Genomic DNA, 57388 nt, shown 5'->3' on the forward strand with positions numbered 1-57388 from the left:
GCACGATGCGCACATGACCATGATTGTCGAAACCGTGGAGGCATTGATTGCATCCGGCTACCAGCCGCCCGGAAAGCTGAAAATCTTGTTCCAGCCGGCAGAAGAAAAAGGCACAGGCGCTTTGAAGCTGGTGGAAAAAGGTGTCGTGGACGACATCGACTATTTGTACGGCGTCCATCTCCGTCCGATTCAGGAAATGGCGAATGGCACAGCAGGGCCAGCCATTTACAACGGCGGGGCGATGTTTTTGTACGGAGAGATCACGGGAGTGTCAGCGCATGGAGCCAGACCTCACCTCGGGGTGAATGCGATCGAAGTGGCAGGAGCGATCATCTCGGGAATCGGTCAAATCCATTTGAATCCGATGGTTCCGGCCACTGTCAAAATGACGATGCTGCAAGCGGGAGGAGAGAGCTACAACATCATTCCTGACAAAGCGAGATTCGCCCTCGATTTGCGCGCGCAAACGAATCAGGCGATGGACGAGCTGATTGCCCGCGTCCGCCAGATGATAGAAGGAATTGCTGCGTCTTATCAAGCGCAAATCAAGCTGGAAGAAGGTTCGCGAATGGTTGCCGCGGAAGTGGATGAGGAAGCGAAAGGATTGATGGAACAGGCGATCGTCGACGTGCTCGGAGCGGACAACCTGAAGCCTGCGCCAGTCAGCCCGGGAGCGGAAGACTTCCATTATTACACAGTGGAGCGGCCGCGAATCAAAGCGACCATGCTCGCTCTCGGTTGCGACTTGCAGCCTGGATTGCATCACCCGCACATGCAATTCGAGCAGTCGGCTCTAAAAGACGGTGTCGGAATCCTCAGCCGCGTCATCGTTCGCACGTTTGAGCATGCTGCTGCCAAGACTTTGGGCTAAAAAATGCACTGTCTAACCCGCTGATGCAGCGGGTTTTTTGCATCCATTCTTTCACTAGGGGGTGGACATGAAGAGGAAGAACTGAAATACTGTAGGATGGGAAAACTACAAGGGAGGTTATTCACACATTCTCCACAACAGATTATAAAATTATGTGGCTTATTTGATTAAATGTGATATACTAATTACAAATCGAACGACAATGAAAAAGTTAACTTAACTGGATATACATTTTGGGAAGGAGATCGTTCACACATGGAGACCAATACGGTTCACAAGCTTTCTGACATTCTGGGAGCTACTCAGGTACATCGCAACCTGCCTGTAGCTGGACTCGTTGAGATGGCAGTAAAGCGTGGCGAAGGGATTTTGACCGACAAGGGGGCGCTCAATGCGCTAACAGGCAAGTTTACCGGCCGTTCGCCAAAGGACAAATTTGTGGTGGACGAAGCTTCCGTACACGATAAGATTAACTGGGGGCCGGTTAACCAGCCGATTTCCCCGGAAAAATTCCAGGTACTCCAGCAGGACGTACTTCACTACTTGCAAACGAAAAACGAGCTGTTTGTGTTTGACGGTTTTGCTGGCGCAGACACGACTTACCGTCTGCCAATCCGCGTCGTAAACGAATACGCTTGGCACAACCTGTTTGCGCATCAGCTGTTCATCCGTCCTTCTGCGGACGAACTGGCAGCGCACGAAGCAGAGTTTACTGTCATCTACGTGCCGAACTTCAAAGCAAATCCGGCGGTTCACGGAACCAACTCCGAAACTTTCATCGTGATGAGCTTTGAGCAAAAAACCGTATTGATCGGTGGCACCGAGTATGCGGGCGAGATGAAAAAATCGATTTTCAGCGTCATGAACATGCTTTTGCCTGAGCGCAACGTACTGTCCATGCACTGCTCGGCAAACGTAGGCAAAGACGGCGACGTAGCGTTGTTCTTCGGATTGTCCGGTACAGGCAAAACGACTTTGTCCGCTGACCCGAACCGCTTCTTGATCGGTGACGACGAGCACGGCTGGTCCGACAATGGCGTATTCAACATCGAGGGCGGATGCTACGCAAAATGCGTCAAGCTGTCCGAAGAAGGCGAACCGCAAATCTGGAACGCCATCAAATTCGGTACGGTTCTGGAAAACGTAGACGTAGACCCTGTTACTCATGCAGCAGATTACGACAGCACCAAATATACGGAAAATACGCGCGCAGCTTACCCGGTAGAGGCAATCTCCGGCGCAGTGATTCCTGGAGTGGGCGGCCAACCAAACGTCATCATTTTCCTGACTGCCGATTCGTTTGGCGTTCTGCCTCCAATCTCCAAGCTGAACAAAGAGCAAGCGATGTATCACTTCCTGTCCGGCTATACAAGCAAAATGGCAGGTACAGAGCGCGGCGTAACGGCTCCGCAAACCGAGTTCTCTACATGCTTCGGATCTCCTTTCCTGCCGCTGCATCCGGTTGTTTATGCCGAAATGCTCGGTAAAAAAATCGATGAGCGCGATGTTCAGGTTTACCTCGTAAACACTGGCTGGACTGGCGGCCCTGTAGGTGTTGGACAGCGCATGAAGCTTTCCTACACGCGTGCAATGGTTACCGCAGCTCTGAACGGCGAGCTGGAAAAAGTAGAGTACGTGCAAGATGCAATCTTTGGCGTACACGTGCCGACTTCTTGCCCGAACGTGCCGGCAGAAGTGCTGCAACCGCGCAACACATGGGCAAACAAGGAAGACTACGACAAACAGGCAGCTGACTTGGCTGCACGTTTCATCGAGAACTTCCAGAAGAAATTCCCGAACGCAACGGATATCGCTACGGCAGGTCCAAAAGCGTAAGCGCACCTATACCTATAGCTTGATTGCGAAACCCGTCAGTTTGTCGCTGACGGGTTTTTTTGTGGCAGGCACAGCTTTTCCATTTGACGCGCGATATTCACTCGGGTAAGCTTCCAATGGCAGGCTTTTACACGAGCCATCGGGTGTGGCTTTTTCCATTTCGGGAACAATCTCGGGCAACTGAGGACAAGAAACTTTTTCAGGAATTTGGAAAAGGGTATTGGAAGAAGCGAACTGGGAAAAAATGCTTGGGTGGGTGCCCTATTTGGAAAGGAAATAGGAAGCAAAAGCGTACTTTCTATATATAATGATATAAAAAATACAGATATGTTTCATTCCTTGATTTATAATTATTCTTATTATAAGATAGTTATTGAGAATGGATTGAGAATTTACCAACTCACTTTTGACGTGTATGGAGGGAATTCAGATGACAGCAGTACCGCATTTGCAAATAAAAAACCTTCGCGCCAAGATCGAAGAAAAAGAGATCCTCAAGGGTCTGAATTTGGAAATCAAGGGCGGAGAAGTGCACGCGATCATGGGACCGAATGGTACCGGTAAATCGACACTGGCATCTACGCTGATGGGTCACCCGAAATATGAGGTAACAGATGGCGAAGTGCTGATCAATGGCGACGACCTTTTGGAAATGGAAGTAGACGAGCGCGCACGCGCAGGTCTGTTCCTGGCTATGCAATACCCGTCCGAAATCAGTGGCGTAACGAACTCTGACTTCCTGCGTTCCGCAATCAATGCGCGTCGCGGCGAAGGCAACGAAATCTCCCTGATGAAATTCATCCGCGAGATGGACAAAAAAATGAACACGCTGGAAATGGACGATTCTTTTGCTCACCGCTACCTGAACGAAGGTTTCTCCGGCGGGGAGAAAAAGCGCAATGAAATTTTGCAAATGATGCTCCTGGAGCCAAGCATCTGTATCCTCGATGAGATTGACTCCGGCCTGGACATCGACGCGCTGAAAATCGTAGCCAATGGTGTAAACGAAATGCGTTCCGCTGACCGCGGTTTCTTGATCATCACTCACTACCAACGTTTGCTGAACTATGTAAAGCCTGACTTCGTACACGTCATGATGCAAGGTCGTATCGTGAAGTCCGGTGGTCCTGAATTGGCTGAGCGCCTGGAGGCAGAAGGCTACGACTGGATCAAAGAAGAGCTCGGCATCGAGGACGAAACCGTAAACGCCAACGTGTAGGAAGAAGGAGGCAGCAGTGAAATGAGTGTGGATGTACAGCTCCGCTTCGGTTCCGAAGCGATCACCGAGTACTCCAAAGCTAATCAGGAGCCTGCCTGGTTCCTGGAAAAGCGCCTCGCCGGACTGAAGGCGGCGGGAGAGCTTCCGCTTCCCGCTTTGGAGAAAACGAAGATTGACAAGTGGAATACTGTTGATTTCGATCCGTTTCAAACCACTGCCAAGGTAGCGTCGGCCAATGAGCTGAGCGAATTGGTAAAAGGGCAAATAGATGTGGACAGCGTGAAAAACCTGGTTGTGCAAAAAAATGCCTCCACCGTTTTTCATGCCGTGACAGACGAGCTGAAAGCACAAGGCGTGATTTTTACAACGCTGGCTGACGCTTTGCAAAATCATGGCGAACTCGTTCAAAAATACATGCATCAAGTCATCGCGCAAGACGAGCATAAACTGAGTGCGCTGCATGCCGCAGTTGCAAACGGCGGCGTTTTCCTCTACGTTCCGAAAAATGTAGAAGTAGATGCACCGCTTCAGGTTGTATACGAAATCGCTGGTGACCATGCGCTGTTGGCTCCTCACGTGTTGATCGTGGCAGAAGCGAACAGCAAAGTAACCTACGTCGATACATACGTATCCGGCGAAGGCAAAAGCATGGTAGCGAACAGCATTGTGGAAGTGTTCGTAGGAGCTGGTGCATCCGTGCAGGTAGCTTCCGTGCGTTCCCTGTCCACAGAAGTTCACGACTACAGCTTCCGTCGCGCAATCGTTGATCGTGACGGAAACATGGAATGGATTTTGGGCGAAATGAACGATGGCAACACGGTTGCCAACAATACTACTGTTCTCAAAGGAACAGGTTCGAACGCACTGACCAAGTCCATTTCGGTAGGGACAGGTTCCCAGCGTCAAAACTTGACTTCCCAGGTGCAGCATATCGGAACCCACTCCGAGTCTGACATGGTGAGCAAGGCTGTTATGACAGGTGAAGCAGTCAGCATTTTGAACGGTATCACCAAAATCGAAAAAGGCGCTGAAAAGGCAAACGGTGTGCAGGCGGAAAATATCCTGATGCTGAGTGAAAAAGCTCGTGGCGATGCCAACCCGATCCTTTTGATCGATGAGGATGACGTCAAAGCGGGGCATGCTGCTTCGGTAGGACGCTTCAGTGAAGAGTCCATCTACTACTTGATGTCGCGTGGAATTTCCCGTCAGGGCGCAGAACGTCTGATCATTCTCGGCTTCCTCGATCCGGTCGTTTCCGAGATTCCGGTGGAAGAAGTGAGAAACAAACTCCGTCAGGCGCTTGAAAGGAAGTTAGGCTAATGAACGCCAAGGAGCTTCGGAAATATTTTCCCATCCTTCACCAAGAGGTAAACGGCCATCCGCTCGTTTATCTAGACAATGGAGCAACCTCTCAAAAACCGCTTCCGGTAATTGAGGCGATGGATAAATACTACAAGGAGTTCAACTCCAACGTGCACCGCGGCGTGCACACCTTGGGCAACCGGGCGACAGACGGCTACGAGGGCGCGAGAGAGAAGGTTCGCGCCTTCATCAACGCCCGCGAAGCGGCGGAGATCGTCTTTACGCGCGGCACGACGTCGGCGATCAATACGATTGCCTACGGCTACGCGCGTCTGGTTCTGAAGCCCGGGGATGAGATTGTGACCACACTGGTCGAGCACCACGCCAATTTCATTCCGTGGCAGCAGGCAGCCAAGGCTACCGGAGCGACCTTCAAGTTCATTCCGCTGGCAGAGGACGGTACCGTCACTCTCGAAGCGGTCAAGGAAACAGTAACAGACAATACCAAGATCGTTGCCATTCACCATATTTCCAACGTACTTGGAGATACTACTCCGATCAAGGAAATTGCCCAGATTGCCCATCAGCACGGTGCCCTTTTGTTCGTGGACGGCGCTCAGGGCGCTCCGCACAAAAAAATCGACGTCCAGGATTTGGATTGCGATTTTTACACGTTTTCTGCCCACAAAATGGCTGGCCCTACCGGAGTCGGCGTTTTGTACGGAAAGCGCGAGGTGCTGGAGCAAGTCGAGCCGATGGAATTTGGCGGTGAAATGATCGACTACGTGGATATGTACGATTCTACGTGGAAAGAGCTTCCGTGGAAATTCGAGGGCGGAACGCCGATCATCGCAGGCGCGATCGGACTTGGTGCTGCGATCGACTTCCTGGAAGAAATCGGGATGGAAAACATCGAGCGTCATGAAAAGCACCTGGTGAAATACGCCATGGAGCAAATGCGTGAGATCGAAGGACTGAAAATTTACGGACCGCAGCAAGACCGCAGCAGTTTAATTACATTCAATCTGGATACGGTGCATCCGCATGACCTGGCTACTGTGCTGGACAGCTACGGGATCGCAGTTCGTGCAGGCCATCACTGCGCACAGCCGCTTATGCGCTGGCTGAATGTGACGGCTACCGCTCGGGCAAGCTTCTACCTGTACAACACAGAGGAAGAAGTGGATGTGCTGGTAGCGGGATTGAAGAAGACGAAGGAGTATTTCGGCAATGTCTTCTCTTGATGATTTATACCGCCGCGTGATCATGGACCACTACCAGAAACCGCGCAATCGCGGCAAGCTGGAAGAATCCGACGGACTCATTGTTAATTTGAATAACCCGACTTGTGGCGACAGCATCTCGCTCTCTTTGAAAGTGGAAGAGGGCAAAGTGGTAGATGCGAAGTTTCTCGGCGAAGGCTGTTCGATCAGCATGTCATCGGCTTCGATGATGACGGATGCGGTCAAAGGCATGCCAGTGGAGGAAGCACTTGAACTGGCGCACAAGTTCTCCGAGATGATGCAGGGCAAAGAAATCGACGACTCGATTGATTTGGGTGACATCGAAGCTTTGTCAGGCGTAGCCAAGTTCCCTGCGCGGATCAAGTGCGCCACTCTGGCCTGGAAAGCGCTGGAGCAAGGCATCAAACAGGCAGAGCAAAAATAGCATCAGGTAAGGACATGAATGAAGAAGGAGTGAGCAACGATGGCTAAAAAAGCCCCTGAGATACAGGATTACCAGTACGGCTTTCACGATAAGGACGTTTCTGTATTCCGTACGAAAAAGGGTTTGACCCGCGAGATCGTCGAGGAAATTTCCAAGATCAAAGACGAGCCGGCGTGGATGCTGGAGTTTCGTTTGAAAGCTTTGGATATTTTCAACAGCATGCCGATGCCAAAATGGGGCGGCGATCTGGACGACCTCGATTTCGACAGCATCACCTACTATGTAAAGCCTTCGGAAAAGCAAGGCCGCAGCTGGGATGAGGTGCCGGAAGAAATCAAGGCAACTTTTGACAAGCTGGGTATCCCGGAAGCGGAGCAAAAGTTCCTCGCAGGTGTATCGGCTCAGTACGAATCCGAGGTAGTTTACCACAACATGCAGGAAGACCTGGAAAAACTGGGCGTTCTGTTCTGCGACATGGATTCGGCAGTAAAGCTGTATCCTGACATCGTGAAGGAATACTTCGCGACCGTAATCCCGCCAGCAGACAACAAGTTTGCGGCACTGAACTCGGCAGTATGGTCCGGCGGTTCCTTCATTTACGTGCCAAAAGGCATCAAAGTGGAAACTCCGCTGCAAGCCTACTTCCGTATCAACTCGGAAAACATGGGCCAATTCGAGCGCACGCTGATCATCGCGGACGAAGATTCGTTCGTGCATTACGTAGAGGGCTGTACAGCTCCGATCTACAGCACGGATTCCTTGCACTCCGCTGTTGTAGAAATCATCATCAAAGAGCGCGCGCGTTGCCGTTACACCACGATCCAAAACTGGTCCAACAACGTATACAACCTCGTAACCAAACGTGCGGTTGCTTACGCTGATGCGAACATGGAATGGATCGATGGCAACATCGGTTCCAAGCTGACGATGAAATACCCGGCAGTTATCATGAAAGGCCCACGCGCCAAAGGTACGGTTCTTTCCATCGCAGTAGCAGGAAAAGGACAGCACCAGGACGCAGGCGCCAAAATGATTCACCTGGCACCGGATTGCACATCCACAATCATTTCCAAATCGATCTCCCGTGACGGCGGAAAAGTAACCTATCGCGGTCTGGCGCAGTTTGGACGCAAGTCGGAAGGCTCCAAGTCCAACATCAAGTGCGACACGCTGATTCTCGATAAACTGTCCACGTCCGACACGATCCCGTACAACGAGATCATGAACGACAACATCACGCTGGAGCATGAAGCGACTGTATCCAAAGTGTCCGAGGATCAGCTTTTCTACCTGCGAAGCCGCGGCCTGTCGGAAGCAGAAGCGACCGAAATGATCGTCATGGGCTTCATCGAGCCATTCACGAAAGAATTGCCCATGGAGTATGCGGTGGAGATGAACCGTCTCATTAAGTTTGAGATGGAAGGTAGTATCGGATAATATCAAAAAAACCTTTATATATTGCGGGTTTGAGGGGATTATATATCGTGCCAACTTGGTGGCGTGCCAAATTCGTGCCAAGTTGAACTTATCTTTTAGCATAGGAGGCGAACTTTTGAAGTTCGTCTTCTTCTATTTTTTCGGTAATATCAAGATAAGTATCCGCTGTTGTTTTGATGGTTTATGCCCCAAGCGATTTGATACATATTTAAGGCTCGCCCCTGATTCAAGCAGCAGCACCGCATGAATATGTCTAAAGCCGTGGGTGCCTTTATAATCAACACCGGCATTTTTGCAGTAATCTTGCATGGTTTCACGAAAAGTAGAAGGTGTTAAATAATGCCCGTTATAATTTTGAAATATAATGCCATCTTCATTTTTGCGGAATCTTGTATTTCCTAGAATTCATTCATTTTGCTTCATCTTAAACTTCTTTAATTCACGTACTAAATCAGGGTCTATTTTGATAGTGCGATAGGAAGAAGAATTTTTTAATGTCGTTAATTTTACACTGTTATTATCATCACGGCTTGCTTGTTTATCTATAGTTACTTTATCACCAATAATATCTACCCATCTTAAAGCTAAAGCTTCAGATATCCTTAAACCGGTTTTGCTTAAAAAGTACATAAGTATGTAGTAAAGCTGATGATTAGGAAAGCGTTGATATTTGTATTTTTTCATAAAACCTAATAACTGGTTTAATTCCTCAAGGCTAAAATATTTCACTTTTTCTTTCTTTATGGCAACAGAATCCTGAACTGGAACTCTTAATTTATCAGCCGGGTTTTTTTCAAGCACTTCAAGTTCATGAACGGCATAATGTAAAATGCTTTTCATAACAGAAAGATATTTTAATCGCGCTGACACTATGTTTTAAGGTATGCCTGAATCGATGGTTACTGTTCCACAAACAATATTAAAAATAAAAATGAAACTTAAACATTAATTTTTAAGTATAATAAAAGGGACGATGGTATTAAGGAGGTTCCTACCAAATGGCATACCAACCTGAAGCAGAACTTGAAAAAAACTTACATAAACAACTTGTAAATCAAGGCTATAATGCGGTCAAGATTGCGGACTATGATGCATTATTAGCTAATTTTAAGCAACAACTTAATTTATTTAATGAACATAAACTAAATGGACAACCATTATCTGATATAGAATTTAAAAGGATTCTTACATTAATAGAAGGCAAAAGCATTTACGATTCTGCCAAAATCCTACGTGATAAATTATTAATCGAACGTGAAGATGGTACTCAATTATATGTAGAGTTGCTAAACACAAAAGATTGGTGTAAGAATCTTTTTCAGGTTACAACACAAACCACTGTGACTGGAAAGTACACCAATCGTTATGACGTCACTATCTTAATTAATGGATTACCTCTCGTTCAAATAGAATTAAAAAGACGAGGGTTAGACTTTAAAGAAGCGTTTAACCAAATCCAACGCTATCGTCGCCATACATTTCCAGGTTTATATCGTTTTCTACAAATATTTGTAATAAGTAATGGTGTCGATACAAAGTATTTTTCGAATTCTGATTATGACATTCAATTTGGATTTACATTCTTTTGGTCAGATGAAAAAAATGAACTGATTTCAAACTTACAAAGTTTCAGTAGTACATTTTTAAATCCATGCCATCTTGCGAAGATGATTAGTCGTTATATGGTCATTAATGATACAGATAAAGCATTAATGGTTATGCGTCCATATCAAGTTTATGCAATTGAAGCACTTGTAAAGCGAGCAACCGAAACAAACAACAACGGCTACATCTGGCATACAACCGGTTCGGGTAAAACACTGACTTCCTTCAAAGCTGGGCAAATTTTAGCTGATGAGGAAAACATCAAAAAAGTATTCTTCCTCGTTGATCGTCAAGACTTAGACAGTCAAACCATTGCTGAGTTCAACAAGTTCCAGAAGGGAGCGGTTGACCGCACAGACAAAACCGAAGTCCTTATTGGGCAAATACAGAATCCTATGAAGAGATTCATTGTGACAACAATTCAAAAAATGAACAATGCAATCAAAAGTCCAAAGTACGCTAAGATTATGGAACCATATAAACAAGAAAAAGTCGTTTTTATTATTGATGAATGTCATCGTAGCCAATTTGGTGATATGCGAAAAGAGATTGATCGTCACTTCCAAAATGCTCAATACTTTGGTTTTACGGGAACACCACGCTTTATCGAGAATAAAAGTCAAGATGGACGTACAACTGCCGACCTTTTTGAAAAATGCTTGCATTATTACCTTATTAAAGATGCTATCCGTGATGGGAACGTACTTGGTTTCTCAGTAGAATACATTCGTACCTTTAACGCTAATATCGATGAAACAGATGATACAAAAGTACAAGCGATTGATACAGATGAAGTTTGGCATGAGGAACGACGTTTAAACTTAGTAGCTGACCATATAATTAGTAATCATCTACGACGTTCGAAGAGCAAAGGCTATTGCGCTATGTTTGCAGTTGATTCTATTCCTACGTTAATTAAGTATTACGATATTTTTAACTCTAAGAATCATGATTTAAAGATTGCTGGAATTTTTTCATATGGGCAAAACGAGGAAAGTGATGGTACAGGTGAACATTCTCGTGAAGCATTAGACCGCATGATTTCAGATTATAACCAAATGTGTGATACAGACTTCTCGACAGAAACATGGGATCGTTATTTTTCTGATGTATCAAAAAAAGTGAAAAATGCCCAAATAGATATTTTACTTGTCGTAAAGATGTTCTTAACTGGATTTGATAGCAAGCCACTTAATACACTCTATGTGGATAAGAACATGGTATATCATGATTTGTTGCAAGCATATAGCCGTACAAATCGTGTAGAGAAATCTACTAAACCATACGGAAATATTGTTTGCTATCGAAATTTAAAAGAAAAAACAGATGAAGCAATTAAGTTATTCTCTAGAACGGACAACGTTGATACCGTTTTAATGGGGAGCTACGATGAATATTTAAAAGCGTTTAAGGAAGCAGTGAAAAACTTACGAAATGTTGCAGTCATTCCTGAAGAAGTAGACGAGCTAGAAAGCGAGGAAGATAAGCGGCAATTTATCATTGCATTCAAAAATGTGACGAAATTCCTTCAACGTTTACAGTCATTTTCTGATTTTGAGTTTGATGAATCAGAGCTAACAATTTCACAACAATCATATGAAGATTACAAGAGCAAATATTTCAAGGTTTACGAAGATTTTAAGCGTAGTGAAGTGCCAAAAGAATCGATCTTGCATGACATCGACTTTGAGTTAGAGCTAATGCATACAGACAAGATTAATGTCAGCTACATTTTGAATTTAATTGCGAACCTTAACACAGAAAACGAAAAAGAACGTGACAAAGAGATTCGTTTTATCAAACAAGAATTAGACCATGCATCTGATCCGAAGTTACGTCTAAAAATTGAATTGATAAAAGGGTTCTTAGATAAGGTTGCACCAATATTAGCCCCTAATGAATCTGTGATGGATGCATATAACCGTTACGAAGAAGAAATGAGTGAGCAAGAACTCACAACATTTGCAAAACAAGTAAACATTGAAGACAGTATATTACGTGAACAAGTATCAACATATGAGTATTCCACTTTAATTGAAAAAAATGCAATTATGGATTCTTTATCAGGCTCGTTCTTGAAAAAGAATAAAGCAATCAAAGCAATTATTACTTTCATTCGTGACTTTACCGAAAAATACGGTGCGTAGTTACCACATAACCCATTTAATAAATGAGAGGGCGCTAAATTAGCGCTTTTTCTTGTTATTTTAAAAAATATCAAAAATCAAATGAGAAAACATTGATATTTTTTGAAATATCATTTACATTATATTCATAGGTGTTGATATATTAAAAAATATCAAAGGAGGAGTGTTGTGAAACTATATCAAATTGCAAAATTTACACAAGGTGCTTTTGCGAATCGGTTGGAAGCTTTTTCTGACAACGTTGAGACAACAAAAGTCAAACCATTATCATTAAAGGAATTTAACGAAACACTGGGCTTAGCTTATCGAATTTCAAATGAAAAAAATGTGGAAATTGCTGTACCGAAAGAAAAATTGGTACCACAACTGCTAACTGACACAGTCAGTCTTATTTTACACACGCATACACAAAAAATTGCTCTGTTACCCGAGAAATATAGCGGACTATTGTTAACAAATAATTTCATAAAAATCGAATTAACAAGTGATGTAGATGCAGCCTTCTTTGAATGGTACTTTAATGAATATCCATCCATTCGAAAGCAGTTGTCAGTATTAAGTGAGGGAACAGTTATTTCATTATTGAAGCTGTCTCATTTAAAGGATTTAGAAATTGACTTACCACCTATCCGAAAGCAAATAATTATTGGCAAAATAGCTCAGTTAAAAAAGAGAAAAGAATCGTTAATGACTGAAAAACGTGAGTTGCAACAGCAATATATTCAACAGAGGCTAATTCAGAGTATCAACGTGAATTAATCATCAAACTTAAGGAGGAACTTACGATGACAACAAGTGAAAAACAACGTCAACAACAGGCTGAATTACATAAAAAATTATGGGCGATGGCTAATGACCTTCGAGGTCAAATGGATGCTAGTGAATTCAAGGATTATATTCTAGGGTTAATTTTCTATCGTTACCTATCAGAAAAAGTAGAAGCACGTGCAAACCAATTATTAAGGGAAGATAACATTTCTTATGCTGAAGCATGGGAAAATGAAGAGTACCGCGAGGACTTAGCAGAATATCTTATTGATGAGTTAGGTTATATAGTAGAACCACAATTTTTGTTCTCATATTTCCTTAAAGAAATTGAAAAAGGAGTAAACGGCAATTTTGACGTAGAAATGCTTCAAAACGGTGTAAAAGCAATTGAATCATCAACATTAGGTACAGAAAGTCAAGACGACTTCCAAAACTTATTTGATGACATGGACTTAACATCATCACGTTTAGGTCGCACAGTTAAAGACCGTTCAAATCTTATAAGTAAAGTCATCGTCAATATTGCAGAAATTCCATTTGAACAAGACAATGCAGAAATCGATGTATTAGGTGATGCGTATGAGTACATGATTTCTCAGTTCGCTGCAAACGCTGGGAAGAAGGCGGGAGAGTTCTATACGCCTCAACAAGTGTCTAAAATCTTAGCGAAGATTGTGGCTGCTGGAAAAACAGAAATTCGTGATGTTTATGATGGGGCTTGTGGATCTGGCTCGTTACTATTACGTGTAGGAAAAGAGGCAAAGGTACACAAATATTACGGACAAGAGAAAGTTTCGACAACATATAACTTAGCTCGAATGAATATGCTGCTACATGGTATTCCCTACCAACGCTTTGATATTAGGAATGCTGATACATTAGAAGAACCACAACATATCGAGCAACGCTTTGAAGTGATCGTTGCAAATCCTCCATACTCAGCAAAATGGAGTGCTGACGACAAATTCAAAGAAGATGAACGCTTTAGTGCTTATGCTAAATTAGCACCAAAATCCAAAGCTGATTTTGCATTTATTCAACATTTTATTCATCAATTGGATGATAACGGTAAAATGGCTGTTGTGTTACCACATGGTGTCCTATTCCGTGGTGCAGCAGAAGGAACAATTCGTAAATATCTGATAGAAGAAAAAAATTACTTAGATGCTGTAATTGGCTTACCAGGAAACGTTTTCTATGGTACAAGTATTCCAACTTGCATCCTTGTATTCAAAAAATGCCGTAAGCATGATGACGATGTATTATTTATTGATGCATCTAATGAATTTGAAAGAGGGAAAAATCAAAACCTTTTATCAGATGAACACGTTGAGAAAATCATTGCCACATTCTTAAGTCGCGAGACAATCAACAAGTATTCTTACGCAGCAACATTAGAAGAAATCAAAGAAAATGATTATAACTTAAACATTCCTCGCTACGTGGATACATTTGAAGAAGAAACAACAGTTGATTTGCAAGCAGTAGCACAACGCTTGAAAGTAATTGATGATGAAATTGCAGAAGTGGATCGAGAGTTAGAGAAATACTTCAAAGAGTTGGAGGTATAAAAATGCATATTCCTTCGTTAAGATTTAAGGAGTTTGAAGATGAATGGATTTTTACTACATTGGGAAACTGTTGTAAATCAATATCATACGGTTTAAATGCTGCGGCCAAGCCATTCGATGGTGAAAATCAATACATTCGTATAACAGATATTGATGATGAAAGTAGAAAATATATAAAGAATAATAGGGTTTCACCAGATGGGGAACTAACTGATGAGTATTTATTAAAAGAAAACGATATAGTATTTGCACGAACCGGGGCAAGCACAGGTAAATCTTACATTTATAAAAAGGAAGATGGAAAACTATACTTTGCAGGGTTTTTAATTAGAGCACGAATTGAAGAAAAACATAATGCCAAATTTATTTATTATCAAACAATGACTCAATCATATAATAATTGGGTTAAAGTAATGTCTATGCGTTCTGGGCAACCTGGTATCAATTCTAAGGAATATGCATCCTATCATTTCTATCTACCTAGTTTAGAGGAACAAGTGAAAATAAGTAGCTTTCTTGAGAAATTTGATTCGAAAATCCAACTTCAACAAGAAAAAATCAACTTGCTGAAAGAACAGAAAAAAGGCTATATGCAGAAGCTTTTTAGTAAGAAATTGCGATTTAAGGATGAAAATGGGGCTGATTTCCCTGAGTGGAAAACTAATATTAAAGCTGATGAATTATTTGAGTCAGTTTCTAATAAAAACCACAATGGTGATTTTCCTGTCCTTTCTGCTACTCAAGATAATGGGATGGTCTTAAGAGATACTTTAGAAAGACATATGGCATTCAGTAATGAGAATTTAAAATCATACAAACTTGTAGAAACGAACGATTTTATTATTAGTTTGCGTTCTTTCCAAGGCGGCATTGAGATTTCCAATTTACAGGGTCTAGTAAGCCCTGCTTATACAGTATTTCGTAAAAAAGGTAAAAAGATTTACGAACCATATTTCGCGAAATTTTTTAAAACAGATTCTTTTATCCAGCGATTAAACACGACAACTTATGGTATTAGAGATGGAAAAGCAATTAGCTATAAAGATTTCGCTACACTTAAATTCAATATTCCTACTCTAGAAGAGCAAAGAAAAATTGCTGAGTTTCTAAATTTATTGGATAATAAAATTCAAAATGAACAAGAAAAATTATATTTATTACAAAAACAAAAACAAGCTTTCATGCAACAAATGTTAATCTAATCATAAAAAAACAAAAACAGCACCTCTTTTACTATTTAGAAAAGGTGCTGTTCCAAATTTCGTGAAAAACCCCATTTACATATGATACGTTTCATCACGACTAATGTAAGGAAGAAAAACCCGTATCTTTTTATGATTGTTCTTGTCCTTCCTCGCAAACATTGAGTTCTAAAATTTTAATCCTTTCTACATGGTTTTATTAGTCAAATTTCCGTGCCAAGTTGAAATTATAATCCATTTTAAACCATTTGAAGGAACGGCTTTATATCAAAGGTCTGACCGGATTTATTGCTAATCAGTTCGTGTCATTTCGAGCAAAATTAATCAAGTTCGAGATGGAGGGAAGCATCGGTTAAGCTTAATATTATAGACTTTTCCTGCTCCTGCTGGGCTGGTTGCCCATGATTTGCCCATTTTGGACGTACCTCTCGTAAAGGGCGAGTGCGTCGTTTTCAATCTTATTAGTGATGTGTAAATACGTGTCCGCTGTGACTTTGACGCTTGCGTGCGTGTCCTAGTCGCTCGGACACGTATTTTATATTTGCGCCGGTTTTGAGAAGATGGACCGCGTGGGAGTGCTTTAAAGCGTGCGGAGACAGAACCGGAAGCTCGGCCCGCTTGCATACCTCTTTGAAGTATTCTCGCACGCTGTTCTTTGACTTTGGCGTCGAAATGTAAGGCGTCGAGTTGAGCGGATAAACCAGCGTTTTATTGATCGTTAAGCGGCCGGTTTCGGTGTCAATGTCATCCCAAGTTAACGTCAGCGCTTCATCGATCCGAAGACCGGTGCGGGTCATCGTGGATTGGAAGGCTATACAAGGAGTTCATAAAGAAAAGAGAATGACCTGTCGATATGAACTTTTGTAAAAAGAGAGTAACCCGCTAGTTAGATTCTCAACTAGCGGGTTACTCCTGTTAAAACGTCATGATTTACTGCTGCAAAGGATTTTTGTCATCTTTATGACTTTCAATTATGTCGACTATCTCATTTAATTGGAATTTCTCTCTTTTATTGTCAACTTTATCATTTTTAACTTTAAATTTTCCTTGGTAGGAACCCACTATTGCATAGTGATCAGTAGAGTTTGTTTTGTTCGCTGGTGAATCATCAACATTTAGAAATAGGAGGACTTTCTCGTTTTCAGTAAATTCTGGTGCATTTTCCATATCCATAATTACGTTTTCTGTTTCTCCACCGTAAACACGAACTACGACTTCGTCTAATTCCTTACCTTTATGCGTTTTGTTTACTTTTATTGTGATATCTCGATAAATTGCATCTGCATCCTCAATCACTTCTGGCTCATTTCCATCCTCTGTATTCCATTGTGGCTGTGTAATGTGATTAATTTTACCTTCAATGATTAAGGAACTTGCTGCAGCCAGTTCCTCAGGTGATAATTCGATTAACGTACCTTCAACACGAATTGTTGACTTGGTTACATTATATGTGTCGTAAACCACATAACCAAGGCCAAAAGCTAAAATCATAGAAGAAGCGATTATTCCGCTTTTAATGTTCATTTTCATTATTTTTACCTCCTGTTATTTTTAATCCTAGATGCTATTTAGAGTGGTTAATCACATAAGCATCTTTATCATATTTTGAGAGAGGAATTTTCACTTGATCCTTATCTAAAGTTGCATACATAACAGCCGGTTTATCTGCTAAATGACCAATCCCAAGTACATGTCCCATTTCGTGAGTCATGATGGTTCGTAGGTGGAATGTATTTGAATCAGGTTTAGATCCGGTCGAATAGGCAAAAGATTCGTTGACTACTATATCTGCTTCGATAACATAGTCATAACGGTTGATATAAGCTCTTGTTTCGGCAAGTTTACCACCAGTAGTCCCAAGAGAGGCTGTGTAGATTATGTTTATCGCATCTTTTTTTGACGAAGCAATGTCTGTTTTTACAGGACTTTCCTTTAGATAATAGACGGGATCATCAACATTGTTCCATTGGTTATCAGCTGTTATAATCGCAGTTCTCTCACTTTTAGTGATTGATTTATCCAATGTGTATTCATAATCCTTATTAGGGTCCCACTTTGCAAATGCAACATCAGCATTACTTGCTTCTGCAAAACCATAACCCAAAGCAAAAAAAGCTCCTAAACACGATGCTAACAAGATTGATTTCTTAAACAAATTCATGGTAACTCTCCTTTTTAATAATAATAAAAACAGCACAATTTAAAATATACCAACAAATACCAAATTTTGTAAGTATATGTTTTTTGCATTTTTCTACAATATATTACATATTATTCTTTTGGTTATTGTGTATCAATTAATGGGAAATCCGAAAAATCTATTCTTTAAAAAAAATCGTGCCACTAGAATGCTTTTTAGTCTTGGATCATGCTACAATGCTGGATCAAGTAACAGAAAAAGCGACAACATAAGCGCGGAAGCCCTGCTTCGGATTTTGAGTCCGAGGTAGGGCTTTTCTATTATTGGGACAAATGTATGATTGTGAAAAAGTGAGGTGATAAAATGACCTGCGATTTAAAAGATGTTGGCGAAAGACCGCAAATCCTATTTACTGGACCTGAAAGGAAAATGGATGATGGTTCGGGATTGTACGCATCATGCCCCACATGCCCCGTGAACAATCATCGTGCAACGAGTCGAGAACACCCGTGACAAAACCCCCACCAAACCCGTACATAACAATGACACGAAACAAAAAAAGAGAGGCATGATCGCCTCTCTTTTCACAACGATTACCAATCCGGCTCCACCAGATAAGGCTTCGCTTTTGGCTTTGCAGCGGCACTGACGTCTTCTGATACGACGGGCGAGGAAAAGAACAAGACAAGAGCAAGAATCCAAAGAATCTTTTTCATGAAGCTTTCCTCCTTTTCTATGTTTATATAATATTATCACATATATCTTCAAGAATTTCCATATTTTTGAAAGATAGATTTTTGTTGTTTGTGCGATGGTGGCGGAGGAACAGGCGGATGCCATCGATGACCTCGGAGGTTGTGCCCAGTTGTTTGAAATATTTGATGCTTTCGCTCAGGCTGTGAAATCCTTGATCGAACTTCTCCAGCGAGATCAAGCAGAGTGCCTTGCGCCTGTAGTATTGCGCCAATGTTTTCATTCGATAAGGATGTTGCGGCGTGGCTTCCGGGAGAAACTGATCTTCCGATTCGATCAGCCGCAAAAGCTCGTCTGTTTTTCCAGCCTCCAGGTAAGATGCCATGAGGTCGACGACGATGGATATCCGCCCTTCTTTTTTCGCCTCCTGCAAGCAGACGCGGAACAACTCGATAGCCTCCTCGTGCTGGCCTTTTTTCGCCAAGAGGGTGGCGCGAAAATGATTTTTGCGAAAATCGGCGTATTGGCTGTTCTCGTATTCTTTCAAGTAGATGGCAGCGACGTGGATGTCTCCGAAGTAGACACATGAGTTGAACAGCGAGATGTAGGCCGATGCTTTTTGCTTGCTATCCGTCCGATCCTCGCGCAAGCCCAGCCTGCATAACTCGATGCTTTCGTCGTGCAGTCCCAGAATGTTGGCGTGAACACCCATTTTGTAATAGTAGTCGATGCGATCTTCTGTATAGAGATGCTCGGTGTAGAGGAGCAGCTCCTTCCCGCGACGATACGTTTCCTCGAAACGGGAGAAGTCGTCTCGTTCGATCAAATACCGTTCATACAGGGCGCTGGCGAGATAGGATGGTATGCCCCGACTTCTTGTGAATGTAATAATCGAATCGCATAAAATACGTTTGATTCGCTTGTTCTCCGTATCTCTGGCGGTGCCGTCGATATGATCCAACGCTCTGAATGTATCAATCCGGGGAGATTCCAAATAGCGAATGGCAACTTTCGCGACAAGTGCTTCCCAGCCTTCCCGAATCACCTCTGCCAGGACAATTTCCAGCGTTTTCGGATGATAGGTCGTGTCTACAAAAGCGTTTATGATCGTGCTAGGCGCTATATCCATAGCGTCCGCTATTTTTTTCCACGTGGTATAACTGGGCCGCTTCGTCTCCCCCGATTCAATGGAGGATAAGGTACTTTTGCTGACCCCGGACATTTCTGCGAGATCTGAAAGAGATAGATTGCGTCGACTACGATGGCTGCTAATGAGTTCACCTAATGAAAGCGACACCACACCGAGCCTCCTTTTCCATTATCTGTATCTATACCCACTTTACCACAAAATAAATTGGACGGGTCAATAAATTTCCAGTATAGGCAAACGTATCAGAAAATAAAAAGGGGGAGGGAGTCTTTGCTGAGAAGACACCCGGCTGTTCCCTTGCGGACTGTACTTTGAAGTTGGTTATACTCGCAAATTTTCGATTTCCTCATATTGACAATTTAAATTTACAGATGTAATATTATCAACGTATCGTTTACAACTGTAAATTTAAAGGAGTGAATGCGTGGGAGAATTGCCGAAAATATCTGAATCGGAACCAGAAAACATGAAAGAGATTTGGAAGAGAAGCCCGATCACGGCTGAGCAGATTGCGATTTATTTGTCCGACTCCAGCGAGTGGAGCGACCAGGCGGTTCGATAGGGTGATCGAACTTTTGCAACAGGTGCTACAGGAGAAGAAAGAGAAAAAGGAAACGGTTCTCAGACCTAAGCAAAGGCTGGAAACTATAAAAAGAGGGAAAAGACATGGATATGGTAGTTGACGTTTTTTTATGGTTCTTTTATTCCACACTGACCGCGAGCGTTGTTGCCTTGCTGGTGATGGCTGTGCAAAAAATGTTTCATCGCCGCATGAGTGCACGCTTTCGCCATTTGCTGTGGATGATCGTCTTGCTTCGGTTGCTGCTTCCTGACTTCCCTGACAGCCCTGTCAGCATGTTTCACGGACTGCCATATGCTTCCGACATAAAAAGAGCTGTTCTTGCGCTAAATCCTTTTGCGGACGGGCAAACGTCCAAGGAATTACCACAAAACAGCCAAGAAAATGTATCTACTCCAAACCATTTTACCACGATGAACGAGAAAAATCATGGGATCGCGAAGCCTGTTCTTCCCGAACAAGCTCAACAGCAACAAGCCCCTGCTGCATCCCGGCATGGTCTTGCCTTGCAATTGATTTCGCTGGTGTGGCTGATCGGCTCCGTGACGATCATCGCCGCATTGTTCGCCTATACGCAAAAAATAAAGAGACGGTTTCGGACATACAAACGGATTACGGACGAGCAGACTCTGGCTGTCATGAACAATTGCCGCCGGAAGTTCCGCATCAGGCAGCCGATTCCTTTGTATACGGGAAGCGATTCGATCGGCCCGTACGTTTTCGGAATACTCGCTCCGCGGGTGTATTTGCCACAAGCGATGGAAAAGGAGTTGGACCATGTTCAACTCGCCCACGTTCTGGCGCATGAGGTAGCCCACGTAAAAAGACGGGATACACTGTGGAACACGCTGAGCGTTTTGGCGTTGGCGATTCACTGGATGAATCCGCTTGTCTGGTTGTGCATGAAAAAGATGAAAACAGACGGAGAGCTTGCGTGTGACGCATGTGCGCTGGAAGTTTTGGGAGAAGCCGAGGCGATCCCTTATGGACTGACCATGATTGAGTTTCTCAAGCATGCATCGACGAAACAGAGCCGGCAACCGTTGCTGTTCTTTTTCGAATCGAACGATAAAAAGGAAATTCTCAGGAGGATTACGATGATCCAATCGTTTAAAAAAGGCTCTTACCGCTTGTCGGCAATCGCTGTCGTGTGCGTCGTTTGCATCGGGACAGCGGCGTTGACCCATGCGGCCCAGCCAGGAGCAGGAACCATACAGGAGAGCCATGCTGTGAGCAGTTTGGCGGCGAACAAAAAGGAAGTGCTGGTTGATGCGCCGATTCGAAGCTATACGGAATTGGAGAGAGCAGTCAAGGTCGCGGATTTTCCGTTTAAAGTTCCCGCTGCTTTACCAAAAGGCTATATGTTGCTAGGCATCGATGTAGGACCTGAGGATGTCATGAAGCACGGATCAGACGAGAACAAACATACAGGCAAAAAACGGACAATGGTTCGCATGTATTTGCAAAAGATGGGAAATGACGGAGAGCATGATTACATTGACGGTGGCCTGGAAATTACCGCAATCCGTGGCGGAGTGGGGCTGGATGCCGCTTACACGGAAATTGTCAAAGAAGAAGAGCTGGGCTGGCCCATCCGGGACGGCAGCATCAAAGAGATGAAAAAGGAAACGCTGAATGTACAAGGAGTGAATGTGCTAAAGGCGGCTGCCCACAGGGAAAAGGAAGTGGACAAATACAGCGTCTGACTGGATAACGGCGTACAGTATCGCATCCATAATCGCCTGGATGGCGTTCTTGGAAAAGACATCACAGATGCCGATTTCGCCAAAATGATCACTAGCATGACAGCTCCTGATCAGCAGGTCTACAAACAATACACCTCGCAACGAAAAGGCGCGTCCCACGATATTTATGACACCGACGATTTGCAGCAAGTGCAAAAAGCGATCGGATTTGCACCCAAATTTCCCGTTCAGCCCCTCGGGAAGTATCGGATCGAACGTGCTCAACTTCAACCAGCAGCAATTTATCTAGGGGAGAAGGACGGCAAGGCAAGTGAAAGCCAGCTGCTCAATATGGAGTACATGGGAGCGGACATCAACCAGGAAGGGATTTACCAATTCTGGTTTGTGCAGTTCAAAGACGCTAACTTGTTGGAGCAGTTCAAAAAAACCGGAATGGTCCTGGACGGCTCCACAGAGAAACGTACAGGAAAAGCCAGTTCTGTCTCCATTGCTGGAAAAGAAGTGATCAAAACAGAAGTGCTTCAGGAGAATGCCTCTCCACAGCTGCTTCATGTCAGCTACACTTGGGCAGAGCAAAATGCATACTACGCAATCGGATTTAACCTGGTCAAATCGAAGAACAATCCTGATTGGGACAAGAATATCGATCAATCTGCGCTGGTGGAATACTTGATGAAGCAACAAAAGATGAACCTTGCCGATCCGAAGTAAGGCAGGAGAAAAGGGGCGTCGACCTGGACGCTCCTTTTTCAATGAACAAACACTTAACCTTGGATAGTGGAGGGGAAATGATGATTTCTCCTACAATAATCGTGCCCGTTGTAAAATTTTTCTTATCCGCTGATGGAACGCCGTGTGCGATGAAAGTCGCCCGCACGGTGTAGGCTCGAACAAAACTCCCGCGCAAAAGATGGGAGCAAGTCGAGAATAGCGGATTGCCGGCACCTGCTTTGAACGTTGTGCTCAAAAGCAACGGCATGTTTGAAATCGCGTTTGCCGATAACTTGAATTGGCGCGAGAACATTTTCCGTATCCGCAACAAAACAGAAAACAGGATCATCGCTGAGAGTGACATCGATACGACACAAGCCGGAAAAATCATGATGAATCAGTCGAACTACGTCTATGAGCCGGGGAGATACGAATTTGTCATTTCCGCAACAGGCTACCAGGATGTGACAGTCGAGATTGACATGGCTCCGCCAGTGGCGCCCCCTGCCTTAACAGGGACGGTCGTGAGTGAGCATGAATTTCACATCACGTTTTCGGACGATCCAAGCTGGCGCGAACACATCACGAAAGTATGGGATCGCTCGAACGAAAGATGGATTGACGGATTCCGGCTGGATACCACTCAGCCAGGAAAAGTTATCATGAATGTTCAGGGAAGAAACTATGCGCCTGGTACGTATGAATTTGCTATCACGGTAGACGGATACACGAATGCCATCGTGGAGTTTGAGGTCATAGAACGTCGATAATGTTGTGCATGAAAGCTCCATCAGCGGCCCCCGGGAAAAGTCCGGGGGTTTTCTTTTGCCGAAAAAGGCTTGCCGGGATTGCGATGAAAGCCGCAATGGGACGCACCGTGAGCAAAAAAACAGCCAAGCGGGACATATTCGCCCCGCTCGGCTGTCGACTGAAAAAGACTATTGCCTGCTTTGCAAGCGGCAAGACAGCTCATCCAAGGCTTGGATAATCGATAATAATTGCTCGGAAGTGGAATCGAGCTGATCGGCTGATTGCGCGGAAAGCGTGACCTGTTGCTCGATTTTTTGCAGTTGGGAAACCATGCTGCCAAGCGAATGATTGATTTCTTTGGAAGAAGCGTTTGACTTGTCCGCGAGCTTGCGCACTTCATCGGCGACGACGCCAAAGCCGCGCCCGTGTTCTCCCGCTCGCGCCGCTTCGATGGCTGCATTCAAGCCCAGCAAATTCGTCTGCACAGACACATCGGATACGAAGCCGCTCAATTTCTCGATTTCTTCGTTTTGCTCTTTGAGCACGCGCATGGATTGGGCGATCTCTTCATTGTATACGGCAAGATTGGTTGCAGACTCGGCAAACACAGAGGAGATGCGCAACGCTTCCTGGGTAGTCGTGCTTAACTCGGCAGCCATTTGCTCCATGTTCTCGCGGTAGATCGCATTTTCGCGCATAGTTTCGCCTATGTATTGTTCCAGAATGATCGCGGAATCAAAGAACACCCTTTTGGACAGCGCCTGGTAAAAGGCATCCGGATCGCTGAGGGAGTGCAGCCTTTGGGAAAACAGCCGCAAATAAAGAGAATAGCCCCCCAAAAACCAGGAAGCGGACAAACCGATTCTGGCATGAGTGGAGCCGATCCGTTGGCGACTTGTGATGTAGTGGGCGTCGATGACATTGCTCGTCAGCGATTCCACGTAGTCATACTGCATGTTTTTCAGTCTGTCGACCGCTGCATTCGCCTGTATCAACTTGCGCAGATGCGAATGCTTTTCCAGTTCTTCGTAAAAACAGTCAACAATTTCGTGCAGGTGAGTCTGGACGTACTCTTTGTGACGAGCTAACAAATCCAGATCCGCCTCCGTCAAAGCGTAAAAATCCAGTAGTTCTCTCCACTTCTTTTCTACTTCAATCAATGCTGCCGACCCCTTTTTCTTGTCTGATTGTCTGATAGGTTAAGAAAACACTTTTCAAATTTTACCAGAAAATCTATAGGAAAATGCGATGATTTTGTGAATACTTTGCATAATGTTCCGCTGCTGAAAGAAATTGGGGAACATGTACATTCGTTTGGGGCAATGATAAAATAAATAGGTATGGTCAAGGGGCTGGATCGGAAATAAGATACGCTCAGTATGCTTGCGATTCGGAGCATGCTTTTTTCGGGTGAACCGCACATTTTTTTCTTGTTGAAGCGAGGATATACATATGCTAGTAACAGGGCAACTGATCGATCATTGCGAGCGTTTTTTCGGGTGTCGGGGAGAATTGTATCAGCTCGAAGCGGCGGATGTGCTGATTGCGGTTTATCCGGCATCGCGCAGGCGCGGATGGTGGACATACGTGACGCTGGAGTTGCACAAGACCGGAGCGAGCGAATGCATGCTGTATTCCTATCAGTTTCAAAAAGGAATGATCGCGCATCTGGCGACGATTGCGTCGGCGGTGATCCGTCAGTGGGAACAGGAGCAGAAGCGCGTGCAGGCAGGAGAGCTGTTCAAGCTGGAAGAGGCGATTGTCGAAGGCTCTGTGCTGAATCACGCCGTGCTTACCCCCGCCTATTTTGAAGAGGTCGGCTTTGAATATTATACGAACGGCGCCGACGTCATCCGCTTCATGATGCTGCATGCGATCGCAGAATCGGAAGCCGGGTATGTCGAGCGTTTTGGATTGGATGCCTTGCAGGAATGTTTTGCGCACTCCGGTGTCGATTCCCTGCATGTTATGCGTACCCCTGCCATCTGAGAAGGGAGCGAGCGGGATGAAAGAAATACGTTTGCGAGTCACAGTAGTGGTCTGGCACGAAGGAAAAGTGCTGGTGATTCGGGAAAAGGGCAAAAACGGAACCTGTTACAGCTTGCCGGGTGGAAATGTGGAGTATTTGGAAGCCATCCCGGACGCCACGAGGCGGGAAGTATGGGAAGAGACCGGACTGCTGGTCGAAATGGAGCGTCTGCTCTGGGTGGACGACCGGATTGATCAGGAAGGCACTGGCAAGCATACGGTGGGGATTGCTGTCCTCGCCAAGCTGGTGGGAGAGGACAAGACGCCGATTCCCGGCGGGCTGGAGGACGAAGAGATCGATTGGGCAGGCTGGGTGACGCTGGAGGAGTGGCGAACGTTGCCACAGTATCATAGCGCGCGGCCCGATCAGGTTTTGCAAGCGTTAAGTGATCCAGTCTATCGCCCGGGATATATGGGAAACATGCTCGATCAGACGAATTGACCAGTTGGCTAATGGAACGATAAGCAGCAAAAGCACCGTCCTTTTCATCGGGGAGCGGTGCTTTTTTATGCGCAGCAGACAAGATGCCTGTGAGCTTGGTGGAAAGGAGTCGCTGCCTGCTGTTTGTGGGCGGTGCTTTTTTATGTGCAGCAGACAAGATGCTTGTGAGCTTGGCGGAAGCAGTTGTTATCTGCTGTTTGTGGACGGCGCTGGCTGTTTTACGGTGACAGAGGCATTTTTTCCTTTGGCAACAGCGAGCACGACAATGACGGTCGCCAGCACGGCTCCCCATGTAAAAGGCTCGGAGAGAAGCAGCCAGGAGGCGATAATCGACAAAAACGGCTGGAAGTATTGGGTCTGGCTGACGCGGGCGACGCCGCCAAGCGCAAGGCCGTGATACCAGGCAAAAAAGCCGAGAAACATGCTGACGACGCTGATGTAGCCAAAGCCAGCCCAGACGGTCCAGGAGGCATGCTGCAATTCCGTCAGGAGCGGACCCGCGATCGGCACGACGAGAAACGGGAAAGCGATAATCAACGACCAGCTGATCACTTGCCAGCCGCCAAGCGTTTTGGAGAGCTGCCCGCCGACGGCGTAGCCGATGGCAGCGGACACGACGGCTCCGAGCAACGCGAGGTCAGCCCATTGCAAGGCGCCAAACCCGGAGAGAACAGCGTAGCCGATAATCGTCAGGCACGCGACTATGCTGGAAAGCCAGTACGTTTTTCCCGGGCGCTCTCCGGCAAAAAAGGCGGCTGCGCCTGCTGTTGCGAGCGGCAGCAGGGCGATAATGACCGCGCCGTGGGTAGCGGGCACGCGCTCCATTGCCCATGAGGAGAAAAAAGGAAAGCCGATCACCACGCCAGCGGAAACGAGGACGAGCTGGCTGAATTGGGCCAAGGACGGCAGCGGAACGCGCTTGAACACGAGAACTAATGCAGCCAAGATGGCAGCGATCAGCGCACGGCCAAGTCCGGCCGATGCGGGCGAGAGCGCAGTGACGACCACTTTTGTCACAGGCAGGGTGAGGCTGAAGCTGCATACGCCGAGCAAGCCGTATAGCATGCCCGCCTTTTCCAAGGTCATGCCGCCGTCAGGCTTTGCGTGTGCGGGCGTGTCTTGCGCCCGTTTTGTGTGTGCTTCCTCAGGTAGAGAGTCTGCTTTCATTTGTGATCCCGTCCTTTGTTGATGAGAAATGCGAACAGTGTGCTTTCAGCTTAGTAGAGGACGGATGGGAACGGTAGGGCCAATTGGCAGCAGGATGAGTAGGCCAATTTGTCGAAGCAATGGAAAAAAAGACGGTGAAGAGGCGGGAGCGAGATGGAGTGGAAGCCTGACAAGCTTGCGGGGATTCCGGTGTATCAGCAAATTGTGAAAAGATTGGAGCAGCAAATCGTATCCGGGGAGCTGCAGCCAGGCGCTTCTTTGCCGCCCGAGCGGGTGTTGGCGAGAAGATTCGGCGTAAACCGGGGAACGGTATCAGCGGCATATGAGGAATTGCGGGCAACAGGGCTGTTGCAATCGTGGCAAGGAAGCGGTACATGGGTCAGCCGACATTTGTGGGGAGTCCAGCAAATGCCGAACTGGTACAAATACACGAACGGAGGCGCATTTTTGCCTGCCTATCCGCTTGCCAAACGCATCCAGGATGCTTGCCTGGATTCCTCGATCATTAACCTGGCGAAAGCAGAGCTGCATACGTCGATGATTCCGTCTATGTCTGCCGAGCAGTTGGGCGGTTTGAAGCATATGCACCTGGAGCTTGGCTACGCGCAGCCAAAAGGAGATCCGGGACTGCGGGCCGTGCTGTCCGAGCATTTGGCGCAGCATTACGGGATCAAAGCGGACAGCGAGGAAATTTTGGTGACCTCCGGGGCGCAGCAGGCGCTGCATCTGATTACGCAGTGCTTGTTGAATCCGGGCGATGCGGTCGCGATGGAAGGGCCGTCTTACTCGTATTCCTTGCCGCTGTTCAGCTCGGCCGGGCTGCGTCTGTTTCGGTTGCCGCAAGACGAGCAAGGGATCATCCCGGAGGCACTGGTTGCGTTGCATCGAGAACAGCGGATCAAAATGGTTTTCGCCAATCCGACATACCATAATCCGACCGGAATTGTGATGAGTGAACCGAGGCGGGCGCAGCTTTTGGCCGCGTGCCAGGAATTGCGGATTCCTTTGGTGGAGGATGACGCCTACGGGGCGCTCAGTCTGGCAGGAGCGGCACTTCCTCCGCGACCGATCAAGGCGATTGACCAAGCGGGACATGTGCTTTACGTCAACAGTGTGTCCAAGACGGTAGCTCCGGGGCTGCGGATCGGCTGGCTGGTGGGGCCGCGTTCTGTCGTGGAGCGGCTTGCTGACGCCAAGCAGCAGATGGACTTCGGCACAAGCAGTATCTCGCAGCAGCTTGCGCGTCATTTTTTGCAGGAAGCAAGCTGGCAGGAGCAAATAAACAAACTCGCCATTTACTTGCGAGAGCAGCAACAGGCGATGAACGCTGCTTTGGAAACCGAATTGCAACAATATGCTGCCTGGAACAGACCAGCGGGCAGCTATCACATCTGGTGCCAACTGCATGAGCCGCTAGAGGAACAGGAGCTGCTGGATCGTGCAATCCGGGAGGGAGTCGTCTTCACTCCGGGCGGGGTGTATGGTGCCGAGCCGGGCTGGCTCCGGCTGACGTATTCGTGGGAAGAGCCGGACAAAATCAGGGAAGGGATTCGCCGCCTGAAAAAGGTGCTTCAAATGAGCAAGCGATAAGGAACGTACCCCTGGACCATACTAGGAAAATCACACCAGGATGGAAAAGGGGGAGTACGATGGGATTTTCGCTTGTTATCGGATTTCTCGAATCCCTGACCTCTTATTATTTGGTCATCTTGCTTTTGGTGGTCGGCCTGATTTTGCGTTTTCGGTACTATGTCGCCTACCGCAATCGTCAGCTGACCCGTGATGCGGCCTTTGCCAAAGGGGGCGGCTACCTTTTGCTGATCTTGTCAGGAATCGTGCTTGTCGCCCATTTCATTGCTATTTGAATTGGCCGTAACGGCGGATGAACGTTTGCACGTCTATGCGGATTTCTGCTTCTTTGAACAAGGCATCCCACTCATGTTTGTGGGCTTTCCAGTAAGCATACTGAAATCTGCGGAACTCTTCGCCGAAGCCGAAAATATCGATCCCGTGTTTTTGCTGCATCATGGCGATCAGCTTCTCCACTCTCTGCTTGAGCGCATGATTGATCTGCTCCTCTTTTTTCTTGATTTTCTCCATGGTAGGCTTATTGCCAAAGCCGTCTTCTGCGATATTGCCCTCTCCGCGAATCAAAAGGGTAATCACGGGCTTTCCGTTTTCGACCGATGTTTTCACGGTGGAACGGGCGCCCTTTACTTCCATTGTGATGAAAGAGGGCCGTTCATCCGCGTCCGTTAGCTTGACGATCACCTCATCGCCTTTCGAAAACGTTCCGTTAATCCAGCGGAGCGTTTTTATTTCATGATCGCTTAGCCAGCCAATCAGTCGGTCTCCTCTCATGATCGCGCCTCCCGCCATTTTCACCTCGTTTTGCTCGACTCGAATAGCGGGGAGGATGCTGTTTTCTCCGTTGTGGAAGTTGCGGGAAAATTCCCCGATGGATGTGGTCGCAGGCAATCTGGCTGTTTTCGACTCTCCTTCTTCCGTCAGCTTGCTAATGTAGCGACCAGGCAAGGGCATCAGCCGCGGTTTGACATAAAGAGCCTCTTTTGCCTTTCCTTTGGCGATGATCAGCTTGATTTTGCGGCGCGACTCGTGATCGCGGTAAAAGAGATCCAATGACCTGTCGATGCCTTCCTTCGCCAGCTCCTCCCCGATAATGATTGCCTGCAGATGCTCATAGTACGGCTGTCTCGCCACGCGCGTCGCCATCAGGCGAATGCACTCAAAAATCGACGGTCCGGAGGAAGTCGGATTCCAGACGGGAGAGACGTTCGGCAAGGATACTTTGCCGGACAAGGCGCGTGGCTCGACCAGCTGGGCGGTAAATTCATAATAAGACCGTTTCTGTTCTTTTTGCACGTTCTTGTCAATGCCAGCAGCCAGCACAAACAGTCGATCTTGAATTTCCACCCTGTCCCAGCATCCGGTGAGCAAGACTGGCAGCATGAGGAGTGCGAACAGACGGGAGACGGGACTTTTTCTCATGCGCGTGCCCGCCTTCTTGCTTTCCATTTGTACATGAGGCAGAGACAAGGCGGAATGACGATAATCAGGCCGAAGCCAAGATAGCTGGACCATTTGCTCCATTCGTCCACTTCCAGCGTGTTGCGTGGCAGGACGGCAATCAAAAACACGATAGGCACGAGCAGCAAGGCAATGACTCTGTGCTCCTGGAGCTTGAGCAAGCGGGAGGCGATCAGACTGGCACAAAAATGAAACATGACGATCGTGGTGATGGCAAAAGGAATCCAGACCATCATCATGATGGAATCGAGCCTTTCGATGAAAGCGCCAGGCACCTCAATATTTTTAATGATCGCCAGCGTAGGGTATTCAACCAGCGTAACTTCATGACCGCCTAACACGGCAAGGCAGAGGGCTGTGACCAGCGTGTACAGAAAAAGAGTAGCGGCAACTCCGATCAGGGCGCTTTTTTGCCCGAGGGCTGGTTTTTCCATGAATGGCTGAATGAACAGCAAAATCTCGAATCCGAGATAGGAAAAAAAGGTGGTCGGAAAGGCGTGCAGCAACGGAGCGATCCCGTCACCCATGATGGGGAGCAGGCGGCCGATGTCGGTGTCGCGGACGGTTTGGGTCAGGACGAGCAGCAAAATCAACACCGCAATCGGCTGAATCACCTCGTTGAACCGGGCAATGGCATTGACTCCGTGCATGATCAAATAGGTACTCACACTGAGCATGCCGATAATGACCACTTCTATAGGGGTTTGGTCGAGCAAAAACAGCTTGGTTACATCGGCAGAGATGCGGACGACTGTCCCGACGAACATCAAAAAATAGACCAGAAAAGCAAGCAAGGTCACCAGGCCGAGAAAGCGGCCGAACAGAAAAGGACCGTATTCAATGATCCCTTTCCCGGGGAATCGCGACCCGACATAAGCCATCATCGATACAGCGACCATCGCAACCAGGCCGGAAACCATGATGACGATCCAGCTGTCGACGCCAGCCTTGTTCCCGACAGTTTCCGGCAAGGACAAAATACCGACTCCCACGATTGCGGCAAACAACTGTACGGTTATTTGTGGGGCAGTCAGCTTGTCTTTGATCACATCTACCATCCTTTCTTTCGTTTGTGCAGATCCATCCGCTTTTTATCTTGCGGGTGCAAAATTTCCGGCCTGTCCCGCAAATAAGGCAGTGGTGCCCGGACAAACATGTCTTTCCAGTCGCTCGGGCGGTAGGGAACGAGCGGAGAAAAGTAGTTGATGCCAAACGATTTTAATGAAACCAGATGCGCGAGAATAGCAAGAATGCCGAGGATAAGACCGAACAGCCCGAGGCTGCCTGCGAGCAGCATCAGGGGAAAGCGTAGCAGACGCAGGGCGATGGCCCCGTTGTAGGCAGGCACGAGAAAGGATGAGATCGCGGTGATGGCTACGACGATCACGAGTACCGGACTGACGATCCCGGCTTCAACGGCTGATTGTCCGATGACCAGCCCGCCGACAATGCCGATCGTCTGGCCCATGATCTTCGGCAAGCGCAGTCCGGCTTCCCGCAGCATTTCCAGCGTCGCTTCCATGAAAACGGCTTCCAGGAACGAAGGAAACGGCACCTCCGCCCTGGCTGCGGAGATGGTGAGCGCAAGCTGGGTTGGAATCATTCCCGGATGGTAAGAAATAAGCGCAATGTACAAGGAAGGCAAAATCAGGGCAATACTGGCACCGGTTATGCGGATGATGCGGATTGCCGACCCGATCATCCAGCGCTCGTAATAATCATCGGGAGCCTGGAACAGCATCGAAAAGGTGACGGGCACAATCAGCACGAAGGGAGAACCGTCGACGATGATCGCGATGCGCCCTTCCAGCAGCATGTGCAGCACTCTTGCCGGGCTTTCTGTGTATTGTGTCTGCGGAAAAGGCGAATACCAGCTGTCTTCAATCCACTGCTCCACGGTTCCGCTATCCATGACGCCATCGATATCCATGGTCGACAGACGAGTTTTCACTTCATCGAGAATAACCGGATTGACGATCCCGTTTATGTACGCCAACGCGACTTTTGTTTTGGTCCGCCGGCCTATTTGCCGGATGTCCACTTTCAATTCCGGGTCAGGATAGCGGCGGCGGATCAGCGAGAGGTTGGTGCTCACGGATTCCACAAACCCGTCGCGGGGGCCGCGAAGCGAACTCTCATTTTCGGATTCCTGAACGTTGCGCGTCTCCATCCCGGTTCCGTTTGCGACATACAAGACTTGCTCTGCATGGCTGTAGATTACGAGATTGCCGTATAAAATCGCTTCGATGGCTTCTGGAGTTGTCTCCAAAGTATGAAAGGGGAAGCGGCAGGCTGGATCGGCCAACTTTTCCACAATTTCATCCTGAATATAGTTGGCCTCGACCAAACACTCTAAATAACATACCGTGTAGACATTTTCTCCGATCCGCAGCTGTTGCTGGACGTAATCGGAGCTGCCGCTCATCTGCTCGGCCAGTTCCTGTTCCCAATTCACGATCAAGCCCTCCTGAAAAGGAATACGAGTAGTGTTCAACAAGCGCCCAAATATATGCAGGGCAACCATTGCAAAAGGGCGGAATCGGAGTATAATAAAACATATATTTCGCTAGGTAAACATTTTTGGTGGAGGCAAATTTCTATATTTTTTTGACCAAGAGTTGCCTTGGGGAAAAAAAGGTGACTTGATCCACAAATTGAGGTGAAGGGTTATGCTATCCAGATCAAACTCAGGCGAAGCTGCCCAAAATCAGCAAGCATGGAGAAAAGAGGCGGATGGGCCATCGTTGCCGGAAGTCCACCGCTCTATGAAAGTTCCGACCAAAGGCTCGTGGGTTCGCAAGTTTCTAGCTTTCGCTGGCCCCGGCTATCTCGTGGCGGTCGGCTATATGGACCCGGGCAACTGGGCGACGGATATTGCGGGCGGCTCCCTTTTCGGCTACTCCTTGCTCTCCGTTATTTTGCTATCGAACCTGATGGCGATCTTGCTGCAAGCGCTGGCTGGAAAGCTGGGGATTGTGACAGGAAGAGACTTGGCGCAGGCATGCCGGGATCACTACAGCAAGCCGGTAGCCATGGGACTGTGGGTACTGTGCGAGCTTGCCATCGCGGCGTGCGACCTGGCAGAAGTCATCGGGGCGGCAATCGCCCTGAATTTGCTTTTCGGAATACCGCTCGTGTACGGCGTGTTGATTACCGCGCTTGATGTCATGATCGTCCTGTTTTTGCAAAACAAAGGATTCCGCTATATTGAAGCGCTCGTGATTGCCCTGATTGCGACGATCGGTGCCTGCTTCGCATTCGAGATGTTTTGGTCGCAGCCGGACATCGCCGGGATTCTCGGCGGCTTCATCCCCAGCACAGAGATTGTGAAAAATCCGGAGATGCTCTACATTGCGATCGGGATTTTGGGGGCGACGGTCATGCCGCACAACTTGTACTTGCACTCGTCCATCGTGCAAACGAGACAGTACGACCAGACGACGTTGGGGAAAAAGGAAGCGATCAAATACGCAACGCTCGATTCGACGATTGCCCTGGTGTTCGCCATGGCGATCAATGCAGCGATCCTGATCTTGTCCTCCGCGACATTTCACCAGGCGGGGATGACAGATGTGGCCGATATCGCAGACGCTTATCACCTGCTGGCCCCCCTGCTCGGCACGACGCTCGGCAGCATTTTGTTCGGGGTCGCTCTGTTGGCGGCGGGGATGAACTCCACATTGACGGGAACGCTCGCAGGCCAGATCGTCATGGAAGGCTTTTTGAACTTGCGAATTACCCCATGGCTGCGCCGGTTGATTACCCGCTTGATTGCCATCGTGCCAGCCGTCATTGTCACCGCGCTGTACGGCGAGAGCGGGGCTACCGACTTGCTGATTTTGAGCCAGGTCATTTTGTCCCTCCAACTGTCCTTTGCTGTCGTGCCGCTCGTTAAATTCACCAGCGACAAGGCCAAAATGGGCGAGTTTGCCAACGCCGGGTGGCTGAAATGGCTGGCCTGGATCGTGGCGACGATCATTATGGGGCTGAATCTGTATTTGCTTGTACAAACATTCATCGGATGAAAGCGGGAAAATCCTCTCTGTATACAGGGAGGATTTTCCTTAATTATGAAACCTTTTCCGAGCTGAAACGTATGAAAAATAGATGCAATCTTGGAAAGGAGTGACAAGCGTGGGCGTACTTGAAACCGTCTACATGGTCTGCCTTGTGAGTGGCATTATTTATACCGTCTTATCGCTTTTATTCGGCGATGCGGTCTCGGATTGGCTCGATCATTTTCATTTGCCGCTGTTTCAGCCAATCACTTTTGTCAGCGGCCTCACCGCTTTTGGCGGCGCCGGGTATATTTTGTCCCGTTTTACCAGTTTGTCTGACCTCGTCGTGTTTGTGTTGGCCGCGGTCATCGGTGCGGGTTTGGCAGTCTTCGCGTACTTTCTCTGGGTAAAGCCGATGAGCCAGGCAGAGAACTCAACAGGCTATTCCATGACCCAACTGGGCGGAAAGCTGGGCGAGGTGGGCACGACGATTCCGGCAGAGGGCTTGGGCGAAGTGCTTTTGCCCATGCTCAGCGGGACGACCTACCATATGGCTGCCAGTCTGGAGCGGGTAAGCATCCCGCAAGGAACGCGCGTCGTAGTGGTAGAAGTGCGCGACCATGTCTTGTACGTTATTCCTTTCCAGCCTGAATCATAGAAAAAGGAGCTGAGAGTGCATGTTTGAACCGGACATTTTAGTAACGGTCGGTATCGTAGTCGCAGTCTTTCTCGTTTTGGGGATCGCATTTTGGGCAAGGTACAAAACCGTTGGTGCCGATGAAGCGATGATCGTGACAGGGAGTTATTTGGGCACGAAAAATGTGCTGAGCGACGAGTCTGGCCGCAAAATGAAAATCGTCCGCGGCGGCGGTGCGTTCATCCTCCCGATTTTTCAACAAGCAAATTTTCTGAGTCTTCTGTCCCACAAGCTCGACGTGTCCACGCCAGAAGTATATACAGAGCAAGGTGTACCTGTCATGGCGGACGGTGTGGCGATTATCAAGGTCGGCGGTTCGATCGAGGATATTGCCACCGCTGCCGAGCAGTTCATGGGCAAAAAAGATGAGGCTCTGCGTGCCGAGGCGCAGGAAGTGCTCGAAGGCTACTTGCGGGCGATTCTCGGCAGCATGACGGTGGAGGAAATTTACAAAAACCGCGAGCGCTTTGCCCAGGAAGTTCAATCGGTCGCGACCAAAGATTTGAAAAAAATGGGGCTGTCCGTGGTCAGCTTCACGATCAAGGATGTGCGCGACAAAAACGGTTATTTGGCAGCGCTGGGGATTCCGCAGATCGCGGCAGTCAAGCGCGATGCGACGATCTCGCAAGCCGACGCAGACAAGGAAGCGCGGATCAGACAGGCCCAGGCCGAAGAAGAGGCGCGCAAAGCCGAGCTGCTGAAAGAAACGAACATCGCGGAAGCGGAGAAAGATAAAGAGCTGAAGGTAGCTGCCTTCAAACAGGAGCAGGACCGGGCGAAAGCAAGCGCGGACCAAGCCTACAAGCTGCAAGAAGCTGTCGCCAAGCAGCAAGTTACGGAAGAAGAAATGAAAATCGATCTGGTGCGCAAGCAAAAAGAGATCGAGCTGGAAGAAAAAGAAATTTTGCGCCGCGAGAAGCAATATGACGCGGAAGTGAAGAAAAAAGCCGATGCGGATCGCTACTCCGTGGAGCAAGCGGCGGAAGCGGAAAAGGCGAAAAAACTGCGCGAAGCAGATGCGCTCAAATACCGGATCGAGGCAGAGGCGAAAGCGATGGCGGAGCAGAAGCGACTGGAAGGTCTGGCGATTGCCGAAGCCGAGAAGGCGAAAGGAAGCGCAGAGGCAGAAGTAACGCGCCTCAAGCTGGAAGCCGAAGCGGAAGGGAAGGAAAAGCTCGCGGAAGCGTTCGAGAAGTTCGGTCATGCCGCCATCTTGGACATCATCGCCAAAATGCTGCCTGAACTGGCCGAAAAAATTGCCGAGCCGATGAGGGCGATCGACAAAGTAACGATTGTGGATGCGGGCGGCGGTCAGGGAGACGGCGTCAACCGACTGAGCGGCAATGTCACGAAGCTGATGGCCCAACTGCCAGAGATGCTCAAAGACGTATCCGGGCTTGATATGAACAAAATGATTTCCGATTTCATGCAAAAGGGCAGTGCGGCGCAGTCTGTTCCAACGGCGAACCAAAGCCAGCCTGCTGCTCCGTCTATCTCCCACTTGCTCGCGGGCAATCCCGCAGATGACAAGGCACGACCAGCAAACAAAACGGATCACAAAGCATAATGCGAAGGTGACAAAACACAAATCCCCCTTCAGCCACAAGGGGGATTTGTGCTGTTTAATCCGCTCGGTCTACTTGCTTGAGTCTACCGGAGTGCTTCATCAGCTCACTGACGGTAACGAAGCTGTAGCCGCGTTTTTTCAGCTCGGGCAAAATTTGTTCCAGCGCCTGCACCGTCTGTTTCCGGTTTCCGCCGTAGTCATGGAACAGGACAATATCGCCGTTGCGGGCGTTGTTCAGCACCTTGTCGACGATCTTTTTGACGCCGGGGTCTGCCCAATCGCGCGTATCCTGATGCCACGACCACATGATGACCAAAAAGCCGGACTGCTTCGCCGTATGCACGATGGACTCGCTGTAGTATCCCCCAGGCGGACGGAACAGCGCAGGTCGTATTCCTGTTGCCGAATGAATCGCTTCCTGAGTCTTTTCGACTTCCTCTCGCAACTGCTCCGGGGAAAGGCGGCGAATATCGGGGTGGCTGTAGGTATGGTTGGCAATCTCGTGCTGATCCTGAGCCAGTAAGCGAACGACTTCCGGGTACTGGCTTACACGTGAGCCAACCACGAAAAAGGTAGACTTGGCCTCGTACTTTTTCAGCAGGGCGGCAATTTGCGGGGTGTAGCCCGGGTCCGGCCCGTCGTCAAAAGTGAGGGCAATGATCTTGCTTTTCGTGGGAACTTCCCAGACGATCTCCCCGCGCGTCTCGTAGTATTCGCGATTTTTTTCGCGAATCGCGGACGCCGTTTGGCTGTAGGAGAGAAGCAGGAACACGGCACAGGTGAGGAGGAGCAAGCGTACATGTTTTTTCATAACACACCTCATTGTGGAATCTCTCACCCGTTACTATGCGTCAACTTGTCCAAATTATTCTGTTGTGTACTTGTGGAAAAGACACTTGTGCTTTTTGGGTGGATACATTAAGCTAGTAACATAATTCATGAAAGAAAAAGACCGGACAAGAGCGGATAGATGGAGGAGTAAAGAATGAAGGTAGCAAAATTTGGTGGCACTTCCCTGGCGAATGCCGAGCAAATAAAAAAAGTGTGCAGCATCGTCATGGCGGATCGGGACAGACGTCTCGTCGTCGTTTCAGCCCCTGGCAAAAGACATAAGGAAGATACAAAAGTAACAGACCTCTTGATCAGCTGCGCGAACCGTTTTTTGCAGCAGCAACAGGCCGAGGAAGAAAAGCAGGCTGTTTTTGCGCGTTATGAGGAGATCATCGCTGAGCTGGGGCTGGGAGAAGCTGTCGCAGAGCAAATCAAAAGCGAGCTGGATGACGTGCTGAGCAATCGGCAAGGCTTGTCAGCGGAGCGCTTCATGGATGCTGCCAAAGCAGCGGGAGAGGATACGTGCGCCAAAATCGTGGCCCACTACTTGCGAAGCTTGGGCGAGGAAGCGAGCTACGTCAATCCGCAGGACGCGGGGATGCTCGTATCCGACGAAGCGGGCAACGCCCACGTTTTGCCGGAAGCTTACGCGAAGCTTGCTTCTTTGCGGGAACGTAGCGGAATTACTGTCTTTCCCGGCTTTTTCGGGTATGCGAAAAGCGGTGAGTTGGTGACGTTCTCGCGTGGCGGCTCGGACATTACCGGCTCGATTTTGGCAGCAGCGGTGACTGCGGAAGTGTACGAAAACTTTACCGATGTCGACTCGGTGTACGTCGTGAATCCGAACTTGATTGCCAACCCGAAGGAAGTGAAGGAAATCACGTACCGCGAGATGCGGGAGCTGTCTTATTCGGGATTCAGCGTGTTTCATGAGGAAGCGCTAATTCCGGCTTATGAGGCTGACATTCCGGTGTGCATCAAAAATACGAACAATCCGTCTGCGCCAGGCACCATGATCGTTGCCGAGCGTCCGTTTGCGACAAACAGGGTGTCGGGAATCGCCAGCGACAGCGGCTTTTGCAGCATTTACGTCAGCAAGTATTTGATGAACAAAGAAATCGGCTTTGGCCGCAAGCTGTTGCAAATTTTTGAGGAGGAAGGGATTTCGTACGAGCACACTCCTTCCGGGATCGACAATATTTCGGTCATTTTGCGCGAGAAAGACCTGACAGAGGAGAAGGAAAAGCGGATCATCGAGCGCATGTTTCGCGAGCTGGGAGCGGACGACGTTGCGGTGCAGCACAGTCTCGCACTCGTCATGATCGTCGGGGAAGGAATGCGCCAATCGGTGGGCACCACAGCCAGAGCGACTACTGCTTTGGCTGCGGCGAAGGTGAATCTGGAGATGATCAATCAAGGCTCTTCTGAAGTCAGCATGATGTTCGGGGTGAAAGCGGCAGAAGCCGACCGCGCCGTAATCGCCTTGTATCAGGAGTTTTTTGGAGACGAAGGGGAGACAGCAGCAGAACTGTTGGCGGCTTCGTCCGCCGCTTCTGTCACGGTGTAATCGCGCAACAGAAATGCCCCGTTCTTCCATTGATAGACGCGCCACTCCGGTGTCTCAGACGCCAAGCTGACGATCCAGTAGGAAAGCGTAGGGTAGTGCCAGCCCAAAACGTCTTGTCTGGACGGGATGGGAGCGGTATGCGGGTGCGTGTGCAGGACGCCCAGCCATTGCAGCTGGCGCTTGCGAATCGAGTGAAGCGCCTGGAGAAAGGCAGGGCCGTCCCAGGAAAAGTTGCCTGTGTCCGAAGAGATCGGCATGGCAACCGCATCGGTAATTGTCGCGTCTCTGCCCGCGAGCAGAGCGGAAAACTCATAAGGAACCGCCTCCTGAGCGCCACGCAGGAGGCGGTTCGCTACTTTTCGGCCCATGTATAATTTGTTATCCTTAAACGCAAAGGGGTCACCCAACCAGTCAGTTGTTTTCATGCGAAGGGACTCCTCCTGTTTGATTTCGCTTGATTTGGTTAGGGGTGTTTGCCATGAGTACGATACATGTGGGTGTCTGTGGCTGGGGCGATCATGACACGCTGTACGGACAAGGGGTGCGCAGCGGCGATAAATTGGCGGTGTACGCCAGCCATTTTCCGATTGTGGAAGTAGACAGCTCTTTTTACGCCATTTTACCACAGCGAAACTACGAGTCGTGGGTCCGGGACACTCCGGACCGTTTTGGATTTATCGTGAAGCCGCACCAGGCGATGACGGGCCATCAGCGGGGAGATGCGCCTGTGAACCGGCGCGAGCTGTTTCAACAGTTTGAGGAGAGCATCCAGCCGCTTGTCGAGGCCGGGAAGCTGAAGTCGCTTCTGTTTCAATTCCCGCCCTGGTTTGACTGCACCAGGGAGCATGTCCAGTATGTCCAGGCTTGCCGGCAAGCGATGAAGGCGTATCCGTTTGCGGTGGAGTTTCGCCATCAGAGCTGGTTCGAAGCGCGGTTTAGAGAGCGCACGCTGGACTTTTTACATAAAATCGAAGCCGTGCACGTCTTGTGCGATGAACCACAGGCGGGGCAAGGATCGGTTCCGATTGTGCCCGCCGTCACGCATTCTTCGCTGGCTCTCGTCCGGTTTCACGGGCGCAACAAATCGGGGTGGCGCGATCCGGGAGAAGGTCAAAAATGGCGCGATGTGCGCTACTTGTACCGCTACAGCGAGGAAGAACTGGCAGAGTGGCTTGTCCACATCCGGCAGATTGAGCAGGAAGCGGATGAAGTTTGCATTTTGTTCAACAATAACTCTGGAGGCGATGCGGCAGCGAACGCCAAGCAGTTTTCAGACATGCTGGGACTTGATCCGAGCGGTTTGAATCCCAGACAGATGGAGTTGTTTTAACAAGGAAGAAAGAAGGGGAGACATGCTTGTAGCCATCGCTGTTTTGTTTTTGGTGATCGGGGTGGTCGCCGGAGTCATTGGCAGTATCGCCGGGCTTGGCGGCGGCATCTTTTTTGTTCCGGCGTTGCTGTTTTTCGCCAACTGGTATGAGCCGAACTCCATGTCTCCGCAAGTAGCGGCAGCGACCTCGCTGCTTGTGATTGCGGTGACGGCGCTGTCCTCGTCCATATCGTATATCAAGCAAAAAAAAGTCGATATGCAAAGCGCCCTGCTTTTTTTTATTGGCAGCGCGCCTGGTGCTATCGTGGGTGTCTACCTTAATACATTACTAGCAACAGAAGATTTTACACTGCTTTTTGGCTTGTTTCAGTTGTGCATGTTCGTCATCCTGATGGTCAAGGACAAACTCCGGCCGCGCCAGATCAACTGGGAAATCAAGCGGCAGTTTGTCGACAACGAGGGCAATGAATACGAGTATGGATATAGCAGGGTGAGTGTCATTACGATCGCTTTTTTTGTCGGGATCACGTCTTCTTTGTTTGGCGTGGGTGGCGGAGTGTTGATGGTTCCGGCGATGATGCTGTTGTTCCGGTTTCCTCCGCACATTGCCACGGCGACCTCCATGCTGGTCATTTTTTTCTCGGCGGTGATCGGCTCGGTCACAAACATTTTTCACGATCATGTGAACTGGCTGTATGCGGCGATGCTGGCACCTGGCGCATGGGCGGGCGGCAAGCTGGGCGCGGTCATAGCCAGCAAGCTGAAAGGACGCACGATTGTGCTGTTCTTGCGCATCCTGATTTTGGCGATAGCTGTACAAATGATCATAAAAGCGATCATCGGTTGACCTTAGAGACAAAAGGGAGGGGAAAGTCGTGGCGGACACCTGGACCTTGCACTTGCTGCACACGAATGACCTGCATAGTCATTTCGAAAAAATGCCGCAGATTGCGACTTGCCTGAAAACAAGCCGCCAGCTGTGGGAGGCCCAACAGGAACATGTGCTGACAGTCGATATCGGGGATCATATGGATCGCATGGATGTCCGCTCGGAGGCAAGCTTCGGAAAAGCGAATGTCCAAGTCATGAACAGATGCGGCTACCAGTATGCGACGATCGGCAACAACGAGGGCATCACGTTGCCCAAAGAGAAGCTCGACGAGATGTACGAGCAAGCGGACTTCACGGTCATCGTCGGCAACTTGCTGGATAAAGCCAGCTCGGCACCTCCACAGTGGGCTGTCCCCTATGCTATCCATACGCTTGGAGAGCTGCGGGTCGCTTTGCTTGGCATGACGATTCCTTTTTCTACTTATCAGAGCCTGGGCTGGGAAATTCTCGATCCGCTTCCGCTTATTCGTGAGCAGGTTGCTGCCTTGCGCTCTTCGGCGGATATTTTGATTTTGCTGTCTCATCTCGGTTATCAGACGGATTGTCGGATCGCCGCGGAAGTCGAAGGGCTGGACGTGATTCTGGGCGGTCATACGCACCATACGCTTCCGCACGGGGAACGGGTCGGAAACACGTTGATTGCCCAGACCGGGCGTTTTGGCGAGCACGTAGGCCACATCCGGCTTGTGTGGGATCGCGACGGCAAACAGATTGCGGATGTCTCGGCAGAGTTGTTTGACACCGCCAGCTACGCGCCGGATGAGGCGCTGCGCGTTTTTTTGCAAAAGGAAAAGGCAGCGGCAGATGCCAGTCTGTTTCAGCCGATTGCTGAGCTGGAGCAGGATTTGCACGTCAACTGGACGGAGGAGACGCCGTTTGGCTCGTTTTTGGCGGCGAGCATTCGCAGATGGACCAAAGCAGAAGTGGGGATCGCCAACGGAGGACTGTTGCTGTCCGACTTGCATCAGGGCCGCCTGACGTTTGCCCAGCTTTTGGAAAGCGTGCCGCACCCGATCAACGCCTGCGCTGTCACGTTGACGGGAGAGCAGCTCGCCAGTGTGCTGGAGCAGGCGATCCAGCCGCAAATCGTGCATCGCGAGCTGCGCGGCTGCGGTTTTCGCGGCAAAATCGAAGGCTGGATGGCAGTGGACGGGCTGCGGATTCGTTATGAAGAGTCGGGGCAGCCGCACATCCTCGCGATCGAAGTCAACGGGCAACCGCTAATCCGCGAACGGGAGTATCGTGTCGGGACGGTTGACATGTTCATATACAATCGCCTGTTTCCCGATTTGCTGCAAGGGCGGGAGATTGAATTTTTCCACCCGGAAATGCTTCGCGAAGTGATTGCCAGTACGATCACAGACCGAACTTTGGTGCAAAGCGCTTTTTTGCCGAGATGGGAAAAGGTGTCCCCTGAAAGTTCTGGGCATGCTATCGAATGAAGCAGGGGGGATGAGCCATGAGATTTATCGACGAAGTATACGAGCTGTACAAAGGTCATTTCAACGGTGACGAAGAGGACATTACGGCCGTGGTGGTTGGCGTTTTGCACGAGCAGGACCGCGACGCCCTGCTCGGACTGGCGGAAGAAATGGACGAGGAAGAGCTGTTTCACATGATGGCTACTTATATGATTGAAGTGATGAAGCGCAAGGTCGCAATGGAAGACGAGCAGTTCCCGGCTGTGAACTTGCACTGATTCACACACTTTTCGCTCCTGTGTCATAGGATGGTAACGCAAAAGGCAGGAGAGAAAAGGAGGGAGCAGGATGGTCGAGGTATTGCCTATCCACTTTCCGGAAGGGACGGCGATTGCCGTCACGGTACGGCTTCCCAAGACGACATTGCTTGCGGTGACGACAGACAAAGGGTACATCATGTGCGGAGCATTGGACGTGGGTCTGTTGAATGAGCGGCTGGCGAGCCGGGAGATTTTGGCTGGCAGGGCTGTCGGGGTGAAAACGATTGAGGAGCTGCTGGATGCGCCGCTGGAATCGGTGACGACAACAGCGGAGGCGCAAGGCATCACAGCGGGGATGATCGGACGGGAAGCGGTCGTCAAAATGCTGTAGCGATGATGAATTAACGGTTCAGAAATGGACAACGGAACGCCTTTGTCGATGAGACGAAGGTGTTTTTTTGTTTTTAGACTGACCCCAATTAATGCAACAGCGGCGACCTAAGACCGGAAAAGAAAGCTTAGACTCGCCGCTGCTTTATTGAACTATCGCTCTCGTTAGATTAATCAACCATCGGTGCCTCGTAATTTTTTAACGGCATTCCTACGTATTCTCGGAAGGAGCGGACCTGATCCTTCTCGAACTCGAAGACGACCGAAAGCTCATTTTGGAAAGGCCTGCCGTACAGCAATCCTTCCGAGCGAAATACGACCATCCCGTAGCTTTCATTCTCTAGCTCGATCAGCGGCGTGAGGCTCATCTGAAATACCGAGCGCTCAAACTTGATTAATTCCTCGAACCGCTCTTGGCCTTGCTGCTTCTGATTCCAGCCTTCAAGCGGCAGCGGAACGAAGAAATGAAAATCATCCGTAATCTTTTTTAGGAAATCGCTTGTATTCCCTGTTTCGAAAGCACGCCTAAAAGCAGCAAATACTTCATGGATTTTCGTCATAACAAGCCTCCTCATTTCATTGTGTGATCCATCGCTTTAGGTATCTAGATGCAGGGCTTCATTTTATAAACTTGAGCTGGCTTGAAACTGTACCAAGGTGAATCCCTTCGTGAACCAGAGCAAAGTTGAACAGCTCGCCTGCCGTATCGAATTGGAATGGCCCCATGACATACGGCGATTTCAATGGTGCATCGAGCAGCTCAGGCGTCAGCTCGGATAGCCGGGAAAGCTGCATCGTCAGCAATTGAAGCAATTCTTCCTTGCTCGGGGGAGCTGTCGTCCATGAAGCTGGCTTCGTACCGGACGTAAACAGCGCTTCATACTGATCCGGAATCAAGGATGGAGAATCGAAACAGAGCGTGGAGTACCGATCCATCCAAAAGATGATGTGACCGACATTCCAGCGGATTGTGTTGTGGAAGCCCATCGGTTGTATGTCGAGCTGCTCCTCGGAAATGGCTTGAACCTGACCAATGACAACCTGACGAAGTACGTTAGCAGTGTGGATAATGGTTTGACTCATAAGATCATGCCTCCTTTTTTGTTGCTGCTCTCTTAATGCAAGTGTAGCTCTCCCCTGAATACGCAACAATCACACGATTCCGATGCAATTGATCGGTCTCACTAATCGATCGATTACCGATTCGTGCAAATCATCCATATAGTGGGTATACTGTAAAGGAGTCATTCGCTTCTAAGACGTGCAAAAAATGGAAAAGGGGCATGACGGTATGGAACTTAGACAACTCCAGTATTTTGCTGCCATCTGCAAGGAGATGCACTTCTCCAAAGCGGCAGAAAATCTCTGTACGACTCAGTCGAACCTCAGTCAACAAATTAAGTTTTTGGAAAATGAACTGGGACTTCCGCTATTTGATCGCATTGGGAGACGGATTGCTTTAACTGATGCGGGGCAAATTCTTTTGGAGCAGAGCAAGATCATCTTCGAACGCATTGACTACATTCAGGGGGCCATTGCGGACTTAAAGAAGGTAGATGGTGGCAAGCTGGATATCGGGATTCTTCCTGGTGACGGAGACCTTTTGTTTGACGCCCTTCTTATCGACTTTCATCGCTCGTACCCGAAGTTGTCGATTAAAGTCACGGAGTCGACAGATGTGTACGAACAGGTTGTCGACGGTATCCGGGATCTTGGCGTTACCACAACTCCTGACAAACCTGATGATCGTATCACCGTTATACCGCTGTTTCATGAGGAGTTCGTCTTGGCACTACGCTCGGATCACCCCGTTGCGAAAGCGAAAGCCATTCCCTTCGAGCAATTGCAGAATATGAAGCTGGTCATGTTCGGTTCGGAACATCAAATTTCAAAGGTCATTAATGCCTGCTGCCAGCAAAAGGGGATCAAGATCGATAGCCCGATTGTAACCTCCACCCTTTCGACATTGCTATCCTTGGTCGAGCAAGGCGTAGGAGCTTGCATTCTCCCCCGCTTGTTAGTGGACAATCTCAATCGCGATACGATCACCGCCGTCACCCTTTTGAACCCTACGCCAAGCCAGGATATTTGTATCATCTACCATGCGGACAGGTTTATGGGGAAAGCGGCCAAATTGTTCATCGAGGTACTGGAGTCTTATATTCAGAGAGTCATGGAAAACAGCAACCGATCGTTAGGCTGAACGTAGTTGACAGCATTAGATTCCTAAAAAGCGTTTCTATACGAAATAAATGCCCAATCCAACACATAAAGCCTCAAACATATTAGATGTACACAATATGTTTGAGGCTTTCATTTATATAGTTTTCTTAAATTAGGTGTTGATCATTTTCAGTTGAAAACTTTATTTTCTCAGAACAACTGGCATCTTGCGGGGAAGCTTGGAAAGCCCTGCCGCTTGTTTCTCCTGTTTCCTCGGCCAGCGTTTAGCTTTGGGCGGAGTGGGATTTTTGAAAGTTGATTAGGGGGGCAAGTTTAAGTGCGGCTGTTAATCGGTGCTGTAGTGGAGGGAGAGGAAACAGGAGAAACCGCTGCAGGACGACTGGCCTCTAGCAGGGAAGCTTGGAAAGCTCGTCTCCGGTAAAAAAGGAAAACCGCGACAAAAGCAGATGGCTTATGGAAGCGAAATCAAGTTGCTGCTTAAAGGCGTGTTTTCCTTTTTTGGCTCCGACTGGGTAGGAGTCCGAAAGCCCTGCCGCTTGTTTCTCCTGTTTCCTTGGTCAACGTTAGGCTTTGGTCGGATTGGGATTTTTGAGAGTTGATCGGGGGGAAATCCAGTTCGGCTAATGAACGATCTTTTGCATGGATGAGGTGCATTCAGCAATTGACTTCAAGAAAAAACTTAAACATTTTTTCATGTCTTTTTGAAACATACGTTGAACTCTCCAGCTCTTTCCTTGCCACAGCAAAAGTACCGATGAAGCGGACTACAAAGGGTCAGCCCAAGCAAGCTTTTTAGCATTTGGTATTTTCTTTTCTTTAAAACCCGCGCGACCACCACCACCAGCCGCTGACGAGGAAAGAGACGAAATGCGCGAAAGCTCTTTGGGATACCGACCGAGGTTCCGAGGAAAAAGCGAAACATGGTTTTAAGCGTCAACGTGCCCCCGCATCTGTGAGCGAGCTGCTTTTGACGCGGTTTCGCTTTTTCCCCGGAGCCGTGCAGTCGAGACCCACAGGGGGTATCCCAAGAAGCTACAGCGATTCGTCTCTTTCCTCGCCCCAGCAAAAGTACCGATGACGCATTCTACAAAGCGGCGCCCCAGCAAGCTTCCTGCATTCAATCTTTCTTCGCCGCAGCAAAAGTACCTACCGATGACGCGTTCTACAAAGCGTCACCCAAACAAGCTTCCTGCATTCAATCTTTCCCTGCCACAGCAAAAAGTACCTACCGATAACGCAATCTCCCAAGCGTCACCCCAAGCAAGCTTTCTGTCATTCCGCATTTTCCTCAAAATTCCCCCCGGAAGTACCGATAACCTAAAAACATACCGCAGCTTCTTCCAAGCTATTTCACCTGTGTCTCCCGTCCATATGTCTAATTGAAAGACTTGAAAATTTTTCATGTAGAATTACGTCGAATCACGCTATAATAGGGATACTCTGATGAAAGGCGAAGGTTGGAAATGAGACTGAAATCCATTCAAAAATGCCAGCCGGGCGACAAGCTTGCCCGTTCCATCTATGCAGAAAACGGAACGGTACTCGTTGGGGCGGGAGTTGAACTGACCCAGCGAATGATCGGACGCCTCATGAGCAAGAACATCAACAGCCTGTACATACAAGATGAACGCACGGACGATATCATGGTGGATACAGTCATTTCCGAGGGCACGCGCAGACAGGCGATGTCCATTATTCACGATACGTTTCGCAGTGTCCAGGAGGTACCGCAAAAATGGCAGCAGCTGTTCACGGACAAGAACCTGGGCCGTCAGCTCAGACAGGTCATGGCTGCGGTAGCCGACGAGCTGAAAGGCAGCAAATCGGCGATCAACCTGTTGGCGGATGCCTGCGCCTTCGATAATTATATTTTCAGCCATTCCTTTAACGTCGCCCTCTACAGTACGGCTCTGGCGATTAATACAGGCTGTACAGAGCGGGAGATTCTCGATGTGTCTATTGGCGGCATGCTTCACGATATCGGGAAAGTGCAAATTCCGGACACGATTTTGAAAAAGCCGGGCCGCCTGACGCCAGAAGAGTTTGAAGTGATGAAAAAACATACCGAAATCGGTTTTGAAATGCTGCGCAGGCAAGACGACATCCCGTTGCTTGCTGCCCACTGCGCTTTTCAGCACCACGAGCGCTGGGACGGGTCCGGATATCCGCGCCATCTGAAGCAAGACCAAATTCACCCGTTCGGTCGCCTGATGGCGGTAGCGGATGTATTCGACGCCTTGACTTCCGATCGCATCTATCGCCGGGGAATGCTGCCCCACGAAGCGATGGAAGTGCTCTATTCCGGCTCGGGAAGACTGTTTGACCAGTTTTATGTAGAAGCGCTGCGCGACACCATCGCTCTGTACCCGGTCGGGTTGAGCGTCACGCTCAATACAGGGGTGTCAGGCATCGTGATTGATTTCAACAAAGGCATGCCAAGCCGCCCGCTCATTCGCATTTTGGTCGATGAAGATGGGCAGGAGCTGGCACAGCCGTATGAGTGCGACTTGTCTAAAATACTTTCGCTGATGATCGTCGCCTGCGGTGATCTCGTCTAGCCTGTTCGTTTACAGCCACTCTTTTTTCTTGAACAGGATGAACATCGTCAGCCCGATGAGCGCCATGCACCCGAGCACGACGTAATAGCCGTAGGGCGAATGCAGCTCTGGCATGAAGTCGAAGTTCATGCCGTAAATGCCCGTCACGATCGTGAGCGGCATGAAAATGGTGGTCAAAGCCGTAAACACGCGCATGATGTCGTTTGCCCGTCCGGCGAGGGCCGCCTGATAAGCTTCGCGCAAGTTCCCGATGAGGTCGCGGAATGTCTCGAAGTTTTCCACGATTTTACTCGCGTCCTCCCAAATATCGCCAAAGAACTTCCGCAGCTTCGGACGAATCAGCGGGAGTTCTTTTTTGTGCAGAGCGTCAATCAAATCGCGCTGCGGCAACAGCATTTTTCGCGCGTACAAAATCTCGCTTCGCAGCCCGATGATCTGTTCCAGGTGCGATTTGCGCGTCTTCATCAATATTTCCTCTTCCAGCGCTTCAATCAAGTCCTCGATTTTTTCCGTCACATCAAAATAACGATCGACAATTTGGTCAATCAGGTGATACAAAAACGTGTCCGGGTGATTCACTTCTTTTTCCCTGATAATCGGAAGCATGGAGGCAAATTCGGGAGCTTCCTGCTTCGTTACCGTAATAATCGCATGACTGCCGAAAAAAATATTGATCTCGCGCAAAAAAATATCCTGGTTGTGAAAAGCAATGCCGTTTAGCACGAGAAAATAATGATCGTCGTAAATTTGCAGCTTGGGCCGCTGTTCTTCTTCGTCGATACAGTCCTCGATTGCCAGAGGGTGGAGATCGTACAGCGGCTGTAAAATATCCAGATCAAACGGAGAAGCGTCAATCCAAAAAAAGCCTTGTCCGGGTGCTTGGGTAGCGTCCTCTATGTCATCGATCTGCGTGATGATCCCGTTTTCGATCAGTCGTATCTTCATGTTCGCATCTCCTGCCAGTAGATTGAGAGGTCGGCGGCAGACGCGGCAAAATCCGTGTGAGAATCAGCTCATAAGCCGTGCGCAGCGCTTCGCGGCTGGGCGGAGCCTGTGCGACCCGCCGTTTTTCTGGCGTACTCACGCTTGCATCGCCTCCTGATTGGACTGTCATTCTCATACGTATGAAAACATGCTCGTCTGCTTGCCTAAACGGTCAACATTCTTGGAATAGTGTACCGCACTTTCCATAAATTCATCTAGCCATTTTGACCAGCCGATGCGCGCAACAAAAAGGCATGGCAGCACAGCTTTTTTTGCATACTACGCCTAAGGTTCAAAAAAGCAAAGGTGGATGGATATGGACAAAAGAAAACGATTTGGCTGGGCAGTCATTTTGGCCTGTGTATTGATCGCGGGAGGAGCGGGGCCTGCTCTGGCAGAGGAAGTGCGCCAGCCTCAGCAGCAACCAGGCGTTTTTGAGGAAATCCAGATCAAAAGACAGGACGTGACCGGAGACGGAAAGCCGGATGTCGTGACGCTGCTCGGTCAACGCTTTGCTGCGGACAGCCCGTATTTTGAAAAGCTGAAGGTCATGGTCCAAGATCCGGTCGCGAAAAAGACGACCTTTTTCACGACGGCGTATGGCGGTTATCAGCCGGACATGGCCTTTTGCGATTTTATCGGAAACGGCACCAAACAAATTTTGGTGCAAGCGCCTACGGGCGGAAGCGGGGGAACGTCCGACTTTTATTTGTTCAGCAACAAGGACAACAAGCCTGTTGTGCTGCCCGTGCCGCAGCCTTTGACGATTTCCGGTTCGTATCAGGACAACTACAAGGTTCCGATTTTGATCAAAGAGACGAACCAGACCACGGTTCTCGATTTGTCCGATCGCAAAAAAATATACGAAGAAAACGGCGTTTACAAAAACGGCAAGCTGGTGACGCCCACAGACGTGATGCCGAACAGCTTCAGCGTGCTTGCGCCTGTCGACGAAAACCGCGATGGCATCTGCGAGCTGAAAGGTGTGCAGCGGGTGAGCGGTGTCGCGAATGCTGACACGATTGCCTACGTCGAGTCGCTTTGGAAATGGGACAAGACGAGCTGGAAGCTGCAAAAAGCGGAAGTGAAGAAAGCAGAGATGTAAAAATGAGGGCGCCGACTTCCCGTTCGGAAGCGCGGTTGCCCTCTTTTCTTGCTCATTTGGTTTACACTCTAGATCAAACGGGTATATAATTGAAAGGATATGCCAATTGGAAATAATTCGTTTACTCTACCTAATATGGTAATTCCAGCCATTTTTTAATCGGTCAAAAGGAGTTCGGCGTATGAGTACATGTCCATTTTCCAGCCTGTTTGGATTAAAAGGAAAAGCCAAAAAGGAGTCGTTTTTCCAGGATCACAAGGAACAAGGGAAGGTAAAGCTTCAAGGACAAAACACCCTCTCCAGGCAACTGGCTCTGATTCATCTGACAGAGGAGGACTTGTCGATCGTCAAAGCGCTTCAACCGCTCATCATTCAAAATATTGACAAAATTGTAGATTTCTTTTATTCGAATATCGAAACTGAGCCATTGCTCATGGACATTGTGGACAAGAACAGCACGATTCAAAGACTGAAAGGGACACTGACCCGGCACATCACCGAAATGTTCAATGGCTGTATAGATGCTGCTTACATCGAGCAGCGCAGCAAGATTGCCATCATACATATGCGAATCGGACTGGAACCGAAATGGTACATGAGCGCGTTCCAAAATCTGCTCGTTTCGATTATGGACATCTTGAACAAGCATATTGCCGACAAGAACGAGCTGATGGTGGCCCTTACGGCGGTGACCAAAATTCTCAACATCGAGCAGCAAATTGTGCTGGAAGAGTACGAGAACGAGCATGAGCGTGTTCGGCGTGCCGAGCAGGACAAAAAAGATGAGCTGCGGATCATGCTGACCAATTCCGCCCATGAGCTGGCAGCGGTATCGGAAGAAAACAGCGCGTCCGTCGAGCAGTTGACGGAGCAGTCGCGCGAGATGCTGCGCTATGCCGAAAACGGCACCGGATTTTCCAGCAAGGCGCAGGAGCTGTCCCGGGAGGGCAAGGAAAAGCTGGAAAAGCAGCAAGAACAGATGGGATTGATTCAGCAAAGCGTGAGGCAAATCTCCGGGGAAATGAACACGCTGGAGGACAATGCCGAAAAAATTCGCGGGATCGTCGATGTGGTAACGGCGATAGCCGAGCAGACGAATCTGCTTGCCCTAAACGCTGCGATTGAGGCGGCGAGAGCGGGCGAACAGGGGCGAGGCTTTGCGGTCGTGGCCGACGAGGTGCGCAAGCTGGCGGAGCAGACGAAGAAGTCTGTCTTCGGCGTGCGGGAGCTGATTGAGAAAACGAACCAGCAAACAACAGTGCTGTCTTCGGTCGTTCTGGAAATTCAAGGGCTTGTTCAGTCGAGCAGCAAAATGACCGATGAGACGAACGCGTTTTTCGAAGGAATTATCGGCGCTGTAGCAGACAGCAAGGAGCAGAGCACGCACATTCAAAAAGAACTGGAAAACTTCTTCAAAGTCATGGAAGACATGAACCAGGCAGTGGCGCAAGTAGCCAGCTCTGCTGATGAGCTGTCCGAGATTACGGAAAATTTGTAGACGCGAAAAACCAGTACGACCGCTCTTTTGGCGGTGTACTGGTTTTTTTGTAACTTTTCCAATCCTACGTGGGGGATTGGACGGCGCGGTACTGACGGGAGTTTTGCAGCGGGGGCGTATACACATTGAGCGAGAGGACAGGTCCGTCTGTGTTGTTGCGAATGGCGTGAATCTCGCCGGGAGCGACGTAATAGCAATCTCCTGCGCTGACATGCGTCGTTTGTGCCCGAAAAACTTCGTCTTCGCCGTCAGCCGGGAGGTAGACGACATTGGTGAGCGTGCCGGATATGACCCACTCCCAGCCAAACGAGTCGCCATGGTTGTGCGGGATGGACTCCTGCCTGGCAGGAAGATGGATGAGAACGACCTCTACGTGAGGCGTGAGATACAAAATCTTGCGGCCATATGGAAGCTGTTCCGGTTGGGGAACGAGTGACGCGATATCGTCTGGGCAGAGCGCGAGTGAAGCGACAGCCTGCCTCAATTCGGTAGGACTGGGGCAAACAAGGGAGCCAAAGGCACGTTCCAATCGTTCCAGATTCATGACAAACCTCCAGGGCAAAAAAGATCTTCCCCCTTACCATATGAAAGACAGAAGCAGTCTGACGTAGGAGAAGCGCCATTTTTTTGCGAAGGTTTTCCCGTTTTTCATGACAAGATAGGAGCGTCCCGTTATGATGAGAGTACGGCATGAGTTGCCGCACATAGACGGTTAAGGAACGGCCCCCGTCGAAAGTGACAGAACAAAAACGAGTCATGATTTTACACACTTACACACGAGGAGGCATGCGCATGTCAACTGCCATAATCAGTGTACGCACCCCGTAGATGGGGGCGTCAGTCTGAACCGCCTGTGATCAACAGGAGGTTTGGTACACATGAACATGAAAAAGTATTTGTACGTCAATGCGCTGTCCTCGCTCGGATCGCGAATGGACTTGATCGCGTGCAGCGCCTTGATTTTTACGTTTGAACATAGCGCGTTTTGGCTGATGGCTTTTTTTGTCGCCAGACAGGTGGGCGGAATGCTGTTCAGCCCGTTTGCTGGCATATTGGCAGACCGGATGGACAGAAGACAGGCGATGATCGCAAGCGACATCGGAGCGGGGCTGGCTTTGCTGGCGATTTTGCTCATTCCGCATCCATACGTTGTCGTCGCGGCGGCTTTTCTCAAAGGGATGCTGTACACGCTGTTTGCGATCAGCTTCCAGGCGTCATTGCCGCAGATGTTTGGACCGGAAAAATTGGCTTGGGTGAACAGTCTCAAGGTGAGGCTGGAATCGTTTGTCGGCATTGTCGGCTTCCTTTTGGGCGGCTTGTTAACCGATCATGTCGGCTATGCACTCGTCATTGGAGCAGACGCTGCGAGCTTTTTGTTTTCGGCAGCAATTTTGACGCGGATGCGCTGGGAGAGCAGAGCTACGCCGGACAAGGCGGAAAAAGCCGAAGGGAAAGAAACGGCAAGCGGCGGGATGCGCGCAGCTTTCGTATATTTGCAAGGAGCGCCCGTGCTGCTCGCGGTCAGTCTGCTGGCTGCGCCGCTGGCGATCAGTACGGCCGCGCACAACTACGGCTTGCCGTTTTTGGCCGATGGGCTAAGCCGTGGCGATGCTACCCTGCACGGACTGATGTGGTCCGCGATGAGCGCAGGCGGGCTGGTTGGCGCTTACTTCGCCGTCCGTTTTTCCGTTGATTTTTGGCGTGGCTTGCTTGGCGCATACGGGCTGATGGCGCTGCTGGTCGTGGCGGCGTTTGCTGCCGATTGGACGGCGGCGGTGCTGTTGTTGCTCGGTTGCGCCGGGCTTTTGAGCGGGGCGGCACAGGTGTACGAGGGCACGCTTTTGCAGCAGGCCAAAAATGAAGTGCGCGGCAAGGTGCTCGGGGTGCAGGGCTTTCTCGGCCGCAGCGGCTTTTTTATCGGTTTTCTTGGCGCACCGCTGTTAACGGCGGCGTGCGGTTTGTTCGGATTGGTTGTCTGTGCACAGGTGCTGCTGATTTTTGCGCTCGTCGGACTGGGCGTGTACGTGCAGAAAAGCGGGGGTGTTGCCGACTCTCGTCGCGGGTAGTCTTTTTTCCCTTCTCCTACCATAGGATGTACCAATTGGGAGGTGACGGGATTGGCCATATTTCGACCCCGTCGGCGTTGGAGGAACCCGCTTTCTCGAACGAAAGCGTTTTTGATTGCGCTGGTTATTTTTGTGGTTTTGTCGATTCAGTCGCTCGTCTTTTTGCAGCAACGGCTGGAACCGACGCTCTTGATCCTGGCAACCCAAAAAGCAGAGCAATTGGCAAAAGAAGCGATTACGGACGCAGTCACCAAACGAATTTCCCAGCAGGGCGTCGATTTCAACCAGATCGTCAAGATCGAGAAGAACAACGAAGGGCAGATTCAGGCGTACCAGTTTAACTTTAGGGAATACGCGAGAATTGTCGGCGAGACTACTTCACGAGTGCAGAACAAGCTTCAGGAATTTGAGACGGAAAAAGTCGATCGCACCATTCCGCTTGGCTTGGCGACAGGAAATACGTTTTTGGCGCAGATGGGACCGAATTTGCCTGTCACTTTTGTACCGATCGGCTCTGTGAAAACAAAGCTGGAGACAGAGTTGAAGGAGGCGGGCATCAACATGGTGCTCGCAACCGTCTACATTTTCGTGGAGGTCGACTTGCAGATTGTCATCCCGTTTGCCACCGAGGAGCAGACGATCACCACGAAAATCCCGATCACACATTCACTGATTATCGGGGATGTGCCGCAGTATTTGTACAACAATCCGGAGGGCAAGCCGGATGTGCCCCGGGCGCAAATGGAAGGGGCAGACGATGCGCCATAGCGGACTTGGCGAATGACGGGAAAAAAAAGCGGCAGCAGCGGGCTGTCGCTTTTTTCGTTCCGTGAAAAGGTGTCGGGGAAATCTACAGCTCACCCCAGGTGACGGTCAGCTCAATCACGCCCTCCTGGCTGCTGAGCGGTCCGTCGATCATGTTCCATGAGGTGTTTTTCTCCTGGTCCTGTCCCTGGATGATGATGTTTTTATCGTCGATCGTCTAGGCGTCGTTCACGAGCTTTTGCGATTGGAAAAAGTCCTGATTCCCGTTTTCGCATCTAGTCGAACGTTCTTAATTTGGTATACTTGACCAAATAATCATTGGCAAAAGGGGGAGAGATCCGACAATGACCAGAGCGTCGATAAAAGGCATCATTTTCGATATGGACAATACGTTGCTGCAATCCAAAATCAACTTTTTGGAAATGAAGCAGGCCATTTTTACCTTGTGGGCTGAGCATGGGCTGTGCGAGCCGACTTTTGACTGGCGCAGCCACACCGCTTCGCAATTGATCGAAATGGGCAGAAAGTCGGGCCGGATGACGAGTCAGCTTGAGCAAACGATGTGGGAGGCTGTAACCGCGATTGAAAAAGCAGGGATGCACGAGGCTGTCCTGGAAGACCACGTCAAGGAAGTGCTCGCCCACCTAAAGGAACGGTATCATTTGTTCATTTTGACCAACAATGCCTACGCAGCCGCCGAGGAAGCGCTGAATCATACGGGAATCGCCGATTGTTTCCAGGAGATTGTCGCGCGCGAGCAGATGACGACACTCAAACCGCATCCGTCCGGGATTCACTACATCCGCGCCCAATACCCCAACTGGTCTGCTACGGCGTGGACGATGGTCGGAGATTCCTGGATTGACGGAAAAGCGGCGCACGGCGGGGAAGTGGCGTTTATCGCGTATCAGGGAGAGCGGGCGGACATGGAGCGCAACGAAGTGTCGCCGCGAGCGTACATCACGGACTTGCGCGAGCTGCTGGACATTTTGTAGCCGCGCTCGCGGAGAGCAGGAAAAGGACACTTCCACCTAAAAAAGTGACAGTTGACGAGAAATGTGTGCTATACTGTGCCTAACTGAATACCAGCCTTCAGGGTAGGGTGAAATTCCCGACCGGCGGTAATGACGAACGCACGTCTGAGCCCGCGACTCGCTATTGCTGTATGGATAGCGACTGACTTGGTGCAAATCCAAGGCCGACGGTAAAGTCCGGATGGGAGAAGGTGTCTTACAATAGCTTCGGCGGCTGTTTTTTCAAAAACAGAACTGTCATGAGGCTTCTTTCCCTACGTCCTGAGTATCGTTTGCTCGTGGGCGTTTTTTATTGGAAAACTGCATAGCGCAAAATCTTCAGGGCAGGGTGAAATTCCCGACCGGCGGTAATGACGTATGTACGTCTAAAGCCCGCGACTCGCTGATCGTTACGGTTTAGCGACTGATCTGGTGCAAATCCAGAGCCGACGGTAAAGTCCGGATGGAAGAAGAGCTGACCATGCTTTTTGGCATCCCTTTTGCAAAAAACGGATGCGATAAGGCTTCTTTCCTTATGCCCTGAGCCGCTAGTGGTTTCGAGGGCTTTTTGCATTGGCTGGAATCCGTGCATGAAAGAGGAGGTTTACATGGAGCAGGACATGCGGTTCATGGCGCTGGCACTGGATTTGGCGCGCTCGGCAAACGGTCAGACGAGCCCCAATCCGCTCGTCGGTGCAGTCCTGGTAAACAACGGAGAGGTAGTAGGCATGGGAGCGCATTTGCGTGCAGGCGAACCTCATGCAGAAGTGCACGCTCTGCGGATGGCAGGGCAAAAAGCGGCTGGCGCTACGCTGTATGTCACATTGGAGCCGTGCAGTCATCACGGCAAAACGCCTCCGTGCGCCGAGGCGGTGATCGCGGCTGGCATCCGGCGTGCCGTGATCGCCACGCTGGACCCGAATCCGCTCGTCGCGGGAAAAGGCGCGGAGAAGCTGCGGGCAGCAGGCGTGGAAGTGGTTGTCGGCGTGCATGAAGCGGAAGCGAAAAAGCTGAATGAAGTCTTTTTCCACTTTATCAAGACGCGGCGTCCGTTTGTGACGATCAAAACAGCGAGCACGCTGGATGGCAAGATCGCTACCGAAAGCGGGCACAGCCGCTGGATAACGGGTACGCGGGCGCGGGGGGAAGTGCACGAGCTGCGCAGACAGCACGACGCGATCCTGGTCGGAGTAGGCACGGTGCTTGCGGACGATCCGCTTTTGACGGCGAGACTGGACGGGCAAGCGCATGGGCGACAGCCTGTGCGTGTCATCTGGGACAGTCAGCTGCGCACGCCGCTCGGGGCCAACGTGATTCAAAATGCGGATGCGCCCACCTGGATTTTTACGACGAAAGCTGCGGCGCAAGCGAAGCAGGAGGCTTTTGCGGAAAAAGGTATCCGGCTGTTCGTGGCAGACGAGCAGATTAGGGTGGACGAGGTGCTGGACACGTTGGGCGAATGGGGAATCACTTCGCTTCTCGTCGAAGGCGGGGCCGCGGTCAACGGAGCGTTTTTGCAGGCGCGGGCGATTCAAAAAGTGATCAGCTACGTGTCGCTGAAAATGATTGGCGGTGGTCAGGCGCCGACACCGTTTGGAGGACAAGGCTTTTCCACGATGGATCAGGCGGTCAAGCTGGCGAATCCGACCGTTGAGCAACTGGATGAGCTGGACTTGCGGATCAGCGGCTATCCACAGTGGGAGTGAGGACAAAAAAGCGAATCGGAGACAGACGGCTTTGTTTTGCCGAGGCCGATGGCTGCTTTCCGATGTTATAAACCGTGTAAAAAGAGGAGGAAAGCCGATGTTTACCGGACTGGTAGAAGAGCTGGGCACGGTGGAATCGCTCACGGGCAACGATCAGGCGAGTCAGCTCGTGATCCGGGCGCAGCGGGTGCTCGAAGGTGTGCAGCTGGGCGACAGCATCGCAGTCAACGGGATTTGCCTGACGGTTACTTCGTTTACGCAGCGGCATTTTCAGGTCGACGTCATGCCGGAAACGATGAAAAAGACGAGCCTGCGCCATCTGCGAGCGGGCCAGCGAGTCAACCTGGAGCGGGCGATGCGCTTGGGCGACCGTTTTGGCGGGCATATCGTCTCCGGGCACGTGGACGGGACAGGCACGATCGTGTCGCGACAGCCGCACGCCAACGCTGTGCTGTTTACGATCGAAGCGAGCGCGGAGCTGTTGAAATACGTCATCGAGCGCGGCTCGATTTGCGT

General features: G+C 49.3%; 55 protein-coding genes, 2 pseudogenes and 2 riboswitches (2 of these 59 cut by a window edge). Of the genes and pseudogenes, 37 read left to right on the top strand and 20 right to left on the bottom strand.

Translation table 11 applies throughout. The annotated features are described in order from the left end of the window. The 7 genes from EDM60_RS13475 to sufB form a co-directional block, all read left to right on the top strand. Positions 1 to 871 carry the 3' portion of a M20 peptidase aminoacylase family protein gene (locus EDM60_RS13475; protein WP_122964441.1) on the top strand. Its footprint begins 290 nt before the window's first position, so only the last 871 of its 1161 coding nucleotides appear in the window; its start codon lies beyond the left edge, outside the window; its stop codon occupies positions 869 to 871. Positions 872 to 1126: 255 nt separating this feature from the next. Further along, positions 1127 to 2707, top strand: a complete 1581-nt coding sequence (pckA, locus tag EDM60_RS13480) for a phosphoenolpyruvate carboxykinase (ATP) (protein ID WP_122964442.1) — start codon at positions 1127 to 1129, stop codon at positions 2705 to 2707. 430 nt (positions 2708 to 3137) lie between these two features. Continuing rightward, positions 3138 to 3926, top strand: a complete 789-nt coding sequence (gene sufC, locus EDM60_RS13485; protein ID WP_122964443.1) for a Fe-S cluster assembly ATPase SufC — start codon at positions 3138 to 3140, stop codon at positions 3924 to 3926. 21 nt (positions 3927 to 3947) lie between these two features. After that, positions 3948 to 5246: a Fe-S cluster assembly protein SufD gene (gene sufD / locus EDM60_RS13490; protein ID WP_122964444.1), complete on the top strand. Its 1299-nt coding sequence runs from the start codon at positions 3948 to 3950 to the stop codon at positions 5244 to 5246. Then, the gene (locus EDM60_RS13495) at positions 5246 to 6472 is read left to right on the top strand and encodes a cysteine desulfurase (protein ID WP_063227330.1); all 1227 of its coding nucleotides are present in this window, start codon (positions 5246 to 5248) and stop codon (positions 6470 to 6472) included. The genes sufD and EDM60_RS13495 overlap by 1 nt, the downstream gene beginning before the upstream one ends. Continuing rightward, positions 6459 to 6896 (top strand): Fe-S cluster assembly sulfur transfer protein SufU, encoded by a 438-nt coding sequence (gene sufU, locus EDM60_RS13500; protein WP_122964445.1) that lies wholly within the window; start codon positions 6459 to 6461, stop codon positions 6894 to 6896. Before EDM60_RS13495 ends, sufU begins: the two co-directional genes overlap by 14 nt. A gap of 39 nt (positions 6897 to 6935) precedes the next feature. Then, positions 6936 to 8333 (top strand): Fe-S cluster assembly protein SufB, encoded by a 1398-nt coding sequence (gene sufB, locus EDM60_RS13505; protein WP_122964446.1) that lies wholly within the window; start codon positions 6936 to 6938, stop codon positions 8331 to 8333. Positions 8334 to 8465: 132 nt separating this feature from the next. Here the strand turns inward: sufB and EDM60_RS29140 are convergent, their stop codons facing one another. Together EDM60_RS29140 and EDM60_RS29145 are read right to left on the bottom strand one after the other, a co-directional pair. Further along, positions 8466 to 8738, bottom strand: coding sequence for a tyrosine-type recombinase/integrase (locus EDM60_RS29140; RefSeq protein ID WP_122964447.1), 273 nt, complete (start codon positions 8736 to 8738; stop codon positions 8466 to 8468). After that, positions 8739 to 9173, bottom strand: a complete 435-nt coding sequence (locus EDM60_RS29145; protein ID WP_122964448.1) for a site-specific integrase — start codon at positions 9171 to 9173, stop codon at positions 8739 to 8741. A gap of 158 nt (positions 9174 to 9331) precedes the next feature. Here EDM60_RS29145 and EDM60_RS13520 point away from each other — a divergent pair, with 158 nt between their 5' ends. The 4 genes from EDM60_RS13520 (at position 9332) to EDM60_RS13535 (ending at position 15626) form a co-directional block, all read left to right on the top strand. After that, a complete protein-coding gene (locus EDM60_RS13520; RefSeq protein ID WP_122964449.1) occupies positions 9332 to 12085 on the top strand; it encodes a type I restriction endonuclease subunit R in 2754 nt (917 codons plus the stop codon). 168 nt (positions 12086 to 12253) lie between these two features. Further along, positions 12254 to 12844: a restriction endonuclease subunit S domain-containing protein gene (locus tag EDM60_RS13525; RefSeq protein WP_122964450.1), complete on the top strand. Its 591-nt coding sequence runs from the start codon at positions 12254 to 12256 to the stop codon at positions 12842 to 12844. A gap of 26 nt (positions 12845 to 12870) precedes the next feature. Further along, positions 12871 to 14424: a type I restriction-modification system subunit M gene (locus EDM60_RS13530; RefSeq protein ID WP_122964451.1), complete on the top strand. Its 1554-nt coding sequence runs from the start codon at positions 12871 to 12873 to the stop codon at positions 14422 to 14424. A 2-nt stretch (positions 14425 to 14426) separates the two neighbouring features. Next, positions 14427 to 15626 carry a restriction endonuclease subunit S gene (locus tag EDM60_RS13535; protein ID WP_122964452.1) on the top strand — a complete coding sequence of 400 codons (1200 nt, stop codon included), beginning with the start codon at positions 14427 to 14429 and terminating at the stop codon, positions 15624 to 15626. Between the two features lie 364 nt (positions 15627 to 15990). Here EDM60_RS13535 and EDM60_RS13540 read toward each other — a convergent pair. From EDM60_RS13540 to EDM60_RS13555, 5 genes and pseudogenes are all read right to left on the bottom strand, one after another. After that, positions 15991 to 16429 (bottom strand): annotated as a pseudogene (locus EDM60_RS13540) (site-specific integrase); the annotation flags it as partial. A gap of 127 nt (positions 16430 to 16556) precedes the next feature. Further along, entirely contained in the window at positions 16557 to 17156 is a 600-nt protein-coding gene (locus EDM60_RS13545) for a hypothetical protein (protein ID WP_122964453.1), read from the bottom strand. 34 nt (positions 17157 to 17190) lie between these two features. Then, positions 17191 to 17787, bottom strand: a complete 597-nt coding sequence (locus tag EDM60_RS13550; protein ID WP_122964454.1) for a matrixin family metalloprotease — start codon at positions 17785 to 17787, stop codon at positions 17191 to 17193. A 572-nt stretch (positions 17788 to 18359) separates the two neighbouring features. Beyond that, the gene (locus tag EDM60_RS29420; protein ID WP_255679174.1) at positions 18360 to 18482 is read right to left on the bottom strand and encodes a hypothetical protein; all 123 of its coding nucleotides are present in this window, start codon (positions 18480 to 18482) and stop codon (positions 18360 to 18362) included. Between the two features lie 23 nt (positions 18483 to 18505). Beyond that, positions 18506 to 19759, bottom strand: a complete 1254-nt coding sequence (locus tag EDM60_RS13555; protein ID WP_307723373.1) for a helix-turn-helix domain-containing protein — start codon at positions 19757 to 19759, stop codon at positions 18506 to 18508. Between the two features lie 274 nt (positions 19760 to 20033). Between EDM60_RS13555 and EDM60_RS28395 the strand changes: the two genes are divergently transcribed. The 4 genes from EDM60_RS28395 (at position 20034) to EDM60_RS13570 (ending at position 23376) form a co-directional block, all read left to right on the top strand. Next, a complete protein-coding gene (locus EDM60_RS28395; protein ID WP_141254154.1) occupies positions 20034 to 20171 on the top strand; it encodes a BlaI/MecI/CopY family transcriptional regulator in 138 nt (45 codons plus the stop codon). Between the two features lie 104 nt (positions 20172 to 20275). Next, positions 20276 to 21895 (top strand): M56 family metallopeptidase, encoded by a 1620-nt coding sequence (locus EDM60_RS13560; protein WP_122964455.1) that lies wholly within the window; start codon positions 20276 to 20278, stop codon positions 21893 to 21895. 96 nt (positions 21896 to 21991) lie between these two features. Next, a complete protein-coding gene (locus EDM60_RS13565) occupies positions 21992 to 22606 on the top strand; it encodes a hypothetical protein (protein ID WP_141254156.1) in 615 nt (204 codons plus the stop codon). Between the two features lie 224 nt (positions 22607 to 22830). Then, entirely contained in the window at positions 22831 to 23376 is a 546-nt protein-coding gene (locus tag EDM60_RS13570; protein WP_122964457.1) for a hemoblobin-interacting domain-containing protein, read from the top strand. 168 nt (positions 23377 to 23544) lie between these two features. Here EDM60_RS13570 and EDM60_RS29595 read toward each other — a convergent pair whose 3' ends face one another. Further along, complete coding sequence (locus EDM60_RS29595) at positions 23545 to 24054, bottom strand: methyl-accepting chemotaxis protein (protein ID WP_371736940.1); 510 nt, start codon at positions 24052 to 24054, stop codon at positions 23545 to 23547. Positions 24055 to 24066: 12 nt separating this feature from the next. Beyond that, positions 24067 to 24516 (bottom strand): annotated as a pseudogene (locus EDM60_RS29600) (protoglobin domain-containing protein); the annotation flags it as partial. Between the two features lie 292 nt (positions 24517 to 24808). On the opposite strand from EDM60_RS29600, the gene EDM60_RS13585 reads away from it, so the two are divergent. Both EDM60_RS13585 and EDM60_RS13590 read left to right on the top strand, forming a co-directional pair. Continuing rightward, positions 24809 to 25345, top strand: a complete 537-nt coding sequence (locus tag EDM60_RS13585) for a suppressor of fused domain protein (protein WP_122964460.1) — start codon at positions 24809 to 24811, stop codon at positions 25343 to 25345. 16 nt (positions 25346 to 25361) lie between these two features. Then, positions 25362 to 25826, top strand: coding sequence for an NUDIX domain-containing protein (locus EDM60_RS13590; protein ID WP_122964461.1), 465 nt, complete (start codon positions 25362 to 25364; stop codon positions 25824 to 25826). 186 nt (positions 25827 to 26012) lie between these two features. Here EDM60_RS13590 and EDM60_RS13595 read toward each other — a convergent pair whose 3' ends face one another. Then, positions 26013 to 26912, bottom strand: a complete 900-nt coding sequence (locus tag EDM60_RS13595; RefSeq protein WP_122964738.1) for a DMT family transporter — start codon at positions 26910 to 26912, stop codon at positions 26013 to 26015. A 234-nt stretch (positions 26913 to 27146) separates the two neighbouring features. Here EDM60_RS13595 and EDM60_RS13600 point away from each other — a divergent pair, with 234 nt between their 5' ends. Next, positions 27147 to 28583, top strand: a complete 1437-nt coding sequence (locus tag EDM60_RS13600; RefSeq protein WP_122964462.1) for an aminotransferase-like domain-containing protein — start codon at positions 27147 to 27149, stop codon at positions 28581 to 28583. Positions 28584 to 28642: 59 nt separating this feature from the next. After that, positions 28643 to 28858, top strand: a complete 216-nt coding sequence (locus tag EDM60_RS13605) for a CLC_0170 family protein (protein WP_122964463.1) — start codon at positions 28643 to 28645, stop codon at positions 28856 to 28858. Here EDM60_RS13605 and EDM60_RS13610 read toward each other — a convergent pair. From EDM60_RS13610 to EDM60_RS13620, 3 genes are read right to left on the bottom strand one after another with little or no spacing between them, the layout of a single operon-like run. Continuing rightward, the gene (locus EDM60_RS13610) at positions 28851 to 30002 is read right to left on the bottom strand and encodes a Ger(x)C family spore germination protein (protein WP_167470296.1); all 1152 of its coding nucleotides are present in this window, start codon (positions 30000 to 30002) and stop codon (positions 28851 to 28853) included. The genes EDM60_RS13605 and EDM60_RS13610 overlap by 8 nt on opposite strands. After that, the gene (locus EDM60_RS13615) at positions 29999 to 31090 is read right to left on the bottom strand and encodes a GerAB/ArcD/ProY family transporter (RefSeq protein ID WP_167470297.1); all 1092 of its coding nucleotides are present in this window, start codon (positions 31088 to 31090) and stop codon (positions 29999 to 30001) included. The genes EDM60_RS13610 and EDM60_RS13615 overlap by 4 nt, the downstream gene beginning before the upstream one ends. 2 nt (positions 31091 to 31092) lie before the next feature. Continuing rightward, a complete protein-coding gene (locus EDM60_RS13620) occupies positions 31093 to 32496 on the bottom strand; it encodes a spore germination protein (RefSeq protein ID WP_233454094.1) in 1404 nt (467 codons plus the stop codon). A 214-nt stretch (positions 32497 to 32710) separates the two neighbouring features. Between EDM60_RS13620 and EDM60_RS13625 the strand changes: the two genes are divergently transcribed. The 3 genes from EDM60_RS13625 to EDM60_RS13635 all read left to right on the top strand — a co-directional run bounded on the left by EDM60_RS13625 (position 32711) and on the right by EDM60_RS13635 (position 36303). After that, on the top strand, positions 32711 to 34066 hold the full coding sequence (locus tag EDM60_RS13625; protein ID WP_122964466.1) for an Nramp family divalent metal transporter: 1356 nt from the start codon (positions 32711 to 32713) through the stop codon (positions 34064 to 34066). A gap of 109 nt (positions 34067 to 34175) precedes the next feature. Next, a complete protein-coding gene (locus EDM60_RS13630) occupies positions 34176 to 34697 on the top strand; it encodes an NfeD family membrane protein (RefSeq protein WP_122964467.1) in 522 nt (173 codons plus the stop codon). Positions 34698 to 34716: 19 nt separating this feature from the next. Further along, entirely contained in the window at positions 34717 to 36303 is a 1587-nt protein-coding gene (locus EDM60_RS13635; RefSeq protein WP_122964468.1) for a flotillin family protein, read from the top strand. 55 nt (positions 36304 to 36358) lie between these two features. On the opposite strand, the gene EDM60_RS13640 is transcribed toward EDM60_RS13635, so the two are convergent. Beyond that, a complete protein-coding gene (locus tag EDM60_RS13640; RefSeq protein WP_122964469.1) occupies positions 36359 to 37114 on the bottom strand; it encodes a polysaccharide deacetylase family protein in 756 nt (251 codons plus the stop codon). 174 nt (positions 37115 to 37288) lie between these two features. On the opposite strand from EDM60_RS13640, the gene EDM60_RS13645 reads away from it, so the two are divergent. Then, positions 37289 to 38701: an aspartate kinase gene (locus tag EDM60_RS13645; protein WP_122964470.1), complete on the top strand. Its 1413-nt coding sequence runs from the start codon at positions 37289 to 37291 to the stop codon at positions 38699 to 38701. On the opposite strand, the gene EDM60_RS13650 is transcribed toward EDM60_RS13645, so the two are convergent. Then, positions 38623 to 39126, bottom strand: a complete 504-nt coding sequence (locus EDM60_RS13650) for a M67 family metallopeptidase (protein ID WP_122964471.1) — start codon at positions 39124 to 39126, stop codon at positions 38623 to 38625. The two genes, EDM60_RS13645 and EDM60_RS13650, sit on opposite strands and share 79 nt — an antisense overlap. Positions 39127 to 39179: 53 nt before the next feature. Here EDM60_RS13650 and EDM60_RS13655 point away from each other — a divergent pair, with 53 nt between their 5' ends. The 5 genes from EDM60_RS13655 to EDM60_RS13675 all read left to right on the top strand — a co-directional run bounded on the left by EDM60_RS13655 (position 39180) and on the right by EDM60_RS13675 (position 42994). After that, on the top strand, positions 39180 to 40031 hold the full coding sequence (locus tag EDM60_RS13655) for a DUF72 domain-containing protein (RefSeq protein WP_122964472.1): 852 nt from the start codon (positions 39180 to 39182) through the stop codon (positions 40029 to 40031). 22 nt (positions 40032 to 40053) lie between these two features. After that, the gene (locus EDM60_RS13660) at positions 40054 to 40878 is read left to right on the top strand and encodes a sulfite exporter TauE/SafE family protein (protein WP_122964473.1); all 825 of its coding nucleotides are present in this window, start codon (positions 40054 to 40056) and stop codon (positions 40876 to 40878) included. A 28-nt stretch (positions 40879 to 40906) separates the two neighbouring features. Beyond that, on the top strand, positions 40907 to 42364 hold the full coding sequence (locus tag EDM60_RS13665; RefSeq protein WP_122964474.1) for a bifunctional metallophosphatase/5'-nucleotidase: 1458 nt from the start codon (positions 40907 to 40909) through the stop codon (positions 42362 to 42364). Positions 42365 to 42381: 17 nt separating this feature from the next. Next, positions 42382 to 42621 (top strand): DUF6154 family protein, encoded by a 240-nt coding sequence (locus EDM60_RS13670; RefSeq protein WP_122964475.1) that lies wholly within the window; start codon positions 42382 to 42384, stop codon positions 42619 to 42621. A gap of 70 nt (positions 42622 to 42691) precedes the next feature. After that, positions 42692 to 42994, top strand: a complete 303-nt coding sequence (locus tag EDM60_RS13675) for a YunC family protein (protein WP_122964476.1) — start codon at positions 42692 to 42694, stop codon at positions 42992 to 42994. Positions 42995 to 43163: 169 nt separating this feature from the next. Here the strand turns inward: EDM60_RS13675 and EDM60_RS13680 are convergent, their stop codons facing one another. Both EDM60_RS13680 and EDM60_RS13685 read right to left on the bottom strand, forming a co-directional pair. Continuing rightward, a complete protein-coding gene (locus EDM60_RS13680) occupies positions 43164 to 43553 on the bottom strand; it encodes a nuclear transport factor 2 family protein (RefSeq protein ID WP_233454095.1) in 390 nt (129 codons plus the stop codon). Positions 43554 to 43611: 58 nt separating this feature from the next. Continuing rightward, entirely contained in the window at positions 43612 to 44076 is a 465-nt protein-coding gene (locus EDM60_RS13685) for a DinB family protein (protein ID WP_122964478.1), read from the bottom strand. Between the two features lie 208 nt (positions 44077 to 44284). On the opposite strand from EDM60_RS13685, the gene EDM60_RS13690 reads away from it, so the two are divergent. Next, complete coding sequence (locus tag EDM60_RS13690; RefSeq protein ID WP_122964740.1) at positions 44285 to 45196, top strand: LysR family transcriptional regulator; 912 nt, start codon at positions 44285 to 44287, stop codon at positions 45194 to 45196. Positions 45197 to 46640: 1444 nt separating this feature from the next. Beyond that, a complete protein-coding gene (locus tag EDM60_RS13695; protein ID WP_122964479.1) occupies positions 46641 to 47735 on the top strand; it encodes an HD-GYP domain-containing protein in 1095 nt (364 codons plus the stop codon). A gap of 9 nt (positions 47736 to 47744) precedes the next feature. Here the strand turns inward: EDM60_RS13695 and corA are convergent, their stop codons facing one another. Next, positions 47745 to 48680: a magnesium/cobalt transporter CorA gene (gene corA / locus EDM60_RS13700; protein ID WP_122964480.1), complete on the bottom strand. Its 936-nt coding sequence runs from the start codon at positions 48678 to 48680 to the stop codon at positions 47745 to 47747. Beyond that, entirely contained in the window at positions 48634 to 48819 is a 186-nt protein-coding gene (locus tag EDM60_RS28400) for a hypothetical protein (RefSeq protein WP_141254221.1), read from the bottom strand. The genes corA and EDM60_RS28400 overlap by 47 nt, the downstream gene beginning before the upstream one ends. A gap of 216 nt (positions 48820 to 49035) precedes the next feature. Here EDM60_RS28400 and EDM60_RS13705 point away from each other — a divergent pair, with 216 nt between their 5' ends. Together EDM60_RS13705 and EDM60_RS13710 are read left to right on the top strand one after the other, a co-directional pair. Continuing rightward, positions 49036 to 49824 carry a hypothetical protein gene (locus tag EDM60_RS13705; RefSeq protein WP_173599639.1) on the top strand — a complete coding sequence of 263 codons (789 nt, stop codon included), beginning with the start codon at positions 49036 to 49038 and terminating at the stop codon, positions 49822 to 49824. Positions 49825 to 50005: 181 nt separating this feature from the next. Next, the gene (locus EDM60_RS13710) at positions 50006 to 51322 is read left to right on the top strand and encodes a globin-coupled sensor protein (protein WP_122964481.1); all 1317 of its coding nucleotides are present in this window, start codon (positions 50006 to 50008) and stop codon (positions 51320 to 51322) included. 64 nt (positions 51323 to 51386) lie between these two features. On the opposite strand, the gene EDM60_RS13715 is transcribed toward EDM60_RS13710, so the two are convergent. After that, positions 51387 to 51866: a cysteine dioxygenase gene (locus EDM60_RS13715; RefSeq protein WP_122964482.1), complete on the bottom strand. Its 480-nt coding sequence runs from the start codon at positions 51864 to 51866 to the stop codon at positions 51387 to 51389. A gap of 334 nt (positions 51867 to 52200) precedes the next feature. On the opposite strand from EDM60_RS13715, the gene EDM60_RS13720 reads away from it, so the two are divergent. The 5 genes from EDM60_RS13720 to EDM60_RS13740 all read left to right on the top strand — a co-directional run. Continuing rightward, positions 52201 to 53388, top strand: a complete 1188-nt coding sequence (locus EDM60_RS13720) for an MFS transporter (protein ID WP_122964483.1) — start codon at positions 52201 to 52203, stop codon at positions 53386 to 53388. A gap of 42 nt (positions 53389 to 53430) precedes the next feature. Further along, positions 53431 to 54156 (top strand): sporulation protein YunB, encoded by a 726-nt coding sequence (gene yunB, locus EDM60_RS13725; protein WP_122964484.1) that lies wholly within the window; start codon positions 53431 to 53433, stop codon positions 54154 to 54156. Between the two features lie 341 nt (positions 54157 to 54497). After that, positions 54498 to 55148, top strand: coding sequence for an HAD family hydrolase (locus EDM60_RS13730; protein ID WP_122964485.1), 651 nt, complete (start codon positions 54498 to 54500; stop codon positions 55146 to 55148). 89 nt (positions 55149 to 55237) lie between these two features. Beyond that, a riboswitch (FMN riboswitch) is annotated at positions 55238 to 55384 on the top strand. A gap of 113 nt (positions 55385 to 55497) precedes the next feature. Beyond that, a riboswitch (FMN riboswitch) is annotated at positions 55498 to 55645 on the top strand. A gap of 129 nt (positions 55646 to 55774) precedes the next feature. Then, a complete protein-coding gene (ribD, locus tag EDM60_RS13735; RefSeq protein WP_122964486.1) occupies positions 55775 to 56872 on the top strand; it encodes a bifunctional diaminohydroxyphosphoribosylaminopyrimidine deaminase/5-amino-6-(5-phosphoribosylamino)uracil reductase RibD in 1098 nt (365 codons plus the stop codon). Positions 56873 to 56969: 97 nt separating this feature from the next. Next, positions 56970 to 57388: the 5' portion of a riboflavin synthase gene (locus EDM60_RS13740; protein ID WP_122964487.1), read on the top strand. The gene runs 244 nt beyond the window's last position; 419 of the gene's 663 nt are visible here — the first part of the coding sequence; the start codon lies at positions 56970 to 56972; the stop codon falls past the right edge of the window.

The organism is Brevibacillus parabrevis, from assembly GCF_003710905.1.
Classification (GTDB): domain Bacteria; phylum Bacillota; class Bacilli; order Brevibacillales; family Brevibacillaceae; genus Brevibacillus; species Brevibacillus parabrevis.

What these genes read in the sequence shown, in the direction of transcription:
- pckA (WP_122964442.1), top strand. Translation starts at nt 1,127, where the DNA reads ATGGAGACCAATACGGTTCACAAGCTTTCTGACATTCTGGGAGCTACT.
- sufC (WP_122964443.1), top strand. Translation starts at nt 3,138, where the DNA reads ATGACAGCAGTACCGCATTTGCAAATAAAAAACCTTCGCGCCAAGATC.
- sufD (WP_122964444.1), top strand. Translation starts at nt 3,948, where the DNA reads ATGAGTGTGGATGTACAGCTCCGCTTCGGTTCCGAAGCGATCACCGAG.
- EDM60_RS13495 (WP_063227330.1), top strand. Translation starts at nt 5,246, where the DNA reads ATGAACGCCAAGGAGCTTCGGAAATATTTTCCCATCCTTCACCAAGAG.
- sufU (WP_122964445.1), top strand. Translation starts at nt 6,459, where the DNA reads ATGTCTTCTCTTGATGATTTATACCGCCGCGTGATCATGGACCACTAC.
- sufB (WP_122964446.1), top strand. Translation starts at nt 6,936, where the DNA reads ATGGCTAAAAAAGCCCCTGAGATACAGGATTACCAGTACGGCTTTCAC.
- EDM60_RS29145 (WP_122964448.1), bottom strand. Translation starts at nt 9,173, where the DNA reads ATGAAAAGCATTTTACATTATGCCGTTCATGAACTTGAAGTGCTTGAA.
- EDM60_RS13520 (WP_122964449.1), top strand. Translation starts at nt 9,332, where the DNA reads ATGGCATACCAACCTGAAGCAGAACTTGAAAAAAACTTACATAAACAA.
- EDM60_RS13530 (WP_122964451.1), top strand. Translation starts at nt 12,871, where the DNA reads ATGACAACAAGTGAAAAACAACGTCAACAACAGGCTGAATTACATAAA.
- EDM60_RS13535 (WP_122964452.1), top strand. Translation starts at nt 14,427, where the DNA reads ATGCATATTCCTTCGTTAAGATTTAAGGAGTTTGAAGATGAATGGATT.
- EDM60_RS13545 (WP_122964453.1), bottom strand. Translation starts at nt 17,156, where the DNA reads ATGAAAATGAACATTAAAAGCGGAATAATCGCTTCTTCTATGATTTTA.
- EDM60_RS13550 (WP_122964454.1), bottom strand. Translation starts at nt 17,787, where the DNA reads ATGAATTTGTTTAAGAAATCAATCTTGTTAGCATCGTGTTTAGGAGCT.
- EDM60_RS29420 (WP_255679174.1), bottom strand. Translation starts at nt 18,482, where the DNA reads ATGAAAAAGATTCTTTGGATTCTTGCTCTTGTCTTGTTCTTTTCCTCG.
- EDM60_RS13560 (WP_122964455.1), top strand. Translation starts at nt 20,276, where the DNA reads ATGGATATGGTAGTTGACGTTTTTTTATGGTTCTTTTATTCCACACTG.
- EDM60_RS13565 (WP_141254156.1), top strand. Translation starts at nt 21,992, where the DNA reads ATGACAGCTCCTGATCAGCAGGTCTACAAACAATACACCTCGCAACGA.
- EDM60_RS29595 (WP_371736940.1), bottom strand. Translation starts at nt 24,054, where the DNA reads ATGCGCGAAAATGCGATCTACCGCGAGAACATGGAGCAAATGGCTGCC.
- EDM60_RS13585 (WP_122964460.1), top strand. Translation starts at nt 24,809, where the DNA reads ATGCTAGTAACAGGGCAACTGATCGATCATTGCGAGCGTTTTTTCGGG.
- EDM60_RS13590 (WP_122964461.1), top strand. Translation starts at nt 25,362, where the DNA reads ATGAAAGAAATACGTTTGCGAGTCACAGTAGTGGTCTGGCACGAAGGA.
- EDM60_RS13595 (WP_122964738.1), bottom strand. Translation starts at nt 26,912, where the DNA reads ATGACCTTGGAAAAGGCGGGCATGCTATACGGCTTGCTCGGCGTATGC.
- EDM60_RS13600 (WP_122964462.1), top strand. Translation starts at nt 27,147, where the DNA reads ATGGAGTGGAAGCCTGACAAGCTTGCGGGGATTCCGGTGTATCAGCAA.
- EDM60_RS13605 (WP_122964463.1), top strand. Translation starts at nt 28,643, where the DNA reads ATGGGATTTTCGCTTGTTATCGGATTTCTCGAATCCCTGACCTCTTAT.
- EDM60_RS13610 (WP_167470296.1), bottom strand. Translation starts at nt 30,002, where the DNA reads ATGAGAAAAAGTCCCGTCTCCCGTCTGTTCGCACTCCTCATGCTGCCA.
- EDM60_RS13625 (WP_122964466.1), top strand. Translation starts at nt 32,711, where the DNA reads ATGCTATCCAGATCAAACTCAGGCGAAGCTGCCCAAAATCAGCAAGCA.
- EDM60_RS13635 (WP_122964468.1), top strand. Translation starts at nt 34,717, where the DNA reads ATGTTTGAACCGGACATTTTAGTAACGGTCGGTATCGTAGTCGCAGTC.
- EDM60_RS13640 (WP_122964469.1), bottom strand. Translation starts at nt 37,114, where the DNA reads ATGAAAAAACATGTACGCTTGCTCCTCCTCACCTGTGCCGTGTTCCTG.
- EDM60_RS13645 (WP_122964470.1), top strand. Translation starts at nt 37,289, where the DNA reads ATGAAGGTAGCAAAATTTGGTGGCACTTCCCTGGCGAATGCCGAGCAA.
- EDM60_RS13650 (WP_122964471.1), bottom strand. Translation starts at nt 39,126, where the DNA reads ATGAAAACAACTGACTGGTTGGGTGACCCCTTTGCGTTTAAGGATAAC.
- EDM60_RS13655 (WP_122964472.1), top strand. Translation starts at nt 39,180, where the DNA reads ATGAGTACGATACATGTGGGTGTCTGTGGCTGGGGCGATCATGACACG.
- EDM60_RS13660 (WP_122964473.1), top strand. Translation starts at nt 40,054, where the DNA reads ATGCTTGTAGCCATCGCTGTTTTGTTTTTGGTGATCGGGGTGGTCGCC.
- EDM60_RS13670 (WP_122964475.1), top strand. Translation starts at nt 42,382, where the DNA reads ATGAGATTTATCGACGAAGTATACGAGCTGTACAAAGGTCATTTCAAC.
- EDM60_RS13675 (WP_122964476.1), top strand. Translation starts at nt 42,692, where the DNA reads ATGGTCGAGGTATTGCCTATCCACTTTCCGGAAGGGACGGCGATTGCC.
- EDM60_RS13680 (WP_233454095.1), bottom strand. Translation starts at nt 43,553, where the DNA reads ATGACGAAAATCCATGAAGTATTTGCTGCTTTTAGGCGTGCTTTCGAA.
- EDM60_RS13685 (WP_122964478.1), bottom strand. Translation starts at nt 44,076, where the DNA reads ATGAGTCAAACCATTATCCACACTGCTAACGTACTTCGTCAGGTTGTC.
- EDM60_RS13690 (WP_122964740.1), top strand. Translation starts at nt 44,285, where the DNA reads ATGGAACTTAGACAACTCCAGTATTTTGCTGCCATCTGCAAGGAGATG.
- EDM60_RS13695 (WP_122964479.1), top strand. Translation starts at nt 46,641, where the DNA reads ATGAGACTGAAATCCATTCAAAAATGCCAGCCGGGCGACAAGCTTGCC.
- corA (WP_122964480.1), bottom strand. Translation starts at nt 48,680, where the DNA reads ATGAAGATACGACTGATCGAAAACGGGATCATCACGCAGATCGATGAC.
- EDM60_RS13705 (WP_173599639.1), top strand. Translation starts at nt 49,036, where the DNA reads ATGGACAAAAGAAAACGATTTGGCTGGGCAGTCATTTTGGCCTGTGTA.
- EDM60_RS13710 (WP_122964481.1), top strand. Translation starts at nt 50,006, where the DNA reads ATGAGTACATGTCCATTTTCCAGCCTGTTTGGATTAAAAGGAAAAGCC.
- EDM60_RS13715 (WP_122964482.1), bottom strand. Translation starts at nt 51,866, where the DNA reads ATGAATCTGGAACGATTGGAACGTGCCTTTGGCTCCCTTGTTTGCCCC.
- EDM60_RS13720 (WP_122964483.1), top strand. Translation starts at nt 52,201, where the DNA reads ATGAACATGAAAAAGTATTTGTACGTCAATGCGCTGTCCTCGCTCGGA.
- EDM60_RS13730 (WP_122964485.1), top strand. Translation starts at nt 54,498, where the DNA reads ATGACCAGAGCGTCGATAAAAGGCATCATTTTCGATATGGACAATACG.
- ribD (WP_122964486.1), top strand. Translation starts at nt 55,775, where the DNA reads ATGGAGCAGGACATGCGGTTCATGGCGCTGGCACTGGATTTGGCGCGC.